61 protein-coding genes (1 of these 61 cut by a window edge) are annotated in these 55,195 nt (G+C 70.8%); 23 read left to right on the top strand and 38 right to left on the bottom strand.

Annotation, left to right across the window (positions count from 1 at the left end; translation table 11 throughout):
* From carB to pyrR, 5 genes are all read right to left on the bottom strand, one after another.
* The coding region (carB, locus tag IT293_01740; GenBank protein MCC6763359.1) for a carbamoyl-phosphate synthase large subunit at window positions 1-1,064 on the bottom strand (1,064 nt) is incomplete at its 3' end.
* Between the two features lies 1 nt (window position 1,065).
* The gene (carA, locus tag IT293_01745; GenBank protein MCC6763360.1) at window positions 1,066-2,226 is read right to left on the bottom strand and encodes a glutamine-hydrolyzing carbamoyl-phosphate synthase small subunit; all 1,161 of its coding nucleotides are present in this window, start codon (window positions 2,224-2,226) and stop codon (window positions 1,066-1,068) included.
* Window positions 2,223-3,518, bottom strand: a complete 1,296-nt coding sequence (locus IT293_01750; protein ID MCC6763361.1) for a dihydroorotase — start codon at window positions 3,516-3,518, stop codon at window positions 2,223-2,225. The genes carA and IT293_01750 overlap by 4 nt, the downstream gene beginning before the upstream one ends.
* Entirely contained in the window at window positions 3,518-5,449 is a 1,932-nt protein-coding gene (locus tag IT293_01755) for an aspartate carbamoyltransferase catalytic subunit (GenBank protein MCC6763362.1), read from the bottom strand. Before IT293_01755 ends, IT293_01750 begins: the two co-directional genes overlap by 1 nt.
* A gap of 10 nt (window positions 5,450-5,459) precedes the next feature.
* Window positions 5,460-5,993, bottom strand: a complete 534-nt coding sequence (pyrR, locus tag IT293_01760) for a bifunctional pyr operon transcriptional regulator/uracil phosphoribosyltransferase PyrR (GenBank protein ID MCC6763363.1) — start codon at window positions 5,991-5,993, stop codon at window positions 5,460-5,462.
* Window positions 5,994-6,215: 222 nt separating this feature from the next.
* Here pyrR and IT293_01765 point away from each other — a divergent pair, with 222 nt between their 5' ends.
* Complete coding sequence (locus IT293_01765; protein ID MCC6763364.1) at window positions 6,216-6,635, top strand: hypothetical protein; 420 nt, start codon at window positions 6,216-6,218, stop codon at window positions 6,633-6,635.
* Window positions 6,636-6,940: 305 nt separating this feature from the next.
* On the opposite strand, the gene IT293_01770 is transcribed toward IT293_01765, so the two are convergent.
* Window positions 6,941-7,606, bottom strand: a complete 666-nt coding sequence (locus IT293_01770; GenBank protein ID MCC6763365.1) for a hypothetical protein — start codon at window positions 7,604-7,606, stop codon at window positions 6,941-6,943.
* Between the two features lie 123 nt (window positions 7,607-7,729).
* On the opposite strand from IT293_01770, the gene IT293_01775 reads away from it, so the two are divergent.
* Entirely contained in the window at window positions 7,730-8,887 is a 1,158-nt protein-coding gene (locus tag IT293_01775) for a DTW domain-containing protein (protein ID MCC6763366.1), read from the top strand.
* Between the two features lie 59 nt (window positions 8,888-8,946).
* Here IT293_01775 and IT293_01780 read toward each other — a convergent pair whose 3' ends face one another.
* Window positions 8,947-10,476 carry a winged helix-turn-helix domain-containing protein gene (locus IT293_01780; GenBank protein MCC6763367.1) on the bottom strand — a complete coding sequence of 510 codons (1,530 nt, stop codon included), beginning with the start codon at window positions 10,474-10,476 and terminating at the stop codon, window positions 8,947-8,949.
* Window positions 10,477-10,623: 147 nt separating this feature from the next.
* Here IT293_01780 and IT293_01785 point away from each other — a divergent pair, with 147 nt between their 5' ends.
* Entirely contained in the window at window positions 10,624-10,848 is a 225-nt protein-coding gene (locus tag IT293_01785) for a tautomerase family protein (GenBank protein ID MCC6763368.1), read from the top strand.
* A 112-nt stretch (window positions 10,849-10,960) separates the two neighbouring features.
* On the opposite strand, the gene IT293_01790 is transcribed toward IT293_01785, so the two are convergent.
* On the bottom strand, window positions 10,961-11,824 hold the full coding sequence (locus IT293_01790; GenBank protein MCC6763369.1) for a c-type cytochrome: 864 nt from the start codon (window positions 11,822-11,824) through the stop codon (window positions 10,961-10,963).
* Window positions 11,825-11,990: 166 nt separating this feature from the next.
* Here IT293_01790 and IT293_01795 point away from each other — a divergent pair, with 166 nt between their 5' ends.
* A complete protein-coding gene (locus IT293_01795) occupies window positions 11,991-14,006 on the top strand; it encodes a cytochrome b/b6 domain-containing protein (GenBank protein MCC6763370.1) in 2,016 nt (671 codons plus the stop codon).
* Window positions 14,007-14,024: 18 nt separating this feature from the next.
* Here the strand turns inward: IT293_01795 and lpxC are convergent, their stop codons facing one another.
* From lpxC to IT293_01835, 8 genes are all read right to left on the bottom strand, one after another.
* Window positions 14,025-15,317: a UDP-3-O-[3-hydroxymyristoyl] N-acetylglucosamine deacetylase gene (lpxC, locus tag IT293_01800; protein MCC6763371.1), complete on the bottom strand. Its 1,293-nt coding sequence runs from the start codon at window positions 15,315-15,317 to the stop codon at window positions 14,025-14,027.
* The gene (locus tag IT293_01805; GenBank protein ID MCC6763372.1) at window positions 15,296-17,635 is read right to left on the bottom strand and encodes a PAS domain-containing protein; all 2,340 of its coding nucleotides are present in this window, start codon (window positions 17,633-17,635) and stop codon (window positions 15,296-15,298) included. Before IT293_01805 ends, lpxC begins: the two co-directional genes overlap by 22 nt.
* 19 nt (window positions 17,636-17,654) lie before the next feature.
* A complete protein-coding gene (locus IT293_01810) occupies window positions 17,655-17,867 on the bottom strand; it encodes a DUF2905 domain-containing protein (GenBank protein ID MCC6763373.1) in 213 nt (70 codons plus the stop codon).
* Between the two features lie 100 nt (window positions 17,868-17,967).
* Window positions 17,968-18,990, bottom strand: coding sequence for a Holliday junction branch migration DNA helicase RuvB (gene ruvB / locus IT293_01815; GenBank protein MCC6763374.1), 1,023 nt, complete (start codon window positions 18,988-18,990; stop codon window positions 17,968-17,970).
* Complete coding sequence (gene ruvA, locus IT293_01820) at window positions 18,987-19,586, bottom strand: Holliday junction branch migration protein RuvA (protein ID MCC6763375.1); 600 nt, start codon at window positions 19,584-19,586, stop codon at window positions 18,987-18,989. Before ruvA ends, ruvB begins: the two co-directional genes overlap by 4 nt.
* Window positions 19,583-20,077, bottom strand: coding sequence for a crossover junction endodeoxyribonuclease RuvC (gene ruvC / locus IT293_01825; GenBank protein MCC6763376.1), 495 nt, complete (start codon window positions 20,075-20,077; stop codon window positions 19,583-19,585). Before ruvC ends, ruvA begins: the two co-directional genes overlap by 4 nt.
* A 91-nt stretch (window positions 20,078-20,168) precedes the next feature.
* Entirely contained in the window at window positions 20,169-20,918 is a 750-nt protein-coding gene (locus tag IT293_01830; protein ID MCC6763377.1) for a YebC/PmpR family DNA-binding transcriptional regulator, read from the bottom strand.
* A gap of 224 nt (window positions 20,919-21,142) precedes the next feature.
* Window positions 21,143-21,529: a PH domain-containing protein gene (locus IT293_01835; GenBank protein MCC6763378.1), complete on the bottom strand. Its 387-nt coding sequence runs from the start codon at window positions 21,527-21,529 to the stop codon at window positions 21,143-21,145.
* Between the two features lie 48 nt (window positions 21,530-21,577).
* Here IT293_01835 and IT293_01840 point away from each other — a divergent pair, with 48 nt between their 5' ends.
* Both IT293_01840 and IT293_01845 read left to right on the top strand, forming a co-directional pair.
* Window positions 21,578-21,802: a hypothetical protein gene (locus tag IT293_01840; protein MCC6763379.1), complete on the top strand. Its 225-nt coding sequence runs from the start codon at window positions 21,578-21,580 to the stop codon at window positions 21,800-21,802.
* Window positions 21,803-21,846: 44 nt separating this feature from the next.
* Window positions 21,847-22,296, top strand: coding sequence for a hypothetical protein (locus IT293_01845; protein ID MCC6763380.1), 450 nt, complete (start codon window positions 21,847-21,849; stop codon window positions 22,294-22,296).
* Between the two features lie 77 nt (window positions 22,297-22,373).
* Here the strand turns inward: IT293_01845 and IT293_01850 are convergent, their stop codons facing one another.
* Together IT293_01850 and IT293_01855 are read right to left on the bottom strand one after the other, a co-directional pair.
* Complete coding sequence (locus IT293_01850) at window positions 22,374-23,240, bottom strand: alpha/beta hydrolase (protein ID MCC6763381.1); 867 nt, start codon at window positions 23,238-23,240, stop codon at window positions 22,374-22,376.
* A gap of 45 nt (window positions 23,241-23,285) precedes the next feature.
* Window positions 23,286-24,146, bottom strand: a complete 861-nt coding sequence (locus tag IT293_01855; protein MCC6763382.1) for a helix-turn-helix transcriptional regulator — start codon at window positions 24,144-24,146, stop codon at window positions 23,286-23,288.
* Between the two features lie 313 nt (window positions 24,147-24,459).
* On the opposite strand from IT293_01855, the gene IT293_01860 reads away from it, so the two are divergent.
* Together IT293_01860 and IT293_01865 are read left to right on the top strand one after the other, a co-directional pair.
* The gene (locus IT293_01860; protein MCC6763383.1) at window positions 24,460-24,978 is read left to right on the top strand and encodes a hypothetical protein; all 519 of its coding nucleotides are present in this window, start codon (window positions 24,460-24,462) and stop codon (window positions 24,976-24,978) included.
* 11 nt (window positions 24,979-24,989) lie between these two features.
* Complete coding sequence (locus IT293_01865) at window positions 24,990-25,691, top strand: response regulator transcription factor (GenBank protein ID MCC6763384.1); 702 nt, start codon at window positions 24,990-24,992, stop codon at window positions 25,689-25,691.
* A 56-nt stretch (window positions 25,692-25,747) separates the two neighbouring features.
* Here IT293_01865 and IT293_01870 read toward each other — a convergent pair whose 3' ends face one another.
* The 3 genes from IT293_01870 to IT293_01880 form a co-directional block, all read right to left on the bottom strand.
* Window positions 25,748-26,179 (bottom strand): hypothetical protein, encoded by a 432-nt coding sequence (locus IT293_01870; protein MCC6763385.1) that lies wholly within the window; start codon window positions 26,177-26,179, stop codon window positions 25,748-25,750.
* 86 nt (window positions 26,180-26,265) lie between these two features.
* Window positions 26,266-27,441 carry a methylamine utilization protein MauG gene (locus IT293_01875; protein MCC6763386.1) on the bottom strand — a complete coding sequence of 392 codons (1,176 nt, stop codon included), beginning with the start codon at window positions 27,439-27,441 and terminating at the stop codon, window positions 26,266-26,268.
* Between the two features lie 467 nt (window positions 27,442-27,908).
* Window positions 27,909-29,138, bottom strand: coding sequence for a CoA transferase (locus IT293_01880; GenBank protein ID MCC6763387.1), 1,230 nt, complete (start codon window positions 29,136-29,138; stop codon window positions 27,909-27,911).
* A gap of 220 nt (window positions 29,139-29,358) precedes the next feature.
* Here IT293_01880 and IT293_01885 point away from each other — a divergent pair, with 220 nt between their 5' ends.
* Window positions 29,359-30,045, top strand: a complete 687-nt coding sequence (locus tag IT293_01885) for a septal ring lytic transglycosylase RlpA family protein (protein MCC6763388.1) — start codon at window positions 29,359-29,361, stop codon at window positions 30,043-30,045.
* A 115-nt stretch (window positions 30,046-30,160) separates the two neighbouring features.
* On the opposite strand, the gene IT293_01890 is transcribed toward IT293_01885, so the two are convergent.
* The 4 genes from IT293_01890 to IT293_01905 form a co-directional block, all read right to left on the bottom strand.
* Entirely contained in the window at window positions 30,161-30,553 is a 393-nt protein-coding gene (locus IT293_01890; GenBank protein MCC6763389.1) for a divalent-cation tolerance protein CutA, read from the bottom strand.
* A complete protein-coding gene (locus IT293_01895) occupies window positions 30,550-31,656 on the bottom strand; it encodes a hypothetical protein (protein ID MCC6763390.1) in 1,107 nt (368 codons plus the stop codon). Before IT293_01895 ends, IT293_01890 begins: the two co-directional genes overlap by 4 nt.
* A complete protein-coding gene (plsX, locus tag IT293_01900) occupies window positions 31,653-32,672 on the bottom strand; it encodes a phosphate acyltransferase PlsX (protein MCC6763391.1) in 1,020 nt (339 codons plus the stop codon). The genes IT293_01895 and plsX overlap by 4 nt, the downstream gene beginning before the upstream one ends.
* A gap of 73 nt (window positions 32,673-32,745) precedes the next feature.
* On the bottom strand, window positions 32,746-33,630 hold the full coding sequence (locus IT293_01905) for an alpha/beta hydrolase (protein MCC6763392.1): 885 nt from the start codon (window positions 33,628-33,630) through the stop codon (window positions 32,746-32,748).
* Window positions 33,631-33,720: 90 nt separating this feature from the next.
* Between IT293_01905 and rplU the strand changes: the two genes are divergently transcribed.
* A complete protein-coding gene (rplU, locus tag IT293_01910) occupies window positions 33,721-34,047 on the top strand; it encodes a 50S ribosomal protein L21 (protein MCC6763393.1) in 327 nt (108 codons plus the stop codon).
* A 4-nt stretch (window positions 34,048-34,051) separates the two neighbouring features.
* Window positions 34,052-34,309: a 50S ribosomal protein L27 gene (rpmA, locus tag IT293_01915; protein MCC6763394.1), complete on the top strand. Its 258-nt coding sequence runs from the start codon at window positions 34,052-34,054 to the stop codon at window positions 34,307-34,309.
* 122 nt (window positions 34,310-34,431) lie between these two features.
* On the opposite strand, the gene IT293_01920 is transcribed toward rpmA, so the two are convergent.
* Both IT293_01920 and IT293_01925 read right to left on the bottom strand, forming a co-directional pair.
* The gene (locus IT293_01920) at window positions 34,432-34,665 is read right to left on the bottom strand and encodes a BrnA antitoxin family protein (GenBank protein ID MCC6763395.1); all 234 of its coding nucleotides are present in this window, start codon (window positions 34,663-34,665) and stop codon (window positions 34,432-34,434) included.
* On the bottom strand, window positions 34,652-34,921 hold the full coding sequence (locus IT293_01925; GenBank protein ID MCC6763396.1) for a BrnT family toxin: 270 nt from the start codon (window positions 34,919-34,921) through the stop codon (window positions 34,652-34,654). The genes IT293_01920 and IT293_01925 overlap by 14 nt, the downstream gene beginning before the upstream one ends.
* A gap of 120 nt (window positions 34,922-35,041) precedes the next feature.
* Between IT293_01925 and obgE the strand changes: the two genes are divergently transcribed.
* Genes obgE through IT293_01955 form a run of 6 tightly spaced genes read left to right on the top strand, consistent with a single transcriptional unit; the run spans window position 35,042 to window position 40,916 of the window.
* On the top strand, window positions 35,042-36,106 hold the full coding sequence (obgE, locus tag IT293_01930; GenBank protein ID MCC6763397.1) for a GTPase ObgE: 1,065 nt from the start codon (window positions 35,042-35,044) through the stop codon (window positions 36,104-36,106).
* Between the two features lie 2 nt (window positions 36,107-36,108).
* Complete coding sequence (gene proB / locus IT293_01935; GenBank protein MCC6763398.1) at window positions 36,109-37,248, top strand: glutamate 5-kinase; 1,140 nt, start codon at window positions 36,109-36,111, stop codon at window positions 37,246-37,248.
* A complete protein-coding gene (locus tag IT293_01940) occupies window positions 37,245-38,495 on the top strand; it encodes a glutamate-5-semialdehyde dehydrogenase (protein MCC6763399.1) in 1,251 nt (416 codons plus the stop codon). The genes proB and IT293_01940 overlap by 4 nt, the downstream gene beginning before the upstream one ends.
* 9 nt (window positions 38,496-38,504) lie before the next feature.
* A complete protein-coding gene (nadD, locus tag IT293_01945; GenBank protein ID MCC6763400.1) occupies window positions 38,505-39,158 on the top strand; it encodes a nicotinate (nicotinamide) nucleotide adenylyltransferase in 654 nt (217 codons plus the stop codon).
* Window positions 39,155-39,556, top strand: coding sequence for a ribosome silencing factor (gene rsfS, locus IT293_01950; GenBank protein MCC6763401.1), 402 nt, complete (start codon window positions 39,155-39,157; stop codon window positions 39,554-39,556). Before nadD ends, rsfS begins: the two co-directional genes overlap by 4 nt.
* Window positions 39,557-39,572: 16 nt before the next feature.
* On the top strand, window positions 39,573-40,916 hold the full coding sequence (locus IT293_01955; GenBank protein ID MCC6763402.1) for a DUF1049 domain-containing protein: 1,344 nt from the start codon (window positions 39,573-39,575) through the stop codon (window positions 40,914-40,916).
* Window positions 40,917-40,968: 52 nt separating this feature from the next.
* On the opposite strand, the gene IT293_01960 is transcribed toward IT293_01955, so the two are convergent.
* Both IT293_01960 and IT293_01965 read right to left on the bottom strand, forming a co-directional pair.
* Complete coding sequence (locus IT293_01960) at window positions 40,969-42,174, bottom strand: ArsA family ATPase (protein MCC6763403.1); 1,206 nt, start codon at window positions 42,172-42,174, stop codon at window positions 40,969-40,971.
* Window positions 42,174-43,118 carry an ArsA family ATPase gene (locus IT293_01965; protein MCC6763404.1) on the bottom strand — a complete coding sequence of 315 codons (945 nt, stop codon included), beginning with the start codon at window positions 43,116-43,118 and terminating at the stop codon, window positions 42,174-42,176. The genes IT293_01960 and IT293_01965 overlap by 1 nt, the downstream gene beginning before the upstream one ends.
* 662 nt (window positions 43,119-43,780) lie before the next feature.
* Between IT293_01965 and IT293_01970 the strand changes: the two genes are divergently transcribed.
* Entirely contained in the window at window positions 43,781-44,680 is a 900-nt protein-coding gene (locus IT293_01970; GenBank protein MCC6763405.1) for an alpha/beta hydrolase, read from the top strand.
* A 47-nt stretch (window positions 44,681-44,727) separates the two neighbouring features.
* Here the strand turns inward: IT293_01970 and IT293_01975 are convergent, their stop codons facing one another.
* Window positions 44,728-45,342, bottom strand: a complete 615-nt coding sequence (locus tag IT293_01975) for a LuxR family transcriptional regulator (protein ID MCC6763406.1) — start codon at window positions 45,340-45,342, stop codon at window positions 44,728-44,730.
* A 66-nt stretch (window positions 45,343-45,408) separates the two neighbouring features.
* On the opposite strand from IT293_01975, the gene IT293_01980 reads away from it, so the two are divergent.
* The gene (locus IT293_01980; protein ID MCC6763407.1) at window positions 45,409-45,921 is read left to right on the top strand and encodes a hypothetical protein; all 513 of its coding nucleotides are present in this window, start codon (window positions 45,409-45,411) and stop codon (window positions 45,919-45,921) included.
* 26 nt (window positions 45,922-45,947) lie between these two features.
* Here IT293_01980 and IT293_01985 read toward each other — a convergent pair whose 3' ends face one another.
* Window positions 45,948-46,712, bottom strand: coding sequence for a histidinol phosphate phosphatase (locus IT293_01985; protein MCC6763408.1), 765 nt, complete (start codon window positions 46,710-46,712; stop codon window positions 45,948-45,950).
* Window positions 46,713-46,769: 57 nt separating this feature from the next.
* Between IT293_01985 and IT293_01990 the strand changes: the two genes are divergently transcribed.
* Complete coding sequence (locus tag IT293_01990; GenBank protein ID MCC6763409.1) at window positions 46,770-47,273, top strand: PaaI family thioesterase; 504 nt, start codon at window positions 46,770-46,772, stop codon at window positions 47,271-47,273.
* A complete protein-coding gene (locus IT293_01995) occupies window positions 47,270-48,118 on the top strand; it encodes a fused MFS/spermidine synthase (protein MCC6763410.1) in 849 nt (282 codons plus the stop codon). The genes IT293_01990 and IT293_01995 overlap by 4 nt, the downstream gene beginning before the upstream one ends.
* 40 nt (window positions 48,119-48,158) lie before the next feature.
* On the opposite strand, the gene IT293_02000 is transcribed toward IT293_01995, so the two are convergent.
* The 4 genes from IT293_02000 to fabF form a co-directional block, all read right to left on the bottom strand.
* Window positions 48,159-49,067, bottom strand: a complete 909-nt coding sequence (locus tag IT293_02000; GenBank protein MCC6763411.1) for an alpha/beta fold hydrolase — start codon at window positions 49,065-49,067, stop codon at window positions 48,159-48,161.
* Window positions 49,068-49,070: 3 nt separating this feature from the next.
* Window positions 49,071-49,514 (bottom strand): hypothetical protein, encoded by a 444-nt coding sequence (locus IT293_02005; GenBank protein MCC6763412.1) that lies wholly within the window; start codon window positions 49,512-49,514, stop codon window positions 49,071-49,073.
* A 91-nt stretch (window positions 49,515-49,605) separates the two neighbouring features.
* Window positions 49,606-50,187, bottom strand: a complete 582-nt coding sequence (locus tag IT293_02010) for a Uma2 family endonuclease (GenBank protein MCC6763413.1) — start codon at window positions 50,185-50,187, stop codon at window positions 49,606-49,608.
* Window positions 50,188-50,256: 69 nt separating this feature from the next.
* A complete protein-coding gene (gene fabF / locus IT293_02015; GenBank protein ID MCC6763414.1) occupies window positions 50,257-51,531 on the bottom strand; it encodes a beta-ketoacyl-ACP synthase II in 1,275 nt (424 codons plus the stop codon).
* Between the two features lie 68 nt (window positions 51,532-51,599).
* Between fabF and IT293_02020 the strand changes: the two genes are divergently transcribed.
* Window positions 51,600-52,139, top strand: coding sequence for an O-acetyl-ADP-ribose deacetylase (locus IT293_02020; protein MCC6763415.1), 540 nt, complete (start codon window positions 51,600-51,602; stop codon window positions 52,137-52,139).
* Here the strand turns inward: IT293_02020 and IT293_02025 are convergent.
* On the bottom strand, window positions 52,129-52,695 hold the full coding sequence (locus IT293_02025; GenBank protein MCC6763416.1) for an acyloxyacyl hydrolase: 567 nt from the start codon (window positions 52,693-52,695) through the stop codon (window positions 52,129-52,131). The genes IT293_02020 and IT293_02025 overlap by 11 nt on opposite strands.
* 20 nt (window positions 52,696-52,715) lie before the next feature.
* Window positions 52,716-53,111: a hypothetical protein gene (locus IT293_02030; protein ID MCC6763417.1), complete on the bottom strand. Its 396-nt coding sequence runs from the start codon at window positions 53,109-53,111 to the stop codon at window positions 52,716-52,718.
* A gap of 237 nt (window positions 53,112-53,348) precedes the next feature.
* Between IT293_02030 and IT293_02035 the strand changes: the two genes are divergently transcribed.
* Window positions 53,349-54,116, top strand: coding sequence for an acyltransferase family protein (locus IT293_02035; protein MCC6763418.1), 768 nt, complete (start codon window positions 53,349-53,351; stop codon window positions 54,114-54,116).
* A 15-nt stretch (window positions 54,117-54,131) separates the two neighbouring features.
* Here IT293_02035 and IT293_02040 read toward each other — a convergent pair whose 3' ends face one another.
* A protein-coding gene (locus IT293_02040) for a VCBS repeat-containing protein (GenBank protein ID MCC6763419.1) crosses the window boundary here: on the bottom strand, window positions 54,132-55,195 show its final stretch. It continues 2,929 nt past the right edge of the window; the window shows 1,064 of its 3,993 coding nt (coding positions 2,930-3,993); its start codon lies beyond the right edge, outside the window — the gene reads right to left on this strand; the stop codon is at window positions 54,132-54,134.

Here is a 55,195-nt window from a genome sequence, read left to right on the forward strand (position 1 = left end):
ACGACGTAGTCGATCGTCGGCTCGAAGCAGGCCGGCGTCTCGCGCGTGATGTCGTTCTTGATCTCGTCGAGCGTGTAGCCGACCGCGAGCTTGGCGGCGATCTTCGCGATCGGGAAGCCGGTGGCCTTGGAAGCGAGTGCCGAGCTCCGCGAGACGCGGGGGTTCATCTCGATGACGACGAGGCGCCCGGTCCCGGGGTGAACGCCGAACTGGATGTTGGAGCCGCCGGTATCGACGCCGATCTCGCGGATGATGCGGATCGCCGCGTTCCGCATCAGCTGGTACTCCTTGTCGGTGAGCGTCTGCGCCGGCGCCACCGTGATCGAGTCGCCGGTGTGCACGCCCATCGGGTCGAAGTTCTCGATCGAGCAGACGATGACGACATTGTCCTTGCCATCGCGCATCACCTCGAGCTCGAACTCCTTCCAGCCCGCGATCGATTCCTCGATCAGCAGCTCGTGGGTCGGCGAGGCGGCGAGGCCGCTCTCGACGATGGCGCGGAACTCCTCCGGCGTCGCCGCGACGCCGCCGCCCGTGCCGCCGAGGGTCCGCGACGGCCGGATGATCAAGGGCAGCGGGATCTCGGCGCGAATCGCCTCCGCCTCGGCGACGCTGCAGGCGTAGCCGCTCCGCGGCAGGTCGAGGCCGATCTTCTGCATCGCCGCCTTGAAGAGGTTGCGGTCCTCCGCCTTCTTGATCGCCGGCAGCTTCGCGCCGATCAGCTCGACACCGTACCTGTCGAGGACGCCGGCCTCCGCGACCTCGATCGCGAGGTTCAACCCGGTCTGCCCTCCGATCGTCGGCAGGATCGCCTGCGGCCGCTCGATCGCGATGATCTGCTCCAACACCTCCGCGGTCATCGGCTCGATGTAGGTGCGATCGGCGAACTCCGGATCGGTCATGATCGTCGCCGGGTTCGAGTTCACGAGCACGACGCGGTAGCCCTCCTCGCGAAGCGCCTTGCACGCCTGGACGCCGGAGTAGTCGAACTCGCACGCCTGGCCGATGACGATCGGGCCCGAGCCGATCAGGAGAATGGTCTGGAGGTCGCTTCGTTTCGGCACGTCAGCCTTTCTTCGTCCGCTCGATGAGATCCACGAAGCGCCGGAAGAGATAGCCCGAATCGTGCGGACCGGGCGAGGCTTCCGGATGGTATTGCACGGAGAAGAGCGGCTCTCTGGTGTGCGTGAGGCCCTCGACGGTGCGATCGTTCAAGTTGAGGTGGGTGAGCGTCGCCTTCCCCGCGAGCGCGTCGACGTCGACCGCGAATCCGTGGTTCTGCGACGTGATCTCGACCTTGCCGGTGGTCGTGTCCATCACCGGGTGGTTGGCGCCGTGGTGTCCGAACTTGAGCTTGTAGGTGCGGCCACCGAGCGCGAGCGCGAGGATCTGGTGGCCGAGACAGATGCCGAAGATCGGCACCTTGCCGACGAGCGCGGCGACGTTCTCGCGCGCGTACGGCACCGCGTCGGGGTCGCCGGGACCGTTCGAGAGGAAGACGCCGTCCGGCTTCTGCGCCAGCACGTCGGCGGCCGACGTCGCCGCCGGCACGACGCGCACGCGACAGCCGGCGCTCACGAGGTTGCGCAGGATGTTGTACTTGATGCCGTAGTCGTAGGCGACGACGAGCGGCCCGTCGGATCGCGGCGCGCCGCCCGTTCCTTCGAGCTGCCAGAGCGGCTCGCGCCAGTCGTAGGCAGCCTCGCAGGTGACCTCGCGCACGAGGTCGCGGCCGACCATCCCGGGCCGCTCCTTCGCGCGCGCGACGAGACGATCCGCGTCGAGGTCGACGGTGGAGATGATGGCTTCCTGCGCGCCGTGCGTCCGCAGATGGCGGACGAGCGCGCGCGTGTCGATGCAGGCGATGCCGACGATGCCGTGCGCCCTCATGTAGTCGCCGAGGCTCTGCTCGGCGCGCCAGTTGCTCGCGGGCTCCCAGTACTCCTTCACGATGAAGCCCTTCAGGAAGGGCTTCATCGCCTCGACGTCCTCGCCGTTCACGCCGACGTTGCCGATCTCCGGATACGTCATCGCGACCAGCTGCTCGTGGTACGACGGATCGGTCAGGATCTCCTGGTAGCCGGTCATGGCGGTGTTGAAGACGACCTCACCGCCGACCTCACCGCCGGCGCCGAACGCGCGCCCGCGAAACACCGTCCCGTCCGCGAGCGCGAGCAGCGCGGGCCGATCGCCCCGGTCCCCGCTGCACGGTAGTGAGCTGCTCATCGCGCGAACCTCCCCCCGAGATGATGGTCGATGACGCGCCCCGCGAGACAGACCGCGACCGCGCGTCCGCGTACGGCGCGGCCCGCGAACGGCGTGTTGCGGCTCCGGGAGCGGAAGGCCGTCGGGTCAATCGTCCAGCGCGCCTCCGGGTCGATCACCGTCACGTCGGCGACCGCGCCGGGCGCGAGCGTCCCGGCGTCGATGCCGAGCGCGCGCGCGGGACCGATCGTGAGGGCGCGGATCGCGATCGCCACGGTGAGCACGCCCGCGTACACCAGCTCGAGCACGAGCGGGAGCGTCGTCTCGAGGCCGACGATGCCGAACGGAGCCTCGGCCATCCCGCGCGCCTTCTCGTCGGCGTGATGGGGCGCGTGATCGGACGCGATCACGTCGAGGGTGCCGTCGGCGAGGGCCGCGCGCACGGCGGCCACGTCCTCGTGGGCGCGGAGCGGCGGATTCATCTTCGCGAGCGCGCCGTGCACCGCGACGGCCTCCGCGTCGAGCGTGAAGTGGTGCGGCGTCGCCTCCGCCGTGACGCGCGTCCCGGCCGCCCGCGCCGCGCGGACGATCGCGACCGCGGCCGCGGTGCTGAGGTGCGCGACGTGCAGATGGCCGCCGGTTTCCGCGGCGAGCGCGCAGTCGCGCTTCACCATCTCGCTCTCGGCGGCGGACGTCATGCCCGGGAGGCCGAGGCGCTCCGCGACGGGTCCGGCATGCATCACGCCGCCGCACGCGAGGGTGCGGTCCTCCGCGTGCGCGATCACCGCGGCATCCACGCGGCGTCCCGCCGCGAGCGCGGCGCGCATGATCTCCGGCCGCGCGATCGGCACGCCGTCGTCGGAGAACGCGACCGCGCCGGCGGCACGGAGGGCCGCGAAGTCGGTCAAGGTCTCGCCCGCGAGCCCCTTCGTCACCGCGGCGATCGGCAGCACGCGCGCGAGCCCGGCTTCGGCGGCGCGCGCGATCATCCAGCGCGTGATCTCGGGATCGTCGTTCACGGGGCTCGTGTTGGCCATCGCCGCGACGGTCGTGAAGCCTCCCGCGACCGCCGCGGTCACCCCCGTCGCGATCGTCTCCTTGTGCTCGCCGCCCGGCTCACGGAGATGGACGTGCATGTCGACGAGGCCGGGAGTCACCCAGAGCCCGGCCGCATCGATCGACGCGCGCGCCCGCGGAACGTCGCCGGGGGCGACGACGTCCGCCACGCGGCCCGCGTCGACGAGCACGTGCGCGATACGATCGACGTCGCGCGCCGGGTCCAGCACGCGACCGTTGCGGATCACCAGATCGATCACGCCGCGGCCTTCGGGTCGACGTACGAGTAGATGACGACGCGATCGCGGTGCTCGCGATCGAGCTCGCGCAGCCGCACCCGCACCCGCTCGTGGGGCGCGGTCGGGAGGTGCTTGCCGACGTACGTCGGCTTGATCGGCAGCTGGCGGTGCCCGCGGTCGATCAGCACCGCGAGGCGCGCCGAGAGCGGCCGCCCGGCCCGCCAGACGCACGAGAGCGCGTCCTTCGCCGTCCAGCCGCTGTTGATCACGTCGTCGACGATCACGACGTGGCGATTCGCGATCGTGACGTTCGACCCCTCCGTCGCCGGCGTACCGGGCCAGCGCGGGATCACGTCGCCGCCGCCCTGCACATCGAGAACGCCGAGGTCGACGGCGGCGCCGCGGAGCGCGTGGATGCGCTCGACGATGCGATGCGCGAGGAAGGCGCCCGCCATGCGAACTCCGACGATCACCAGATCTTTGAGCTCGCGGGTGTCACGCAGGATCGCATCGGTGAGCTCGGCGATCGCGCGCTCGATCTCCTGCGCCGTCATGATCGATTTCTGCGGACCGAGCTTGTACGACTTGTACGCGGCTTCCTCGGCCTGCTTCACCGTGTCGAAGATCACGAGCGCGTCGTCACGGAGCCACGCGTCGAGGTAGCCGTACATGGGCTCTTCGTAGACGTGGAAGTGCTTCGATTTACGGTTGCCGATCACCTGGATGCGCGTCTCGTGGTCGCAATAGAGGCACACGAGGTGGGCGCGTCCGACGCGCTCGCGGTGGAAGCGAAAACGGCGCTCGGACTGCACCGGCTCGCGCCGCGTAATGCAATTGGGGTTGGCGCAGCGGGGCCCGATGCGCATCGCGCCACGCTCGGCGCGCGCCGCCGGCACCGCGACCTCGCGGCCGACCCGCTCCGCGAGAACCATCTCGACGAGCGCCATCCGCACGGGCACGCCCGAAGCGGCCTGTCGGAAGTAGAGCGCGCGCGGGTCGCGATCGAGCGCCGAGGAGATCTCGCCCGTCCGCGGCAGCGGGTGCATCAGCACCGTATGCCGCATCGCCGGATCCTGGAACGTGTCGGTGTCGATGCGCAGGTACTCGACGCCGTCGTCGGTCGTGTCGTCGCGGCGCTCGCGCTGCGGACGCGTCATGTAGAGCGCGTCGAGCGTGATCGGCTCGGCTTCCGCGAGGCGCTCCTCGAGATCGAATTCCGTGTCGGTGAACAAGGTCAGTTGGTGCGGGCGGGCCGGCGCCAGATAGAGCGCGTTTACGTCGCGCGCGAGCGCCTTCAAGTCGCCCGGTCGGGCGACCGTCGGCCGGTAGCCGTACTCCTCCGCGACCTTTTGCAGCAACCAGTCGGGAAACTCCATCCCGCGGGCCGGAATGATGACGATGTTCGCCTTGAAGCGCGCGAGGGCGCGGACGAGCGAATGGGCCGTCCGGCCGCGCTTCAGGTCGCCGCCGATCGCGACCGTGATGCCGCGAAGCGTACCCTTGGCGCGCTTCAACGTGTAGAGATCGCAGAGCGTTTGCGTCGGGTGCTCGTGGCTGCCGTCCCCCGCGTTGATGAGCGGCACGTCGGCGTGCTCGGCCGCGACGCGCGCCGCCCCATCCCAGAAGTGCCGCAGCACCAGAACGTCGGCGTAGCTGGAGACGACCTTGGCGGTGTCAGCCAGGGTCTCGCCCTTCGACGCCGAAGAGCTCTTCATGTCGGAGGCGCCGATGACCGCGCCGCCGAGCCGCCACATCGCCGCCTCGAACGAGAGGCGCGTCCGCGTGCTCGGTTCGTAGAAGAGCGTCGCCATGATGCGACCGGCGGCGCTCTTCGGGATCTGGCCGGCGTCGCGCGTCTCCAGCGCCGCCTCCATCTCCTCCGTGCGGCGCAGGATGCTGTCGATTTCCTCGTCGGAGAGATCGGCGATCGCCAGAACGTGTCGACTCATGGGAGCGCCCTCATACGAGCGCGACCTCGTCGCGGCCGTCGAGCTCGCGGACCCGTACGTGCACGCGGCGGGCCTCGGTGTCGGGAACGTTCTGGCCTACGAAGTCGGCCCGGATGGGGACCTCGCGGTTGCCGCGGTCGACGAGGACGGCGACCTGGATCGCGTGCGGACGTCCGAGGCCGCCGAGCACGTCGAGGGCGACCCGTACCGTGCGGCCCGTCGAGAGCACGTCGTCCACCAGGACGACGACGGCGTCGTCGATCGAGAACGCGACGTCGGTCTCCGGTCCCTCGATGCGATCGCGCGGCTCCTCGACGTCGTCGCGGTAGGGCGTGATGTCGATCGCGCCGACCGGCACGATGCGCCCCGCGAGCTCCTCGATCTTCCGCGCGATCCGATGCGCGAGCTGGACGCCGCGCGACCGCACCCCGACCAGGACGAGCTGCTCGACGGCGCGGTCGCGTTCGAGGATCTGGTGCGCGAGGCGCGAGACAGCGCGGCCGATGGCGGTGCCATCGAGGAGGATCGCGGGCACGTCGGTCACTCGGCCGCCGTCCGAAGCGCCGTTGCCGACACGAAAAAGCCCTCCCGACCGGAGCCGGGAGGGCTTTCGAACGAGTAAAAACGGAACGTGGAGAGGATCACCGGACCGACCTTTCCTGACCTCGGAGGGTCAGATTAAAAGGTACGTGGATTTCGTACGCCCGACCGTGAACCAAGTCAAGCTTCGACCACGTGCCTGCGCGTTCTACGGCGTCCGCATGCCATGACACCTGAGAACACGACGCGCAAAGCCGCGCCGACTCTCGCCGAGACGCGCCTGGACCACTGGCTCTGGGCCGCACGCTTCTTCAAGACTCGCGGTCTCGCCTCCGAGGCGGTCGCGGGCGGACTCGTCCACCTGAACGGCGTGCGCACCAAGCCCGCGAAACCCGTGCGCGTCGGCGACACCATCGAGGTCCAGCGCGGGGAGCTCGTGACGGCGGCCGTCGTCCGCGGCCTGTCCGAGCAGCGCCGGCCGGCCCCCGAAGCCGCCCTCCTCTACGAGGAGACGCCGGCGAGCGTGAGCGCTCGGACCGAGCACCTGGCGCGCCGGCGGGAGGCGGCTGCCGGACGCTTCGAGCGGCTCGGGCGCCCGACCAAGCAGGACCGCCGCGAGAGCATTCGCCTCCGGCGGGGCCGCTGACCCGGGGAATCCCTAGGGAACCTAGCAGGGGGCTGCCCTCGCGCCAGGTGTGAGCGTCGCTGCGCTCCGCTCATTGCTCTTCTCCTCGAGACTCTATTTGAATCAAACCATACGGATACGTGTCAGCGGGATTGATGGACGCGAGCGAAGCGAGCGTCCGACAACGCGCACCTGGCAGCCCCCGCAGGTTGCTCAAAAAGGGTCAGCTGCAAGGCGCGAGGGAGCGAACGCGGAGGCGTAGCGGAGCTACGCCACACAAGTGAGCGACCGAGCAACGCGGCAGATGGCCCTTTTTCAGCAACCTGCTAGGGGCCGAACCAGGCCCCGTGGAACCAGCGCAGGAGGAAGGTCGTCCCGAGCGCACCGAGTACGACGGCGGGTCCGAGCTCGCGAATGCCCTGCCAGGTCGCCGAGCCGGTGAACGGTAGAAACGGCGTTTCGCGGTAGAACGCCGCGAATTCCACGGGACCGGTCGCGAGCTTCCGCTCGTCCTGATGACGGCAGCCGATCAAGACAAAGAGGGGGAACCCGCCGAAGAAGGCGACGTCGGCCGCGTTCCCGTTCGGGACCATGTGCAGGAGCCCGAAGAGGCCGAACCCCATCAGGAGCGGGTGGCGCGTGAGCCGTTGGGCGCCGCGCGGGCGCGGATCGCCGGGCACGATCGCCGCCGGGCTCGGCCGGAAAAGGCCAGCCACGATCAGGATATAGGCGACCAGCATGGCGGCGTAGAGCAGCCATCGCAGCACCGGTCCGAGCGGGATCGACCACAGCAGCGGCCCGGCGTGCTTGTTGGTGAAGTAGATCCACACGAGCGGCACGAAGAAGAGGAAGGCCACGATCGAGTAGAGCCCGAGGAACGGACCCGTGCCGATGCGGGAAACCAGGCGCGCCCGGACGCGCACGCTCGAAAGGCCCAAGTGGGAGGCTGCAAACCCGATCCAGAGCAACACGATCGCGAGAGTCGCCGACACGGGGTCCTCCTTTCGTCGTGCGGCGGGCCCGCCGCACGGTTGGCGGCGCGATACTGACCAAGACGCGGGGCTACGGCAACGGACGCCGCGGGCGAAACTCAGGGCCAGCTGCTATGAGGCCCCGTGCTCGCGTACCGCCCGACCTGCCACCGCTGCCTCCGGCCGGCCTCGCATTGCTATTGCGCCCACCTGACCCCGATCACGAGCCGGACCCGCGTCGTGTTCCTCCAGCACCCCCGCGAGTACCGCATGCCGATCGGCACCGCGCGCATGACGAACCTCGGCCTCATGAACTCCGAGCTGCACGTCGGCGCCGACCTCGACCGCCACCCCCGGGTGCGGGCGCTCACCGACGACCCCCGCGGCGCCGCGCTGCTCTTCCCCGGAGAGGATGCCGTCGAGCCCTGGACGCTCCCCGACGGACCACCGACGACCCTGGTCGTCCTCGACGGTACGTGGATCCAGGCGCGGAAGATGCTCGCGCGGAGTCGACGCCTGCAGCGCCTGCCCCGCGTCGCATTCACCCCGCCGCGCCCCGGACTGTACCGCATCCGCCGCGAGCCCGCCGCGCACTGTCTCGCCACCGTCGAAGCGGTCGTCCAGGTGCTCGGCCGGCTGGAGAATGATCCGGACCGCTTCGTGCCGCTGTTGCGGGCCTTCGACCAGATGGTCGAGCAGCAGCTGCGCTACAAGACTACGCGGCCGAACCCCTACTTCCACGCCCCCCGGCCGCGCCTGCCGGATCGGGAGCGTGTTCGCGCGATGCTCGCCAGGGACCGAGGGCGCGTGGTCCTCGTGCACGGCGAGGCGAACGCCCACGCCATGGCGGCGCGCGTCCCGGGCGATCCCGAGCTGCTGCAACTCGTCGCCGAGCGGTACGCCACCGGCGAGCGCTACGAAGCCCTGCTGGCGCCGCGCCGGCCGCTCGCACCCTCGGTACCGGGCCATCTCGAGCTACCGGCCCACCGCTTCGTCGACGCCGAGCACGTGCGCGCCGCGCTCGACCGCTTCGCGAGCTTCCTTCGCCCGGGCGACCGGCTCGCGTCCTGGGGCCGCTTCACGCTCGACCTCCTCGCGGCCGAGGGTATTCCCGCCCCGGAGGCGATCAATCTCCGGGACGTGGCCGCACGCGCGCTCGAGCGAAGCCCGCGGGGTCCGGAGCAGGCGGCCGCCGACCTCGCCGGGAAAGACCCGCCGCGACGGACGTGGACCGACGGACGCGCCGGCCGTCGCGTCGCGGCGCTCGCGACGATCGTCGCGCGAGTGCTCCGCGAGCCCTGACGGGTCGCGACGGGCGCCCGCGCCAGTCGCGCGGGCCGGCCGCGCGCCGCGCGATCGCGTCACAGCCCGCAGGCCGCGAGGGCCTTCGCGATCCGGGTGCGGGCGCGGTCGTCGGCGAACGGGAAAGAGCGGAAGAAATCGCCGGCGGTGAACGCGTCCCTCCGCGCGCGCACGTTCGCCGCCCACGCAGCCGCGCGCGCGCGGTCCCCGGCGAGCGCGTGCGCGGCGACGGCGACCACGGCGATCAGCACGTGCGCGCCCGGCGAGCGCGCCGCGCGCTCGGCCCAGTCGGCCGCGGCGGCGTGCTCGTCCGCAACGACGTGCGCGAGCGCCCGCGTCGCGGCCATCGCGTAGTACAGCGGGTCGAGCGGGCTCAGCGCCATCGCGGCGTCCGCATCGGCCCGCCCCGCCGCACCCCGACCCGAGAGGGCATGCGTCCAGGCTCGCGCGTAGATCCCCTGGGCGTAGCTCGGGCTGAGGGCCGTCGCGCGCTCGAGCCACGCGAGGCTCGTGTCGAGGTCGCCGACCAGCCAGAAGCTTCTCCCCATGGTGAGGTTCGCGAACGGGTCGAGCGGGTCGAGCGCGACGCTCCGCTCGGCCGCGTCGCGCGCCGCCTGCGCCTCTGCGGCGGCGTCCCCCGTGTACCCGAGGAAGGCGTTCTGGAAGTGCACGAACGAGCGGCCGGCGTGCGCCCGCGCGAACCGCGGGTCGGCGGCGGCGGCACGCGCGAAGAGCTCGCCCGCGGTCGCGTTGTCGGCGCGATGGAAGCGGAACATGTGCTGCAGGCCGAGGTGATAGGCCGCCCAGGCATCGAGCGACTCTGGCGCGGCGATGCGCGCCGCCTGCGCCTCGTGCATGGGGATCTGCAGGTCGAGCGCCGTCACGACGCGGACGGCGATCGACGCCCGCGTCTCGTGGACGTCCTCCAGCCTCGTCGCGCTGCGATCCGCCCAGACGACGCCGCCGTCACGCGCGTCGAGCAGCTCCACCGTGACGACGACCGAGCGTCCCGCCACCTCCACCGCACCCGACAGGCAATAGCGCGCGCCGAGCGCCTGGCCGACCTCGCGCGGATCGACCACCGCACCCCGGAAGCGGAAGGTCGACCCGCGCGCGATCACGAAGAGCCAGCGCAGGCGGGAAAGCTCGGCGATCAGCTCGTCGGGAAGCGCATCCGCCACGGTCGCCGACCGCTCGTCGCCGCCGATCACGCGGAAGGGCAGCACCGCGATCGACGGCCGCGCCGCGTCGGCCGCGACGACGTCGCGCAGCTCGGCGGCGACGACCCGCACCTCGGCGACGAGGCGAAAACCGCGGCCGTGCACGGTGCGAATGAGCCGCTGCGCCTTGCCGTCGTCGCCGAGCGCCCGCCGCGCCGACTTCACCCGGCTGTCGAGCGCCGAATCGGAGACGACACGTCCGTCCCAGACCTTCTCGATGATCTCGTCGCGCGAGACCATCCGGTCGCGATTGTCGGCGAGGAGGTGCAGAAGGCCGAAGACCTGGGGCTCGACGGCGACCACCTCGCCGTCGCGGCGGAGCTCGCCGGCCGCGGCATCGAGCTCGAAGCCCGCGAACACGTACTTCATCGCCGGCCACGATAGCGAATCACCGCCACGGCTCCTAGAAATCTCCCGGAATTCTCCAGGCGGTCTCCCAGCATCGCGAACGCGGAATCCGTACGAGGACGAGCACGGAGCCGGATCGACCGGCCCCGACACGAAAGGAGAGTCACCATGCCGCTCGTCACCATCGATCTGATCGAAGACGTGTTTACCCCGACCCAGAAGCAGGAGCTCATCGAGAAGGTCACGGAGGCCATGATCGCCGTCGAGGGCGAAGCGCTCCGGCCGGTCACCTGGGTCCGCATCAACGAGGTCGCCCAGGGCGACTGGGCGATCGGCGGCAAATGCCTGCGCGCCGCCGACGTACGGGCCCTCAAGGCGGGAAAGGCAGCGTAACCCCCGCGCTTTCGGTCGTCACGACGCCCCCTGATCAGCAGGGGGCCACGAAACGACCGCGTGGCGGGAGGGAAGACGCGCGACGGGCAGCACAGCGCCGCCCGTCGCGGTCTCAATGCTGCCGCTGCTTCAGGAAGTCGACGATCGCGTTCGCCGCCGTCTCGGAGACCTCGTGTCGCAGGTGCGGCATGCGAGGCTTCTTTTCCTTCAGCATGTGCCAGACGCGATCGGTGACGTAGGCCTGGTCGTGCGCCTCGAAGTACGCGGCGTCGAACCTGGCGGTCGGCTGCGGCTGGCCCGGAACCGCGACGACGTCGCCGCGACCGGCATCACCGTGGCAGTTGACGCAGTAGCGCGCGTAGACCTCGTATCCGCGCGACAGGATCTTCACGTACGCGCCGACGGCCGCGGCGTCCTTCGTCGTGAGCTTCAGTGGCGGCGCATGCCGCTCGCCGACGAGCGCTCGGAGCCGGTCGTCGCTCAGATCGCGCTGGAACTCCGGATCCGAGAGGTCGTGTGAGGCCACCTTGTCGTTTCCGCCCGCCTGCAGCGGCGGCTTGCCGTAGATCCCATGGCACGAGGCGCACCGGTCGGCGTACACGTCGTGTCCGGGCTCGACCAGCGCCCAGTCGATCGTCGGCAGACGCCTGAGATGCGCTGCGACGACCTCGACGTCTCCCTCCCGCGCCTTCAGGGCCGCGGGGTCGAGGGCGAGGTCGAGCGAGCTCCCGCGCCGCACACGACGCGCGAGCTCGGCATTGGAGTACTTCGCGAGAAACCCGCTGCGCAAATCACGTGGCGGCTCCGGGAAGATGACGGCATCGGGACCGTCGCCCCGGCCGTGCAGGCCGTGGCATCGGGCGCAGTCGCGGTGGAAGAACCGCGCTCCGTTGCTCGTGTCGGCGTGCGCCGCCACGGCGAAGGCCCACACCACGACCATCACGAGCGCCCTCACGACTCGGGCGGCCCATGCCATCGATCGCCGAGAGGACGACATAGCCGTCGTTCTATACCTCCAGGCTGGAGAAACACCATCGCGATCGGCCCTCGCGATGGAGCAGATTTCCGGGCCGGACCTTTGCCGACGCGAAGCGGACGTGCAACGGTTGACGCCTCGCGGGCGGATGCAAGATTGTGTCACCATGCCCGCCGCGGTTCGCCGCACTCCCGGGTCGCTCGCCCCCGTGGTCATCGCCTGGCTCTTCGCGGCCGTCCTCGCGTTCCCCGGCAGCGTCGACAGCGCACCGGATCCCGGGCGCGGTCGAGCCGCCGACGAGAACGCGGCCGCGCCGGAGCCCGAAGAACAGGATTGCCTCTCGTGCCACAAGACCGTTGAAGAAGTCGACGACGTCGATCTCGTCGTCGACGAGTCGACGTGGCTCCGGACCGTCCACGGCGCCGCCCACGTAGCGTGCCTCGATTGCCACGCCGACGCCGACGGCGATCCGCATACCGGGGTGAAGGCGGTCACACGCTGCCGCGATTGCCACGCGAAGTCCGTCGATCGCGTGCGCGCGAGCGTCCACACCGAGACCAACGGACCCATTCCGGCGAAGAAACACCCGCGGTGCAGCTCGTGCCACGGAAAGATCCACGCGATGGCGGCCGCGACCGATCCGGCGTCGCCGGTACACCCCAAGCACCTGCCCGAGACGTGCGGCAAGTGTCACGCGGATCCGGGGCTCGCGGCCGAAGCCGGCGTGAAGCTCGTGCAGCCGATCGCGGCCTACAACGCGAGCGTCCACGCGAACGCCGTCGCCGCCGGAAAAGACGCCGCCACGTGCAGCTCCTGCCATGGCACCCACGCGATCCGTCGGAGCAGCGACGCTGACTCGCCGACGAATCGGAAGAACGTGCCGACCACGTGCGGCGCGTGCCATGCCGAGATCGCCGCCGCCTTCGCGACCAGCGTACACGGTCAAGCGGCCGCCGTCGGCATCCGCGAAGCGCCGGTGTGCACGGACTGCCACGGCGAGCACCGGATCCTCGGTCCCAGCGACCGGGGCTCGCCGGTATTCGCCAGCAGCGTGCCCAAGATGACGTGCGGGCGGTGCCACGGCGACGTGCGGTTGACCGAGAAGTTCAACCTCAAAGCAACGGCCGTAACGGCCTTCGAGGACAGCTTCCACGGACTCGCGGGCCGCGCCGGCAACCGCTCGGTCGCCAACTGCGCCTCGTGTCACGGCGTCCACGACATCCTGCAGTCGACGAATCCCCGTTCGCACGTCCACCCGGACAACCTGCCAGCGACGTGCGGCTCCTGTCACCAGGGGGCCGGAACGAGATTCGCGCTCGGCCCCGTGCACGTCACGAGCAGCGATCCCGGCACGACCCATCCCGTCGTCCACTGGGTTCGCCTCGCATACCTCTGGATCATTGGGCTCTCGATCGGCGGCATGGTGCTCCACAACGTACTCGACTTGCGCCGCAAGGCGCTGCTCCCGACGCCGCGGCCGGTGATTCCGGTCGCCGCGCGACGGCGGCGGATGTCGCGCGGCTTCCGGATCGCGCATGCGCTGCTGTTCGGCAGCTTCTTCATCCTCGTGGCAACGGGCTTCGCGCTCACGTATCCGGAGGCATGGTGGGCGACGCCGCTGCTCGCGCTGGAGCACCGATTCGCGTTCCGGGGGTGGCTACACCGCGGCGCGGCGATCGTGCTGCTCGTCAGCGCTGCATTCCACGTGGCGCACCTCGTCGCCGACCCGCGGGCTCGCACCACCATCCGCCGCATGCGGCCGACGCTGCACGATCTCCGAGAGCTGCGTGAACGGATCGCCTGGTTCTTCGGCAGGAGGCCGATGCCGCGATCACCGGAGATCGGCTACGTCGAGAAGGTGGAGTATCTCGCCGTCGTTTGGGGCACGATCATCATGGCAGCAACCGGATTCGTGCTCTGGTTCTCGACGTGGTCCCTCGCGCATCTCCCCAAGTGGGTGACGGACGTCGCGACCACCATCCACTTCTACGAGGCCGTTCTCGCAACGCTGGCGATCCTCGTCTGGCACTTCTACTTCGTGTTCTTCGACCCGGTCGTCTATCCGATGGACAGTGCCTGGCTCACCGGCCGCGAAGCGCCCGGACGGACGCTCGAGCGGACGGCGACTCCCGCCGACGAGCCGGCGGCCGCCGCGCCGGTCGCGGACGAGCCGGGCGCCTGATCCGTCATCCGACGCGCCCTACTGCAGCTCGAAGCGCTCGCGCAGGAGCTTCAGCAGCGCGACGTTGTCGCTGTGGCCCGTCCTGTGGGCCGTGACGAAGCCGCGCAGCGGCCGGCCGAGCAGATAGAAATCCCCCATGATGTCGAGGATCTTGTGGCGCGCGAACTCGTCGGGGAAGCGCAGCGGCGTGTTCACGATGCCGTTCTCGCCGATCAGGATACAGTTGTTGAGGCGTCCCCCGCTCGCGAGCCCCATCTTCTCGAGCGTCTCGATCTCGCGGAGGAATCCGAAGGTGCGCGCGGGCGCGATCTCGGCCTTGAAGCGTTCGCTGTCGGTGAACTGGAAGACGTGCTCCTGGCGCCCGACCGGCTGCGGATAGTCGAGAACGTAGCGCACCCCGAAGACGTCGGCGGGCTCGATACAGAGGTATTCGCCGCCGCCGTCGCGGTCGCCGATCTCGTAGCGGCGGTCGATGACGATCTCGTCGACGTAGCCGCCCTGCTCCTCGACCCCCGCGCTCTCGATGAGCCCGCAGAACTCCGCGGCCGAGCCGTCGAGGATCGGGATCTCGGCCTGCATCTTCACGAGCAGGTTCGTGATGCGGTAGCCGTGGAGCGCCGCCAGCAGGTGCTCGACGGTCTTCGCGACGATGCCGTTGTGGTAGAGCGTCGTCGCGTAGCCCGTCGAGTCGACGTACTCGATGCGGGCCGGGATCGTCGCCGCGTTCGAGATGTTGCCGAAGACGATGCCGCTGCCCGGCGGCAACGGCTGCAGGATGAGGCCGGTGCGGACACCGGAGTGCAGCCCCTGTCCGTTCACGACCACGCTGCGCTGGATCGTGCGCTGGGTCCACGGCCACGGACGTGCGAGCAGGCGCCGCTCGAGCGCGACCGCGCCCGCCTCGTCGGCGGCGACCGCCTCTCCGTCGACGCTGCCGGCGATCGGCCGCGCCTCGAGCGCGCGGCCGACGACGTGCAGGAGCCCGTCGAGCGAGAACGGCTTCTCGATGAAATCGAAGGCGCCGAGCTTCGTCGCCGTGACGGCGGTCTCGATGTTGCCGTGGCCGGAGATCACGATGACGGGCGTCGACGGATGGGACTCGCGAATGTGTCGGAGGAGCTCGATGCCGTCCATGCCGGGCATCCAGATGTCGAGGATCACGAGACGCGGATGCTCACGCGCGATGAGCTCGAGCGCGCCGCCGCCGTCCTCCGCCTCCAGCACACGGTAGCCCTCGTCGGCGAGCACGCCGCGGACGCTGCTCCGGATCCCCGTCTCGTCGTCCACGATCAGTATGGTCTTGTCCACGATTCCTCCTCGTGCAGGACGATCGGCTCGAGCGGCCCTTTCACGGGCAGCTCGACCACGAACCGACTCCCGCGCGGCTCGTTGTCCTTCACCCGCACGAAGCCCTGATGGTCCGCGACGATCGTCGATACGATGGCGAGACCGAGCCCGGTCCCGCCTTGCTTGGTGGAAAAGTACGGCTCGAAGAGCCGGCCGCGCTCCTCGGGCTTGATGCCGATGCCGGTATCCGCGACCTCGAGCGCGACGATGCCGTGCGCGCGGTGGAGGCGCGTGCGCACCTCGATGCGAGGCGGGGTGCCATTGGCGCGCGGGGCGCCGTCGCAAGCCGCGACGGCGTTGTCGAGCATGTTGATGAGCGCACGCTTGATGCCCTCGCGGTCGAGCGGCAGCCGCGGCAGGCTCGGGTCCGGGTCGAAGACGAACTCGATGTGGCGATGGCCCTCGCGGAAGAGCACCATTGCCTCCTCGACGAGCGCGTTCAGATCCTCGGGCGTGTGCTCGCCGGCGGGCAGGCGCGCGAAGGTCGCGAACTCGTTCACCAGCGTCTTCAGCTCCTCGACCTGCCTGACGATGGTCCGGGTGCACTCCTCGAAGAGCGTGCCGTCCTCCTTCAAGCGCTCGGCGTAGCGCTTGTGGAGCCGCTGCGCCGAGAGCTGAATCGGCGTGAGCGGGTTCTTGATCTCGTGCGCGATGCGGCGCGCGACCTCACGCCACGCCTCCATGCGCTGCACCTTCACGATCTCGGTGACATCCTCGCAGAAGAGGAGCGCGCCGAGCGCCTGGCCAGCGGAGTCGCGGAGCATGGTGGCGGTGAGGACGAGCGTGAGCATGCGACCCCCCGCGAGGACCTTCATCTGTCGCTCGACGCGCCCGCCGACCGCCGCGAGCGACACGCCCGCGCGCAGCTCGGCGAGCGTTTCGCGCGCCGGCGCCAGGTCGGAGCGCGCGAACACGGCCATGTAGTCGCGGCCGATCATGGTCGCGCGGTCGATCACGAACAGACGCGCCGCGGCTTCGTTGAGGGTCGTGACGCGGCCGTCCGGATCGACGGCGACGACGCCGGCCGTGAGCTCGGCGAGGATGGTCTCCATGCTGCGGCGGCGCTGCTCGAGCTCCAGGTTGCTGCGCTCGAGATCGGCGGTCATCCGGTTGAACGACGCGACCAGCGTGCCGAACTCGTCGTCGGGCGCCACCTGCGTCGCGTCCCCGAGCCCGATGCGGTACTGCCAGTTGCCCTGCGCGACTTCGCGCGTGCCCTCGGCGAGCTTCTGGATCGGCACCGTGATGCCTTTGGCGAGATAGAAGCCCATCCAGGTCGCGCAGAAGATCACGAGCAACGTCACCAGCACGAGCGTCACCACGTAGTTGCTGGTGATCGGCTGCTTCAGGATCTTGAGCTGCCGGTACTCCTGGAACGAGCGCGCGATGTCGGCGCTCTGCGTGGCGACGCTCTTCGGTACGAAGTGCTCGACGACGACCGCGCCCTCGACGCCGCCCGGTCCCGGGATCGGCACGGCGGCGCGGATCACGTCGCCCCGCCCGATCGACTGGATGCGGGTCTCGGCCCGACCTTCGAGCGCGGCCGTGAGAAGCGGCGCCGAAGGCGGCAACGCCGACTCGCCCGGCACCTCGTCGGCGCGCGCCATCGCGCGGACGTCGCGGTCGATCCCGAAGACCTGGACCGTCCCGACGTGATACTCGCGCTGCTTGTCGGCGACGAACTCCTGCAGCCGCTCGGCGCCGCCCGGCTTGAGGAGCCCGTCCTCCCGCACCCGGCCCGCGAGCTGCCGCGCGTGCACGAGCGCGTTCTCGGAAGCGTTCCGATAGTACGCCTGCGCCACCTCGAGCGAGCCCGAAAGCGAATTCTCGACCTGGACGTTGAACCAGTTCTCGATCGAGCTCGTCATGAAACCGAGCGCGACCAGGAAGATCAGGATCGCGGGGAAGATCGAGACCGCGACGAACGCCAGCACGAGCCGCGTGCGAAGATGCGAGCCGAGCATCCGGCGCCGGCGCTCGAACACGAGCTTCAGGAGATTCCGCGCCACCAGAAAGACCAGCAGCACGAGCAGGATGATGTTGAGGTTGATGAGGAGGAAGAAGATGACGTTGTTGCTCAACGAGCTGCCGTTCGAGAACTGCGGAAGCCGCGTCTCGAAGAACGCGAACAGCAGGACGGCCAGCGCGGCCGACAGGATGATGAGCCCCTCGCGCCGCCGCTGGCGCTCGGCCGGCGCCTCGACGGAAGTCGGCGGCTCGCCCGTGGCGTGCTGGCCGCTCGAGACCCGCGAGGCATGTCGGTCGGTGGTCGGGTGGCTCATGGCATCGGCGTCCGGACGGTCAGCGCCGGAAAAGGTACGAAAGCAGCGACAGCAGGAGGCTCAGGAGGAGACACGTCGCGAGCGGCACGTAGACCGTGAGCCCACCCGAACGGAGGGTGAAGTCGCCGGGGAGCTTCCCGAGCCAGGGAATCCGGGGCGAGAACGACACGACGAGCCCCGCGACGACGAGCACGAGCCCGAACAGGATGAGTGTGCGTCCCAAACCTCCCATGGCTTGGACCGGCAAGGGGCGGATTCTAGAGCCGCTCCGGGGCCTTGTCTACCCAGACACGCTGCGTCATTTTCGTTGCCTGTTCGCCTCCGGGGGCGGCTCAGAAGAGCCGCGCCTGCGCCGCCCTCTCCGGCTCCGTCCGACCAAAATGACCGAAAGCTCGCGCGGTTACGACCCGACCCTTGGGCGTCCTGGCGAGGAACCCCTCTTTGATGAGGTAGGGCTCGTAGACGTCCTCGATCGTGTCGCGTTCCTCGCCGACCGCCGCCGCGAGCGTATCGAGGCCAACGGGTCCGCCGCTGAACTTGTCGATGATCGCGAGCAGGATCGCGCGGTCCATCTTGTCGAAGCCCCGCCCATCCACCTCGAGGAGCGTGAGCGCGTCGGCCGCGACCTCCCCGGTGATCTCCCCACCCGCGCGCACCTCCGCGTAGTCGCGAACCCGCTTCAGGAGCCGATTCGCGATGCGCGGCGTGCCGCGCGACCGGCGAGCGATCTCGCCCGCGCCGCCGCCGTCGAGGGGCACCTTCAGGATCGCGGCCGAGCGCCGCAGGATCCGGCCGAGGTCGTCCTCGTCGTAGAACTCGAGCCGGAAGTGCGCCCCGAAGCGGTCGCGCAAGGGCGACGTCAGGAGGCCCGTCCGCGTCGTCGCCCCGACCAGCGTGAAGGGCTTGAGCTCGAGCTTCAGCGTCCGCGCCGACGGTCCCTGGCCGACGATGATGTCGAGCTGGAAGTCCTCCATCGCCGGGTACAGCACCTCCTCGACGACGCGGTTCAAGCGGTGGATCTCGTCGATGAAGAGGACGTCGCCGCGCTCGAGGTTCGTGAGGATCGCCGCCACATCGCCGGGGCGTTCGAGCACCGGTCCGGACGTGCAGCGGACCTGCACCCCCATCTCCTTCGCGATGATGTATGCGAGCGATGTCTTGCCAAGCCCGGGCGGGCCGGCGAGGAGGACGTGGTCGAGCACGTCGCCGCGCGCCCGCGCCGCCTCGATCGCGACGCCGAGGTTGTTCTTCACCGCCGCTTGCCCGACGTACTCCGCGAACCCCGTCGGACGGAGCGACACGTCGAGCCCGGCCTCTTCGTCCAACGTCACGGGATCGACGACGCGTTCGTTCATGTGGCCAACCTCCGCAGGGCTTCCCGGATGAGGTCGGCAAGCGCGCGGGTACCGGCCTCCTCGGCCCGGGCGACCGCACGCTCCGCCTCGTGCTGCTTGTACCCCAGGTTCACGAGCGCGGACACCGCCTCGGCGGCGTCGCCGCCGACCCGCGTCGCCGGCGCGCCGGCCGACGCCGCGCGGCTCCGCTGCAGGACCTTCACCTTCTCGCGGAGCTGGAGGACCATGAGGTCCGCCTTCTTCCTGCCGATGCCGGGCACCGCGACGAGCCGGCGCACGTTGCCCTCGGCGATGGCGTTCTCGAGGTCCGGCGTGTCCATGCCCGACAGCACCGCGAGCGCGGCCTTCGGCCCGATCGTCGCGACCTGCAAGAGCAGGAGGAAGAGCGCGCGCTCGGCCGCCTCGAGGAACCCGTAGAGCTGGAGCGCGTCCTCGCGCACGTGCGTATGGACGTAGACGTCGACCTCGGCGCCCGGATTCGGCAGCCGGTAGAACGCGTTCAACGACACGAACAGCTGGTAGCCGACGCCGCCGGCATCGACGACGATCTGCTCGGGCGCCTTCTCGAGCAGCCGGCCGCGGAGGCGGGCGATCACCGTACGCCCACCCTGGCGAGCGCCGTCGCGAGATGCGCCGAGTGCACATGGCAGAGCGCGATCGCGAGCGCGTCCGCCGCATCGGGTCCGAGCCGGTCGGCGACGCCGAGCTCGCGCGCGATCGCGCGCTGCACCTGGTCCTTCTCGGCGCGACCGCTTCCGGTGACGGCGAGCTTCACCGTCGCGGGCGGATACTGCGCAACGTCGATCCCGGCCGCCGCCGCTACCAGCATCGCGACCCCGCGCACCTCGCCGAGGCGAAAGGCGCTTTGCACGTTCCGCCCGACGAAGTTGCGCTCGAGGACGACGACGTCGGGCCGCCACGCCCGGCAGAGGTCGGTGAGCGCGCCATGGATCGCGGCGAGCTTCGCTGCCGGCGTCACGCGCGGCGACGGCGCGACGGAGCCGTGCGCGAGGTGCGCGACGCGCCCCGCACGCCGCTCGATCACGCCCCATCCGGTGACGGCCGTGCCGGGATCGACGCCGAGCACCCGCATCGACGTCTCCGCTCGACTCTCCCCTCCCCTCGCCATGCCCCCTCCACCTCGCCGATCGGCCCGCGCCGACCCGGCGGAGTTCGCGCTACGCGCTCAGGCGCTCGACCTCGTCCTGCGGGATGTCCGCGTTCGCCGACACCTTCTGCACGTCGTCGTGGTCTTCCAACGCCTCGAGCAGCTTGATCGTCTGCTCGGCATCCGAGCCGCGGACGGTGATCGTGTTCTGGGCGACCATCGTCACCTCCGCGGACGTGGTCGCGATGCCGGCCTGGTCCAGGGCGTTCTTCACGTCCTCGAGGGCCTCCGGCGGCGTCGTGACCTCGAACGCCTCGCCGACGTCCTCGATGTCGTCCGCCCCGGCCTCGAGCGCCACCTCGAAGAGCTTGTCCTCGGCGCTCGCGCTCTTGTCGACGGTAATGACGCCCTTCTTGGAAAACATCCAGCCGACGCAACCGTTCTCACCGAGATTGCCGCCGTTCTTGCCGAAGAGGTTGCGGATCTCCGCGACGGTACGGTTCCGGTTGTCGGTGAGGATCTGCAGCATGATGGCGACGCCCGCCGGGCCGTAGCCCTCGTACTGCACCTCTTCGTACGTCACGCCCTCGAGCTCGCCCGTGCCCTTCTTGATGGCGCGCTCGATGTTGTCGGTCGGCATGCTCTGCGCTCGCGCGGTCGTGACCGCCGTTCGCAGCCGCGGATTCGCGTTGACGTCGCCGCCACCCATGCGCGCCGCGACCGTGATCTCCTTGATCAGCTTGGTGAAGATCTTGCCGCGCTTGGCATCCTTGGCCGCCTTCTTGTGCTTGATCGTGCTCCATTTGGAGTGGCCGGACATGACGTTTCCCCTTCCCCGTCGGCACCGCGGCGGACGCGCGCGTCCTCCTGTCGGCGGTTCGAATCTGGTGTGAGATCTCGGCGTTGCGCCAGTCGGACGGGTAGTGCGTGGTTACCATAGGGCGCGCGAACAAGTAAACGCCGTGCCCCGCGCGGTGACGCGGCCGACCATCGCTTCGCCGGCTTCGCTCGGGACGGTCCTGTCGGTCCGCCACCAGCGATCTGTCAGGATGACCCGGGCACCCCGAGGCGCTGAAGATCGCGAAGAAGGTCGTCTTTTCTCAGGGGGGATATGACCACGGACTGCGCAGCTCCATACTCGATGCGGATACGATCGAGCGACAAGGCCGGGCTGGATACCGGATCGTTGGTTCGCTCGACCTTCGAGATCGTGTGAATGGGAATATCCCAGGTGAAGAAGCCGCTTCGAATCCTCAGTGCTGCGTCATTGATCCTGTAGGTCGTGAAAAAGAGGAGGGAGAGCGGAAGACATACGCCGAGCAGCAGGATTGGAACCGCGAGAAGCCCACGACCCGGGATAGGCGCATGGATCATCTGCCAGGCGGCGAATAGTGACGCGAGGGGAACGCCCCCAAGATGATGCCGATCCATGTGTCGACCTTGGATCTATAGAATGCGTTCATTGGAGCCCTCCGAGACATGGCGTTGGATCTGCATGGGCCGCCCGCGTTCGATACCGCCGCGACCAGCTCGGCCGACGTGGACCTCGCCATGCCAGCCCGGAGGATCGGCGTCGATGCCGAGCACGTCACAGACGCGCGTCCGGAGTCGTGCCGCGCCATCCGTCATCGGTCAGCCGTGGCCGATAAGACGGCCGCACCCTCGAAGAAAGCCGCCGTCCGGCGCGCTCCCGACGATCGCTGAACGCCCGGATTGCGGTCGATCGGCCCGACGCATAGACCGTCGGCATGGGACGTCTTGTCGCTCTCGGCGGGATCGCCGATTGGGCATGGCAGATCGTCGGCGAGATCGGCGGTCTCCCCGAGGCGCTCGCGAGCGCACGCGCGACGCTCGAGCGGTTGCCGGATCAGATCGAATCGCTCGTCGTCGCCCTCGAGCAGACGACCGCCGCGCTCGACCGTACCCTGCCGGAATTGACGCGCGCGATCGCCGCGATGGAAGAACGCCTCGAGCACGTCGATCACCTCGCCTCGGAGCTCGTCCTCGATCTCGGACGTGCGGTAGCGGGCGTCGAGCGCGTCTTGCCGGAGGTGACGGGCGCGATCGGGGGCATGGATAGCCGCGTGAGGAACCTCGACACGACCATCTCGGGCCTCGGCCAGATCGTGTTCGGGCTGATCGACGTGATCCCGGGAGCGCGCCGCGTGCTGAAGCGTCCGGGTCCGACCGGCGAATGAACGCGCGCGCGCCGAGCACGACGCGGCATGGCGCACGTCGGCGCGGACGCCACGCCGGTCTCGCCCTCCGTTCGGTTTCAGCCTGCGGCGTTCCAGTGCGCGCGGAGCTCCTCGTTGCAACGAGCGGCGCGCTCTTCCGGGAAGAAGAGGCGTGCCCCCGGAAGCTCGACGCGCCGCCGCGTGCCCGGGATCGTGCGCGCCAGCCACTCCGACCAGCGCACCGGGAAGTACACGTCATCCGTTCCCCACACGACGAGCGTCGGCACGTGCAGTGTCTTCAGCCGCGACTCGATCGCGACCGTCTGCGCGCAATCGAACGCGGCCAGAAACCGCTCGAGATCGCGCACGCGCTCACCTGAGGTCAGGAACGGCCGGAGATAGATCTCGATCGTCTCGTCGCTGACGGCCTCGGGGCGCTCGTACGCGGGTCCGAGGGCCTCGGCCGACCGGTAGAACGGCTTGTTCCCGAGCATGCTCTCGAGGGCGCTCCGCAGTCCGCCCGCAGCGGACATCGCGAGGAAGCCCTTGAAGGCTTCCGGCGGCCAGTTGTCGTGCACGTCGCAGTCCGTGAGCGTCAGGCTGCGGAGGCGCTGCCCGTGGTTGGCGGCCATGATGAGCGCCATGCCGCCTCCGCTGTCGTTGCCGACGACGTCGGCCTGGTCGATCCCGAGCGCATCGAGGAACTCGACGAGCATCGCCGCGTTGGCGGTCGACGACACGTCCCGCGACGGATCGATCGCGGTCGCTCCGTGCGCCAGCAGATCGACGGCGATGCAGCGTCGCAGGTCGGAAAGCCCCGCGAGTTGATGGCGCCAGAGCCATCCGTTCATCAGCACGCCGTGCACGAAGAGGGCGACCGGCCCCGTGCCGTGCTCGACGTAGCTGATGCGTCCCGACGGTGTGTCGACGGTGCGGCGTGTGCTCTCGAAAGTCGTCCGATCCATCTCGCGATTCCTCCTCGACGAAGTGTGGGCCGGCGGCCCCGCTCGTCAGTCTGTAGCGGAGAAGGCGAATCGACACTTTGCGTTTCTTGCGCTCGGATACGGCGAGCCGCCCGCGCGTCGAAAGGCCCGCGGCGCGCGCCCGAACGCGCGCCCGAACGAGCGAATGAAGTGCGCGAGATCGCCGAACCCGACGTCGTACGCGATCGCGGTGATCGGTGCGTCGGTGTCGAGCAGCATCGCCGCCGCGTGCACGAGGCGGCGGCGGACCAGGTACTGGTGCGGCGTGACGCCGACCGTCGTGCGGAAGGTCCGCAGGAAGTGGAACGGGCTCGTGCCGGCGATGCGCGCCACGGCGGCGAGCGTCAAGGCATCGGCGGAATGCTCGTCGAGATAGAGCATGGCGGCGACGACGCGTCCCGTGTCGCGCGCGGTCGGGCGAATCGCGCGCGGCGCTCGGCGGGCGTCCGTTTGCTCCCGGAGCACCCAGACCGCGAGTCCCAGGGCGAGCTCGTCCGCCGACCACGCAACGCCCCCGCGAAGCGCGGCCGCCATCGCATGTGCGAAGACGCCCCCGTAGGGCAGCGGGGGCAGGGCCGGGATGCCGAACGGCGCGGAGAGCTTGCGAACGCCGAAGACCTCGCCGACCTCCGCGATCACCTCGGCGTCGTACGAAACCGCGAGGCAGTAATCGCCCCCGACGTGCTCGTGCGAGCAGACGTACGACGCGCCCGCATTCCCGAGCATGATCGATCCGGGTCCGAGGGTCGTCGCGGTCGAGCCGAGACGATAGGTGAAGCTGCCGCTCCGGACGACATTGATGCAGGTGCGCTCGTGACGTTCTTCGTACGGGCGATCGCCGCGGCGGGCGCCGCAATGACGATCGGCCACCTGAATCGGCGAGGTCATCCGCTTTCGATCGCACGGCCGGGGCGCCGCGCGCTCGCCGTTTTCGGACGCGATGGCCGGTGCGACGATTCGAACCGCCGCACCGACGCCGCCGGCGCCGGCGGGCGCGCCGCAAACCGGGACCGCGCACGATCGTTTGCGGTCCGCCAAGCAGGGTTGGCGGGCGACCGCGGCCGCGCGCGCCTCGCCCGCGCCGCAACACGACTTTTCGCGACCCGCCGCCCCTCGCGCGCACGGCTCACGGCTTGCTCTTTCGTCGAACGACGCCGCGGGACGTCCGCGGGGCCCAAACCAGACGACGGAGGGTGCGACCATGCGATCGATCATCAGCGTTACCGCGGCGGCAGCCGTGCTCGGGCTCACAGTCCCCGCCATCGCCCTCGAAGGAGCCGCGGCGCTCCGCTGCGACGCCGCCATCGCCAAGGGGGAATCGCGGTTGTTCGGCTGCCTCGCCGGGTGCCGAGACAAGGCGGAGAAGCGAGGGCCGGCATTCTCCGCGGCCGACGAAGCGCGCTGTACCGACCGCTGCGAGCGGCCTCTCGCCCGCATCGCCGACGGACCGCGCTGCGCCGGGGCGGCGATGGAGCGCGTGTCGATCGAAAGCGTCGCCGGCCTGGACGCAACGACGCTCCGCTGCCGATCGACGGCGAGCGGCCTCGCGAGCCGGCTCTCGAGCTGCCTTGCCGACTGCTCGGAGCTCGCCGAGCACGCGGCGCTTCGCGGCATCGCGTACGACGGCGCGCTGTGCGTCGCGGCCTGCGAGGCCAACGACGCGACGGCCCTCGCGCTCGCCGAAGCCCGGACGGGCTGCCAACTCGGCGCGGTCGAGTGAGGGGCATGGCCATGACCGCTCGATCGGACGCCGTCGCCACCTTCGGCCACGACATCCTCGGAGGAGCGCCCGTGAGGATCCGCGTGCTGCTGGTCCACCGCAACGACCGCGTGCGCCGCGAGCTGCGCCGCATCCTGGAGGACGAGCCTGCGATCCACGTCATCGGCGAGGCGCGGGACGTGGACGCGGCACGCGCCCCAGCGTCCGATCCACCACACGTAGTCGTCACCGACGCCGCCGCCCCCGCCGCACGGGGCTCCGCCATCGGACGAGCCGCCACGGCGCCGGGCGACCCCGGCGTCGTCCTGGTGGCCCGCCGCGTCCACCCGGAATCGTTGCGCGACGCCCTGCGATCGGGAGCGCTGGGCTACGTCATCGAGGACTCGATCGCCTCCGACCTCGTCTCCGGCGTCCGAGCGGCCGCCGCGAGGCGCCGCTATCTGAGCGCTCGCGCCGAGCAGCTGCTGGTGGACGGCTGCCTCGCCCAGGCCGCCCGCCCGTCCGCCGCCGACCCCGTCGCGCGGCTCACCGGCCGCGAGCGCGAGATCCTCCAGCTCATCGGCGAAGGCCGCCGGCCGCAGGAGATCGCACGGCTCCTCGGGATCGCGCGCACGACGGTCGGCACGCATCGCCGGTCGCTGATGACCAAGCTCGGCTTGCACAACGTCGCGCAGATCGTGCGCTTCGCGATGCGCTCGCGGATGGTGTCCTGACGGACCGGAGCCCGGCGAGGCCCTCGCGCGCCGGCGCGGGTCTCAGTCGCTCCCCGTCAGGCCAGCGGTGTCCGGGAGGCTTCGTCGAGCGCATGGTGCTTGCCCGTCAGCCAGTACGCGACGCCGGCCACGAGAAATCCCACCGACGTCGCCGTCGTCTCGTTCCAGAACATGCAGACGGGGCCGCAGGTCGGGACCGCGAGCGACATGATCCCGCACGGCAGCATGACGAAGAAGCCGCAGAGCGGCCCGCGGAGATACCAGCGAGGCGGCCACCACGTGATGCCCACCAGCGTGCCGACGAGCAGCCGCGCCGTGTACCAGCTCCACACCGCGACCGCCCCCTTCAGATAGTAGAGGTTGAACTTCTCCGGGATCGGCCCGTGCAAGAACATCGGAACCCACCCGAGCGCGAAGCCGACGAGGGCGCAGAGGAGCGGATACGGCAACCGACGCACCACCCGCGTGTAGCCCGGAGCGCGCGACACCCGCAAGATCCCGGACGCCGCGCGCCCGTCTCCTTCGTGTCGAGCGCCGGCTCCTCGTCGCCATCGTGCAGTCGCGAACGGCCGGCCTACTCGGGAATCAAGTGCTCGTACCGGCGATCGGTGAGAAGCCGCATGAACGCAACCAGGGCGTCGACCTCGTCGTCGGTCAATCCCGGACCATGCTCGAGATCTTCCAAGGCGACCGTCTCGGCGACCTCCGGATCGCCCCACGGCTCGCCGGTCTCCGGATTCGTAACGCGCTCGGGGTTGTTGAACTTGTCGTAGAACAGGACGACCGTTCGCAGATCGGCGAACACCCCGTTGTGCATGTAGGGGCCGGTCACGGCGACGTTGCGGAGGGTCGGCACCTTGAATTTGCCGTTCTGGGCGGGGTCGGTGATCGCCGGATTTCCGAAGAGGCCCTTGTCGACGAAGCCGTCGGGGGTTCCGTTGACCGCTCGGACCGACGCATTCACGGGCACGCCGATGTTCTCGTACTCGTAGTTGCTGAAGGTCTCCTTCGGCCGGAAGGGCAACGTCTGCAACTGGTGGCAGATGTTGCAGTTGGTGAACTGCTCGGAGAAGAACAGGACCTTGCCGAGGGATTCCTGGCTCGTCAGCTCGTACTCGCCCCGCAGGTGGCGGTCGTACTTCGAGTCGAACGGGGCGAACAGATCGTCGCGCTCCTCCTCGAACGCCGCGATGCTCTCGGCCATGGCGGCGTAGGCGGCATCGGCGTCGTCGAAGATGCGATCGCCGTAGAGGGACTCGAAGGCCTCCACGTATTCGCTGCTCTCCTGGATGCGCGCCACCACGGAGGCCTTGTCGGGCATGCCCATCTCGATGGGGTTCAACGGCGGGCCGGCCGCCTGGTCCGCCAGCGTCGCGGCCCGGCCGTCGAGGAACTGGCCGCCCCGCGGGAGGCCGTCGGCCGCGATCGCGAAGGCCGGGCTGTGCCGAGCATAGGCCGCCGTCGGCGTGTTGCGATCGCCGAGCGAGACGCCGTCGTCTCCGAGGGAAACCGCGCCCCCCACGCCGTTGTCCCTGGGGTCGACGAAGGCGTGCTCCGGATCGTGACACGTCGCGCAGGATTGCGTTCGGTTCCTGGAAAGGTTGGTGTCCGCGAACAGCCGCTCGCCGAGCAGGGCGCGCGTACTCAATGCCGGCGAGTCGTCCCCGGAGCTTCCACCGGAGCCTCCGCCCGAACACCCAGCCAAGCCAACGACGACGAACCCGAACGCCACGATACGGTGTAATCGCATGCGGCGACTATGTTGAGAATGATTATCAGTTGCAAGTCTCGTTGCGCGCTCCGGGTCATGAATCCGCGTGACATCCGTCATCGAGCGACGCCCGTTGCGAGAGGCCGGGCGCTCGACGCGATCCATTCCTTGGACGAGGTGCTCGGTCGCGCCGCGAGATACTGCAGCGGGACGCGGGAGGATTGGCAGGGCTGGGCCAAGCGGCCGTAGGAACACTCGCCGCCGGGCACCCAGCGGGACCACTCGGTGCTCCAGCGACAGCGCTACGGCCCCATCCGTGGGCGCGACCCCTACCACGGTCGCGCGCGGAGGACGCGGCTCCGCTCCGCGTAACGCGCGTCGGGTGCGCCGAAGGAAAGCCGAAGTCGTAACCGTCGCTCAGGGCCGCGCGGCGCCGTACGCGGCCGAAAGCGGAGGAGCGCCGACGACCAGTGTACGGCCCCGGCCTCGCCGCTTCGAAGCGACGCTCAGCCGAGCAGTTTGCTCGCCTTGATGGCGGCGATCTTCGCCGCGTCGTAGCCGAGCACGTCGCGCAGCACTTCGTCGCCGTGCTCGCCGACGGTCGGCGCCCTGGCCGGCTCCAGGGTCGGTTCACCGACGAACCGCACCGGGAAGCCGAGCATGTCGGCGCCGTGCCGCTCGTGCGGCCAGATCTCGAAACGGCTCTGGAACTGCGGATCGTCGACGATGTTCTTCGGTGTGTTCACCGGCGCGATCGGCGTGTTGACCCGGATACTGAAGTCCAACCACTCCCGACTGCGCTTGGTCTTGAAGATGTCGCGCAGCACGGTCTGCAGCTCGCGGTTGCCGCGCGCGTGGTCGGCGAACTTCGAGCCAGGCCACTTCTCGAACAGGTCCATGCGGCCGACGCCCTCGCAGAAGTTCCGCCAGAGGGATTGCTCCGACGCCATGAACAGCACGTGGCCGTCCTGCGATTCGTACAACTGATACCGCACGCCTTCCCGCATGCCGGCCGTCGCGACCGGGCGGCGCTCGTAACCGTCGGCCTTGTTGCCGGTGACGATCGCTGCGGGGCGCGCATAGGCGAGGTAGCTCTCGCTGCGGTACCAGTCGAAGGCGGCGGCAGCGTCGCTCTGAGCGAGATCCATGAAGCACCCCTCACCGGTGGCACGCGCCCGGATGACGCCGGCCAGCACGCCCAACCCGCCGAACAAGGGGGCGGCATTGATACCGATGCTGACGTGCTCGGGGATGTAGCAGAACCCCTCGTCGTCATAGGCCGGCGAGACGACTCCCGCCCAGGTGTCGTAGGCGATGCCGTGCGAAGGCATGTCGCGGTAGGGGCCGGTCATGCCGTAACCCGACACCGTGCAGAAGACGATCTTCGGGTTGACCTTCTTCAGGTCGTCGAACCCGAGACCGTACTTGTCCAACGTACCGGGCTTCGACGCCTCGATGACGACGTCGGCATCTCTCACCAGATCGCGGTAGATCTCGCGCGCCTCCTCCCGCTTGAGATCGAGCGTGATGCTCTTCTTGCCGCGGTTGAGGTGGTAGTGCATCAGCGAAACTCCCTCGATGATCGGCCACGTCATTTCGCGAATGTAGTCCCCGGACGGGGACTCGACCTTGATGACCTCCGCACCAAGGTCGACGAGAGCGGTGGTGATGGCGGCGGGTCCGAGAATGGAGCTTTCGATGATGCGCAAGCCGGCGAGCGGAGCCTGTGTGTTCATGGGGGCAAGGTCTGTAGCAAAGGGCAGCGCAGCAATACAAAGCCGTGCCGCTCCACGAGCGGACGCTGGCACCGTCCGGGCATCCGGCATCGCCCAGCACGCGCCCGAATGAATGGCAGCTCGGCGTCCCGCCGGGCGACATGAGCCTTGCCGCCGCCTCGCCGCTCGCGCGGCGAGCAACGTGGACCTGGCGCGAGATGCGGGCTAGAGTCGCGGCGGAATGGTGGGGCGGGGCGGGGAGAGCATGCAGTGCCGCGCGGGCGGCCGGCACGTGGCCGTGGCGCTCGCGCTCGCGGTCCTCGCGGGGTGCAGCACGCGCGCGGTCGCACCGACGCCGGGCCATCCGCAGAGTGGCATTGCGTCCTGGTACGGGCCGGGGTTCCACGGGCAGCCGACGAGCAGCGGCGCGATCTACGACCAGCACGCGCTCACGGCCGCCCACCAGAAGCTGCCGCTCGGCACGCGCGCGCGCGTCACCAACCTCGAAAACGGCAAGTCGGTCGAGGTGCTCATCAACGACCGGGGCCCGTTCGCGAAGGGCCGCATCATCGACCTCTCGTACGGCGCCGCCCGCGAGATAGGCATGATCGGTCCGGGCACGGCGCGCGTCCGCGTCGACGTGGTGGCGCGGCCCGCGAATGGCGCGTCGCACGTCGCGTACTGCGTGCAGGTCGGCGCCTTCGGCGACGAGGACAAGGCGCGCGCGCTGCGCGCGCGCCTCGCGCCGAGCTACGACGACGTCTACATCAGTCCCGTGCAGGCGCAGCCCGAACGCATGCCTGCACCCCAGAGGGTGTACCGCGTGCGCGTCGGCCCGTACGCGGAGCGCACCCGCGCCGAATACCGCGCCGCCGCGCTCGCCGACCTCGGCCTGCCGGCCGTCGTGACCGAAGAGCCGCAGCAATGATCCGGCGCGCGAGAATCCGAAACGGCGGCTCGTCGCCATCCGCGTGAGCAGGAGCAAGAGCGCAGCAACGGCCGCGGAGACGCGCCTCGAGGCACCCCGCGAAGATTCTCTCGGGCTAGCGCGGCCGCGGCCGGACCGATCGTGGCGCCGGTGGCGCGGGCGCCGACCGGCGCCGTCGCTTCGCTCGCGGCGCGCTCGTTTCGGCGGCGAGCCAGCGGAGATACGGCGCCGACCCGGAAGCGATCGGCAGCACGATCGCCTCGGGCACGTCGTACCCGTGGAGCGCGCGCAAGCGCGCCGTCAGCCTGGCCGCGCGGGCGCGTCGCGTCTTGATGACCATCAGCACCTCGGCGGCGCGCGCGACCTTCCCCTGCCAGCGATAGATCGACGTGATCGGGTCGACGAGGTTCACGCAGGCCGCCAAGCGCTCCTCGACGAGCGCCGCCGCGATCCGCTCCGCCTCGTCCCGCGAGCCGGCGGTCGACAGGATCACGACCGCCGCGGTCACGACGCGGCCTCGCCGGGACGTCCGCCGCTCGCGAGCCACGCGTCGACGAGCCGAGGATAGTCGATCACCACGGGCCGCTTCGCCGGCAACGGCTTCGGCGTCGGCCGGCGCCGCCGCAACCGCCGCCAGAGCCGTTGCGTCCACGAGCCCTGCGCCGCCGTCGAGGGCAGCACCCCCGACTCTTCGAGATCGCGGCGCAGCGCCGGCTCGTCGTCGCGGAGGTGTCCGCGCCGGACGAGGTCATCGAGCGAGTTCCGGAGCTGCGCGCGCGTATAGGCCGCGCGGTCGATCAGCGAGTGGCCAACGGCCACCACGGCGGCGAGCGGCACCATTCCCTCCTCGTGCAGCACGAGCGCGGTCTGGAAGTAGTTGAACGTCGGGACCAGGCGAGCGCCGAAGGTGCGGAAGCGCCCCGGCGGCGTGCGCCGCTCGAGGTTGATGAAAATGCGTCGCACGGCGTCCGCGGTCGGAATCTTGCGGGCCAGGCCGCGGATCTCGACGAGACGCGCCGGGTCGATCCGCAGCCTGACCAGGATGTCGCCGAGGGCCTGGTGGTCGAGCCGTCCCGCCACCACGTCGGCGTAGAGCGAGTAGCAGAGCGAATCGGACTCCCAGTCGTCGCCGAAGAGGTATTCCACGGCGCCGGCGGGCGCGGCGAGCCGCGCTTGCAGGAGCTCGGCGAGCTTGAAGCCGATCTGCTCGCGGAGGAAGCGGAACCGTCCGCGCACCAGGTGCTGCAGCTGGTCCTTGAAGACGATGCCGTCGATCTCGACGCCGTCGAGCGCGAGCTTCTCGCGGATGGCGCGGCCAATCTGCGGCGGGCTCGCGGAGACGAAATACACGAGAACCCTGCGGCCCTCGGCGCGAGCTCCCGCGCGCAGCGCGCGCATCAGCGCCACCACGCCCGGCTCGTCGACCTTGTCCTCGGCGCGCTCGAACGGCACGCGCATCATCTTGGTGAGGCTGTCGAAGTCGGACTTGAGGTAGGTCTTGTCGAGATCCCAGCGGTAGACGACGGGCGGCAGCGCCGCGGAGGCGCGCCGGCGTGGACGCCGCGTCCGCAACGCGTCGGCCCAGCCGAGGCGCTTCTCCCGCGCGCTCACGCCCGCACCGCCTGGATGCCCGCCGCGATCTCGGCGACGACGCCGTCGCGCACCGTCTTCGCCGCGAGCTTCACCGCGTTGGCGATCGCCGGCGCGCGCGAGCGCTCGTGCGCCTTCACCAGGAGCTGCTCGAAGCCGAGGAGCGGCGCGCCCGCGTAGGTCGCGTGATCGGTGAGATGCGCCACCTCGCGGAGTCCGCGCGACAGGAGACGCATGCCGAGCCGCCACACGAAACGCTGCTTCACGGCGTGGCTCGCCACGTCGTTCACGACGTCGGTGATGCCCTCGATGAACTTCAGCACGACGCTGCCGAGCAGCCCCTCGCACACGATCACGTCGGCGCGGCCCTTCGCGACGTCGCTGCCCTCCACGTTGCCGACGAAGTCGATCGCCGGCAGCGCCGCCAGGCGCTCGTGCGCCTCGGCGAGCACGTCGCCGCCGCGGAACGGCTCCGCTCCCATGTTGAGGAGACCGACCCGCGGCCGCGCGACCTTCGACACGCAGTGCGCCCACGCGCTGCCCATCACGGCGAACTGCACGAGGTCGGCAGCATCGCAGCGCACGGTCGCGCCGACGTCGAGCAGCATCGCCAGCGGGTCCTGCCCCGGATGATCGGTGTGCCGTGAGTAGACGCTCGCGAGCGCGGGTTTCCGTACGCCCTTGATGGTGCGGAACTCGCGGGCGCACGCGAGGAGGCACGCCCCCGTGTTGCCGGCGCTCACGAGCGCGTCCGCCTGTCCTTCGGCGACGAGCGACGCGCCGACCCGGATCGACGCGTCGCGCTTCGCCCGCAAGGCCTCGCGCGGCGGCTCCTGCATGCCGACCGCGTCGGCGGCGTGATGGATGCGGATGTGCGCCGGGTCGTACGACAGAGTGTCCAACACCGCCTGGATGCGCGGCTCGTCGCCGACGAGCACGCACTCGATCGCAGTCGCGAGCGACGCGGCGGCGACGCCCTTCACGATCTCCTCGGGAGCCAAGTCTCCTCCCATCGCATCCACCGCTATGACTGGCATCGGAGGGCGAGATCATAGCGGGACGCGCGCGGCGCCCCAAGCCGTGACGCGCGACCGCGCCGCGGCGCCGCTCCTACGCGCGCCCCCCGAGGAAACCCGTCACGACGTCGAGGAACACCTCGAGTTGGTCGTGGTGGACCCAGTGGCCGGCTTTCTCGACGTTCACGACGCGTGCGTTGGCGAAGAAATCGGCGCGGCCGTCCGCGAGCGGATCGCCGACCCAGCTCTCCATGCCGCGGACAAGGAGGGTCGGGCAGGTGATGCGGCGCCAGAGCGCGCGCGCGTCGCCGACGTTGAAGGAGTACGGCGAAAACGCGCGCACGTAGTTGTCGAACTTCCAGCTGTACGTACCGTCCTCGTTCTGATTGACGCCGTGGACCGTCAGGTGGCGGGCCTGCTCCGGCGTGAGCCGCGTGTTCTCGCTCTGCATGCGCGCGAGCGCCTCGTCGATCGATGCGTACTTCCGCGGCACCCGTCCCGCGAGCGCGCGCATCGAGTCGATCCACGCGGTCATGCGCTCGTGAACCTGCATCTTCGCCCGCTCGGCGATGACGGTCGGCGGCGGCCCGAGCCCCTCGACGGCGATCAGCTTGGCGACGTTCTCGGGACGGAGGCCGGTGTACGAGAGGCTGAGCGCCCCGCCGAGCGAATGCCCGACGATCGTGACGGGTGCGAGCTTCTTCTGGTGCACGAGCTGGGCGAGATCGTAGACGTAGTCGGCCATCGCGTAGTTCGCTCCCGTGACCCACTGGGAGTCGCCGTGCCCCCGGAGATCCGGCGCAAGGACGTGCCAGTCCCGCCGCAGCCGCTCCGCGACCCAATCCCAGTTCCGGCAGTGGTCGCGCCCGCCGTGCACGAGCACGAGCGGCGGGGCGTCCTCGTTCCCCCAGTCGACGTAGTGCAAACGGAGGCGTTGCGACACGAAGAACTGCGAGGTCGGCCCGGTCACGGCCCGCATGATGGCGCGTCCGTCCGAGCCTCGCCATGCCCGCGCGCCCGCCCCGCGAGTTGACAGCCGCCCCCTCGTCGCGTATCGACCTCGGTTCCCATGGACTACGCGGTCATCCGTTCCGGCGGCAAGCAGTATCGGGTCAGCCCCGGCGACACCCTCCGGCTCGAGAAGCTCGCGGGAGAACCCGGCTCCAGCTTCGCGTTCGAGGAGGTGCTGCTCGCCTCCGGTGACGGCGGGATCCAGGTGGGCAAGCCGCTGGTCCCGGGCCTCCGGGTCCTCGGCGAGATCGTGCGCCACGAGAAGGCCAAGAAGATCCTGGTCTTCAAGAAGAAGCGCCGGAAGAACTACCGCCGGAAGCAGGGTCATCGGCAGAACCTCACGATCGTGCGAGTGACCGGCATCGAGCGCGGAGCAGGAGCGTAAGGCCATGGCGCACAAGAAGGGGCAGGGCAGCAGCCGGAACGGGCGAGACAGCGCCGGGCAGCGACGGGGCGTCAAGGTCTTCGGCGGCGAGGTCGCGAAGGCCGGCCACATCCTCGTGCGCCAGGTCGGGACCAAGATCCACCCCGGGAAGAACGTCGGATTGGGCCGCGACTACACCCTCTTTGCCACCACCGACGGCATCGTGAAGTACGAGCGGCTCGGCAAGGATCGCCGGCGCGTCTCGGTATATCCCCCCGCCTGACGCGCGCGCGAAGCGCCCCCCGTCCGTTCGGAAAGTCGCCGCCGCCCTCGGAGAGGGTGCGACGCAGCGTCGATCGAGGGCGCGCGGCGTCGCCAGGCATGGGCGATCACGCGCGGACGGCACTAATCGACGCGCCGGACCGCGCGCGCCAGGATGTCGTTGATGAGCGACTGGTACGGCTCGCCCCGCTTCGTCGCCATCTTCTTCAACTTCGTGAGCACGTCCGGATCGAGTCGCAATGAAACCGCCCGGCGCGGTGCGCGCCCGAGCGGCGGTCGTCCGCCGCGGCGCATGCTGCGTAGTTGCGCGTCCGAGAGCTCGGGAATGTCGCTGAAGTCGATCTTAGGCCTGCGCATACCTCACGCGCTCCTTCCGGCCGGCCAGCCTCGCGCTGATGATCCGAACGCCCACGCCCCGCATCGTGTAGGCCACGACCAGGATCCGACCCCGCGCGCTCCGTCCGAGGCGCAGGCGTCGAGATTCGAGGAAGGAATGGGACACATCGGGACCATCGAGTGCTCGTTCATCGTCGAACGTCGTCGCGGCCTCGGCAAACGAGACGCCATGCTTGTCCGCGTTCCGGAGCGCCCTGCGCGTATCCCACTGAAACACAGGTTACGTATATACTCAACCTGCCGAATCGGTCGGGAGAGCTACTCGTAGCGCCTTCTTCCGCCGTTTTCCGTCGCTTGTCGTGATTCCGGAGGTTCGGGTACAGTCTGAAACTTCCTCATGAAATTCGTCGACGAAGTGACGGTCTCCGTGAAGGCCGGCGACGGAGGGCGCGGGTGCATGGCGTTCCTGCGCGAGAAGTATCGACCCTACGGAGGGCCGATCGGGGGAGACGGAGGCCGCGGAGGAGACGTGGTGTTCGTCGCCGACGAGGGGTTGAACACCTTGCTGGATTTCCGCTTCCAGCGGCGCCTCGAGGCGGGGCGCGGAGAGCACGGCCGCGGGAAAGGGCAGCACGGCGCCACGGGGGAGACCAGACGGGTGCGGGTGCCGGTCGGAACGCGGATCCTCGACGCGGCGACCGGCGAGCTGCTCTTCGACCTCGATACGCCGGGCCGCGAAGTGGTCGTGGCGGCCGGCGGGCTCGGCGGGCGCGGCAACATGCGCTTCGTGAGCGCGACCAATCGCGCGCCCCGGCGCACCGAGCCCGGCCTTCCCGGCGAGGCGCTCGAGGTACGGCTCGAGCTCCGGCTCCTCGCCGACGTCGGTCTCGTCGGCTTCCCGAACGCCGGGAAGTCGACGTTCATCGCGGCGGTGTCGGCGGCGCGCCCGCGCATCGCCGACTATCCCTTCACGACGCTCGTGCCGAACCTCGGCGTGGCGCAGGTCGGTGAGAGCGCGGTCGTCCTCGCGGACGTGCCGGGGCTCATCGAGGGCGCCCACCTCGGCCAGGGGCTCGGCATCCGCTTCCTCCGTCACCTCGCGCGCACCGCGGTCCTGGTGCATCTCGTCGATCTCTCCGACGAGCGCGACCCGCTCGCGGCCTACGACACGATCAACCGCGAGCTCGCCGCCTACGACGAGGCCCTGAGCGCGAAACCTCAGCTCGTCGTCGCGACGAAGCTCGACGTGACCGAGGCGCGCGTGCGCCTCGCCGCCGCGACGGCGGCATTCGCCGCGCGCGGCGTCACGCTGCACGCGGTCTCGGCGGCAACCGGCGAGGGCATGTCGGCCTTGATGCGCATCGTCGCGGGCCTCGTCGAGAAGATCCGCGCCGAGGCGAAGGCCGCCACGCACGTCGATCCGACCTCTGCCGACGCGCCCGTCGAGCTGCCGGCGCCGTGAGGATCGGCCAACACCGCGGCGCCGCCGCCCGCCGCGTCATCGTGAAGATCGGCAGCGCCGTGCTCGCGGGCAGCGACGGCGGCCTCGACCGCGCGCGTATCGACGCGCTCGTGGACGAGATCGCGGCGCAGCACGCGGCCGGACGCGAGATGGTGGTGGTGACCTCCGGGGCCGTCGCCGCCGGTCTCATCCGCCTCGGCCTCGCGCAGCGGCCGAAGCTCATCCCGCAGAAGCAGGCGGCGGCCGCGGTCGGTCAGATCGGCGTGATGGGCGCCTACGAGGCGTCCTTCGCGCGCCACGGCCTCAAGGTCGCCCAGGTGCTGCTGACGAGCGACGACATGTCGAGCCGGCGCCGGCACCTGAACGCCGAGCACGCCTTCAAGGCGCTCCTCGAATGGCGCGTGATCCCGATCGTGAACGAGAACGACACCGTGGTCGTCGACGAGATCAAGCTCGGCGACAACGACAACCTGTCGGCGCTGACGGCGCTCCTCCTCGAAGCCGACCTGCTCGTCATCCTGAGCGACGTCGGCGGCCTCTACGACGCCGATCCCCGCGTCAATCCGCAGGCCAGGCTCGTCGCCATCGTCGACGCGGTCACGCCGGCTGTCGAGGCGATGGCGGGCGGCGGCGGACCGCTCGGCACGGGCGGCATGGCGACCAAGCTCGCCGCGGCGCGGAAGGCAACCGCCTCCGGCATCGCGACGATCATCGCCGACGGCCGGCGCCCAGGCGTGCTCGGTGCGGTGCTCGCCGGCGCCCCGGACGTCGGCACGTTCTTCCGCCCCGTCGGCGACCGCCTCGCGAGCCGCAAGCGCTGGATCGCCTACACGCTGAAGCCGGGCGGCAGCATCGTCGTCGACGATGGCGCGCGGCGCGCGATCGTCGAGCAGGGCCGAAGCCTCCTCGCCTCGGGCCTGCGGGCGGTCGACGGAGACTTCGGCGTCGGCGCGTGCGTGCTGTGCAAGGACCTCGCGGGTCGCGAGTTCGCCCGCGGGCTCGTGAGCTACAGCGCCGCCGAGCTCGAGAAGATCAAAGGACGCCACTCGCGCGAGATCGAAGGCATCCTCGGCTACAAGATGGGCGACGAGGTGATCCACCGGGACGACCTCGTACGCCTCACCAAAGGAGATCCCTCGTGAGCCTCGAACAAGACGTCGTCGCCCTCTGTCGGGCCGCGCGCGCCGCGGCGCCCGCGATCGCGCGCGCTACGACCGCGGAGAAGGACGCCGCGCTCCACGCCGGCGCCGCGGCGCTGCGGGCGCGCACCGGCGAGCTCATCGCCGCCAACGCGATCGACGTCGAGGCGGCGCGCGCCGCCGGCGTCGCCGCCGCCTTCCTCGACCGCCTGACGCTCACACCGGCGCGGGTCGACGCGATGGCGGTCGGGCTCGAGCAGATCGCCGCCCTGCCCGACCCGGTCGGCGAGGAGATCGCGCGCTGGAGCCGGCCGAACGGGCTCGACATCCAGCAGGTCCGTGTGCCCCTCGGCGTGATCGGCATCATCTACGAGTCGCGGCCGAACGTGACCGCCGACGCCGCCGGCCTCTGCGTGAAGTCCGGCAACGCGGTCGTGCTGCGCGGCGGCAGCGAGGCGTTCCGCACGAACTGCCTCATCGCCGACGTGCTGCGCGACGCCGCCACCACCATCCCGCGCGACGCGATCGCGCTCGTGCGCAGCACCGACCGCGCCGCCGTTCAGATCCTCCTCAAGCAGGACGATCTCATCGACGTCATCATCCCGCGCGGCGGCGAGGAGCTGATCCGCGCCATCACCGAGGGCTCGCGCATCCCGGTGATCCAGCATCTGAAGGGCGTCTGCCAGCTCTACGTCGACGCCAAGGCCGATCTGGCGCTCGCCGAGAAGCTCGTCATGAATGCCAAGACGCAGCGACCCGGCGTCTGCAACGCGATCGAGAACCTGCTGGTGCACCGCGACGTCGCCGCGCGGTTCCTGCCTGCGATCGCGCAGCGACTCGTCGCCGCGGGCGTCGAGCTGCGCGGTTGCGCGGAAACGGTCCGGCTCGTACCCGGCACGAAGGCCGCGACCGACGCCGACTGGAGCACCGAATACCTCGACCTCGTGCTGTCGGTGAAGGTCGTCGATGGGATCGACGAGGCGATGGCATTCATCCGCCGCCACGGATCGGGGCTCGCGGAGGCGGTCGTCACGACCGACCGGACCGCCGCCGATCGCTTCACCGCCGAGGTCGACTCCGCAGCCGTGTTCGTGAACGCGTCGACCCGCTTCACCGACGGCTTCGAGTTCGGGTTCGGCGCGGAGATCGGCATCAGCACGAACCGCCTGCACGCGCGCGGACCGATGGGGCTCCGCGAGCTCACCACGTACAAGTACGTCGTGCGCGGCAACGGTCAGATCCGCACCTGACGGAACGCGATGCGGCGCATCGGCCTCTTCGGCGGCACCTTCGATCCCGTGCACCTGGCGCACCTCCGGACCGCCGAGGAGGCGCGCGAAGCGCTCGCGCTCGACCGCGTCGACCTGGTGCTCGCCGCGACGCCGCCGCACAAGCCGCCCGGCGCGCAGGCCCCGGCGGCCGACCGGCGGCGGATGCTGGAGCTCGCGGTCGCGGGCGATCCGCATCTCGGGCTCGACTTCTCGGAGCTCGACCGCGAGGGACCGTCGTACTCGATCGACACGGTCCGCCACGTCCAGGCGCGCGAGCCCGACGCGGCGCTCACTTTCATCTTGGGCGCCGACGCGTTCGCGGAGATCGGCACCTGGAAGGACGTTGCGACCATCCTCACCCTCTGTGACTTCTGCGTCATATCGCGTCCGGGAACGCGCGACGGTGAACTTCCGATTGCCGTCGAAAATGCGTTCTGTTATGACTCGAAGCGTGGAGTGTACGTGCATCGCTCCGGTCGAGCGCTTCGTTTCCTCCCGGTGACGGCACTGATGATCTCCGCTTCCGACATTCGTCGACGCCGTGCCGAAGAGCGATCCATTCGGTATCTCGTCCCCGACGCCGTCGCCGAATACATCGCGGCCCACGGGCTCTACTCCACGGGGAGGACCGCCGCCCGTTGACGGCTTCCGACGGTCTCACGAAGGCGCTCCAGTGCGCGGCGGCCGCGCTGGACAAGAAAGCGATCGATCTCGTCGTCCTCGACGTCCGCGGCCTCACCTCGATCGCGGATTACCTCCTGATCTGCACCGGACGCTCCGACCGGCAGGTGCAGGCGATCGGGCAGGCGGTCGACGAGGAGCTCCGCACGCGCGGCCATCGACCGATCGCCGTCGAGGGCATGACGCGCGGACAATGGGTGCTGATGGACTTCAACGACGTCATCGTCCACGTGTTCCAGAAGCCGATCCGCGAGTTCTACGACCTCGAGCGCCTCTGGGAGCACGCGGCCGAGGTGCCGCTGCCCGAGCCGCTCCGCAGTCAGGCGCTGGGATTCGACAGCGAGACCGCCGCGGTCTGAGCGGAACGACTCGTCCGTGCTCCGACTCACCATCCTCCTCGCGACGATCGCCGCCGCCCTGATCGGGGTCGGTTGGCTGCTGCACCTGAATCCGGAGTCCGTAACCGTCCGCTTCAGCGCGACCCGGGAATGGACGGGACCTTTGCCGCTCGTGCTGCTCTCGGCGTTCCTCGCGGGCGCAGCGGTGACGTTCGTCGGGTCGCTCGTGCGCGCGAGCCGGACGGCCGTGAGCGGCTGGCGCGCCGAGCGCCTCGCGCGCCGGCAGCGCCGCCAGCAGGTGCGCAAGGAGCAGGGCCTCTCCTTCGCGTGGCTTGGCGAGACCGAGAAGGCGCGGACGTCGCTCGCGAAAGCGCTCCGCGACGGCCCCGACGACCTCGCGGCGTTCCTGATGTTCGCGCGCACGTACCTCGACGAAGGCGACTTCCGCGGCGCGCGCACGGTGCTCGAGGAAGGGCTCGATCGGCGCGGCCCCGATCCGAAGCTCCTTCTCTTCCTCGCCGAGGCGCAGCGCGGCGGCGGCGACGACGCGGCGGCGATCGAGGCCCTCGAGCGCGCGCGCCGCGCCGATCCCGCGAGCCCGCGCGTCCTGACCGCACTGCGCGACGCCTACACCGCGCTCGGCCGCTGGCGCGACGCCGGTCGGGTCCAGGAAGCGCTGCTGCTCGTCGCGCGCGACGCGGCGACGCGCGTCGAGAGCGAGCGCGCGCTCGTCGGCATGCGGTACCAGAGCGCGCTCGAAATCTCCGAGCCCGCGGCGCGCATCGCGGAGCTGCGCGCCGTCCTGCGCGCGCACCCCGACTTCGAGCCCGCTGCCGTGAGCCTCGGCGACGCCCTCCTCGCGGCCGACCAGCCGCGCCAGGCCGAGCGCGTCTGGCGGCGCGCGGTGCTCCGCGGCGGGCGCGGCGGCGCCCTCGAGCGGCTCGAGCGCCTGCTCGCCGGTGGACCGCGCGCGCACCGCCTCGACGTCTTCACACGCCGGCTCCTCCGCCGCCGCCCCGACGACGGCACCGCGCGCCTCTTTCGGGCGCGTCAGCTCATCCGCACCGGGCAGCTCGACGAGGCGGGTGCGGAGCTCACGCGCATCGGTCCGCCCTGGAACGGGCTCGCCGGGTATCACGGGCTCCTCGCCGAGCTGCACGTACGGCGCGGCGCGCAGGAAGACGCCGTGCGCGCGTTCCGCCACGCGCTCGCGGCCTCGGCGAGCGGCGTGTTCCGCTGCCAGGTCTGCGGCGCCGAGGCCGAGGAGTGGCGCGGCTACTGCGAGGGGTGTCGCAGCTGGGACAGCTACCGCTCGAGCTACGAGGCCGCGGGCGCCACGCTACGGACGCCGAGCGGCGCGACGCTCCCGGCCGGACGCTGACTCGTCCGGCGCGCCGGCGCGTCGACCGCGAATCGCCGCCGCGCGCCGCGACTCAGTCGCGGGTGCGGCGGCGCCGCCGCGTGGCACGGGGCGGGACGCCATCCGCGGATCCGAACAGGTACGCGTGCATGCGCGTCAGACTCGCGAGGTCGTGGACGTCGGTGTCGAAGTTCGGCACCGTCACGAACGGCACGCGCCGCGAGAGTCCCGCCCGGAACTGCTCCATGCGGATCGCCTCGCCGCGCGCGAGCAGCTGGTAGTCGACGAAGTTCGACGCGAGCCACCCGACGTGCGCGCCGGCGACACCGGCGTCGACGAGCGCCGTGCGCACGAGATCCTCGTCGAGCCGCGTCACCGTGCCGCCGGGAAACGTATCCGGATCGGCGGAGAGCTCCTCGTGCACGCGGTTGAAGACCACCCCACCGAGCGGCATCCGCATCGACCGCATCCGCTCCGAGAAGAACTCCGCCTCCGTCAGCACCTGCTCCTCGGGGCCAGTGACCAGCACGAACGCGGTCGTCGGCGCGCGCAGGATGTCGTGGATGACGTCGGTGCGGGCAGTGAACGCGTCGAACATACCGCTCATGGCGGAGAAGAAGTCGCTCACCTCCGCGAGCGCGCTCACGCCGGTCGCCTCCTCGAGCTTCCGGAAGAGGAATCCGACGGTCCGGTTCATCGCCTTCGCCGCAGCCCAGCCCTGGGAGAGGTACGGCATCAGGAACCAGCGCACGACCTTGCGATCGAGGAAGTCGCGGATGCGCTCGGGGGCTTCGAAGAAGTCGAGCGCGCGCTTGGTCGGCGGCGTGTCGAGGACGACGAGGTCGTAGGCGTCGCTTTCGCAGAGCAGGCAGAGCTGCTCGATCGCCATGTACTCGTGCGAGCCGGCGAAGTTCTGCGACAGGTTGAGATAGAAGCGGTTCTGGAGAATCCGCTCGCGCACCTCGTCCGACGGCGCGTGACGCGCGACGAGCCGGTCCCACGCGTTCTTCTGGTCGAGCATCATCGCGGCGAGCGAGCCGCGCACCGGCCGTCCCCTCGTCGCGAGCAGCGCGGGATCCACCTGCCGCGGCTCGTCGCCGAGATCCGCGATGCCGAGCGAGCTCGCGAGGCGGCGCGCCGGGTCGATCGTGAGCACGACGGCCCGCCGCCCGGTGAGCGCACCCCAGAGCGCGATCGTCGCCGCGGTCGTCGTCTTGCCGACGCCGCCGCTGCCGACGCAGACGACGACGCGGTGGTCGCGCACGAGGCCGGCGAGCATCAGGCGAACTCCCGGCCCGGCTCGGGAGCGAGCTGCCGGCGCGCGTTCGCCATGAGGGCGCGCACCTCGGCGAGGCCGAACTCCTCCGCGAAGAGGAACGGCAGGAGCACCGTCGGCATGGGCACCGCCTCGTGCAGGCGGTCGAGGTAGCGGCGGTTGATCGCCGCCCAGCCGGCCTCCTCGCGCGCGCAGCGCAGCACGTCGGCGACGAGCGGCGACGCTCCGTCCGGCGCGGCCGGCACGGCGTCGGGGGCCAGCGGCGCCGTGTGCACGCGGTTCACGAAGAGCACGCCGAGGGGCATGCGCAGGCGGTCGCGCAGCTGGTGGTACATCTCGGTCGTCTCGGTGACGGGCATCTCCTCGGCGGTGGTGACCGGACAGACCGCGGTGCGCTCGGGGTCAGCGAGGAGCTCCATCACCTTCTGCGCCTCGCGGCGAACGAGCCCGGGCCCGAAGGCCTCGGCCGCCGCGCTCGGCATGCGGAGGCACTGCAGCACGTGGCCCGTCGCCGGCGCGTCGACGACGATCACGTCCCACTTCCGGCGGCCCTGTACGACGAGCTGCTCCTCGTACCAGATCTTGCCGACCGTCATGAGCTCCTTGAGCCCCGGCGCCGCGGCGACGAAGTGGTGGTAGAGCTTGCTCTCGACGACCATCTTCTGCACGCGGCGGACGGGGAGCACGAGCCCGAGATACTCGCTGAGCGCGGACTCGCCGTCGACGGTGAGCACGCAGAGGTTCGGCAGCGCCTCCACCATGCCGGCGTCGTTGGTCGGGAGGTCGAGGAACTCGGCGAGGCGCCGGCTCGACTCCAGTTGCGTGAGGAGTACGCGCTTCCCCTCCTCCGCGAACGCGACCGCGAGCGCCGTCGCGACCGTGCTCTTCCCGACGCCGCCCTTCCCGACCACGAAGATCACGCGACGACCCGCGAGCGCTCCGAGCATGACGCGGCGACGGTAGGGCACCGGTCCCCGCGTGGCAAGTCGCGCGCCATCGCGACGCATGCCGGCGCGTCGGCACCGCGCGAGCAGTCCGTCCGACGGCGACGCGCGGGTCGTGACTCGCTCGTAGCGACGCACCGGAGCCTCGGTCTGCCGCGAGCGGCCTTTCGATCGGTGTCGCCGGCGGGTGGGTCCGGGATCGCTTCTACGGTCGCCGGGTCGCTGCCACCCGGCGCGTAGAGCCCGCCGGAGTTTCTCCGCCTTGCGCACTACGCGAGCTGCGGCTCCCCGAAGCGATCCCGGACCCACCCGCCGGCGATCCAAGCTCACACGGAGCTCGGCGGACGCGCTCGCGAACGCGCCGCTCACGTCGCTGCGCGGGTAGCTGCGCTCCGAACGCGGTCGGCATCGAACCCGATGGCTGCAGCAGGCGGGCGGGTCGGGGGTGGCTCCGGGGAGCGGCAGCTCGCTTGACCGAAACACGGCGTGGCTGCGGCGGGCTTTATGCGCTGGGTGTCAGGAACCCCGCGACCGTAGGAGGCACCCCCGACCCGCCCGCCTGCGGCCACCGCTTTCGGTTGCCTGACACGTGGAAGCATCCGGAGGCGCGACCGACGCGCGCGGGATCCTGGACACGTGCGACCGCGGCGTGGCAAGGCCGACGCATGGCGAGCCCCGAGTTGCGGACGGTCCTGGATCTCTTGTCGGCGAACCCCCTGCTCGGCGAGCGTCCGGCCGAGGAAATGCGCGCCGGACTCGAAGCGATGGCGGGCGGCTTTCCGCTCGAGCCCGACGTGCGGGTCGAGCCGATGCGGGTCGGCGCCATGGCGGCGGAGTGGATCACGGCGCCTGGCGCGTCCGGCGATCACACGATCCTCTACCTCCACGGCGGCGGCTACGTCGTCGGCTCGCTGAACACGCACCGCGAGCTCGCCTCGCGCCTCGGCCGCGCCGCGAACGCGCGCGTGCTCACGATCGACTACCGCCTCGCCCCCGAGCACCCGCACCCCGCCGCCGTCGACGATGCGGTGGCAGCCTACCGCTGGCTTCTCGCGCAGGGCCTCGCGCCGGAACGCGTCGCGATCGCGGGCGACTCGGCCGGCGGCGGCCTCACGATCGCGACGTTGCTCGCGCTCCGCGATCGCGGCGGCGCGCTTCCGAGCGGCGGCGTCTGCTTCTCGCCGTGGGTCGACCTCGAGGGAACCGGCGAGTCGATGGACACGATCCGGAACGACCCGATGTTGAACCGCGCGCTCATCCTGCACTTCGCGCGCTTCTACCTCGGGGGCGGCGCGATCGACGCGCAAACGCCGCTCGCGGCGCCGCTGCACGCCGACCTTCGCGGCCTGCCGCCGCTCCTCATCCAGGCGAGCCGGCACGAGGTGCTGCGCGACGACGCCGTCCGCATCGCCGACAAGGCGCGCGCCGCCGGGGTCGCCTGCGAGCTCGAGCTCACCGACGAGGTGCCGCACGTATGGCAGATCTTCGCGAGCATCCTGCCCGAGGGACGCGAGGCGATCGCGCGCGCCGGCGCCTTTCTGCGCCGCCGCCTCGGCGCGGCATAGGGCGAGCGCGGGGCGCCGACACGAGCCCTCGAGGCCACCCCCGGCGGCTACTTCGCGCCCGAGCTGCGGTTCGAGCCCAACCGCGGCACCAGCAAGTCTTCGAGGAAGAAGGCGGCGAGGTCGGCGCGGCCCTCCAATCCCGCTTTGGCGTAGAGAGCGCGCGCTTGCTGGCGAACGGTGGCTTCGCTGACGTTGCGGATGGTGCCGATCTCCTTGTGGCTGAGGCCTTTGAGAAGGAGGAGCGCCACCTCTTTCTCCGCGGGTGAGAGGCCCCAGCGGTCGAGCTGGCGGTCGATGGCATCGGCGAGGCCGGCGATCAGATCACCGGCCTCCTGGCGCCAGCGCGCCGCTTCCTGCTCGGAATCGACGAGGCGGCGGGCCAGGCGATCGGCGTGGGCGGTGAGCGCACGGTGCTCCGAGGCGAGCGCCCGGACGCGCGCCACCATCCAGACGCTGCCGACGAGGCCGACGACGACGACACCCCCCTCGACCACGAGGTGGGCGAGGCTCACCGCCGAACCGGCGTCGCCGGCGAGATCGACCGCGGCGAGCAGCGCGACGGCCCCGAACAGCACCGCGAGCGCCGCCGTGGAGCGCCGCTCGCGTACGCCGGACGGCGGAGTCACGGCCGCCAACGCCTCGGATTCGCTTGCATACGACATTCGTTCAATGGACGGCCTCGCACGACGGATGCATGGTCGGTGCATCTCTCGAAGGAGGTCAGTGTCATGGATCAGCTCTTTTTTCACCCCAAGGTCGTGCACCTGCCGATGGCGCTCGCGGTGCTGATGCCGCTCGTGTCGGCGGGGCTCCTCGCGACGTGGTGGGCCGGCCTGCTCCCCCGCCGCGCCTGGCTCGTGGCCGTGGCGCTGCAGCTGGTGCTGGTAGGGAGCGGCGTCGTCGCGCTCCGGAGCGGCGAGCACGAGGAGGAGCGCGTCGAGCGGGTCGTCGCCGAGAAGCTCATCAAGGCGCACGAGGAGGCGGCCGAGGCGTTCGTGTGGAGCGCGGGGGCGATCCTCCTCCTGCAGCTCGCCGCGGCGGCGCTGCGGCGCGAGGAGAGCGCGCGTGCGGCGGCCGCGGCCGCGGTGGCGGGCACCCTGCTCATACTCTTCCTCGGCTACCGCACCGGAGAGGCCGGCGGCCGGCTCGTGTACCAGCACGGCGCGGCCGCGGCCTACACGTCGGGATCATCCGGCGGCGCGGACGGCTCGGCCGCGAGCGCCGCCCACGACGACGACTGAACGCAGCCGCTCTTGTCGCCTGCCGGCTACCGGAGCGTCGCCAGCACCTGATCGCGGAGCGCCGCCGGCATCGCGAGCGCCGAGCCGCCGTAGATCGTCGGCGTCCCGTCCCAGGCGCAGAAGCAGCCGCCGGCCTCCTCGACGATCGGCTTCACCGCCGCCGCGTCCCACGCGTTCATCAGCGGATCGAGCATCACCTCGGCGCGGCCGGTCGCGACGAGCGCGTAGCCGTAGCAGTCGCCCCAGCCGCGGTGGCGGGCCGTCGCGCGCAGCAGAAGCTCGAAGCCTGCGTACTTGTCGCCGAAGTGGCGCGGGCTCGCGTCGCTCGTGCAGATCGTCGCGCCGGCAAGCGCGGTCGCGGCAACGCGCGCCGGCGCGCCGTTCGCGAAGGCGCCCTGCCCGCGCACCGCCCAGAGCGTCTCGCCGAGCGCCGGCAGCGCGACGACGCCGAGCACGCACTCGCCGCGGTCCTCGAGGGCAACCAGCACACCCCAGAGCGGCACGCCGCGGATGAACGACTGCGTGCCGTCGATCGGGTCGATGATCCAGCGCCTGCCGCTCGTGCCGCTCGCTTCGCCGAGCTCCTCGCCGAGGAAGCCGTCCGCGGGAAACGCGCCGCCGAGGACGGCCCGGAGGCGCTCCTCGGCGCCGCGGTCGGCGAGCGTCACCGGGCTGCCGTCGGCCTTCGCCTCGACGGCGAGCCGCGTCTTGAAGTGACCGAGCGCGAAGCGCCCGGCCTCGTCGGCGGCGCGCCGCGCGGCCGCGAGCTCGTCGGCGTACGGTAGGGACATGGGCGCCAGGCCATAGCACGCGGTTGCATCTGCCGGCCATGCCGCCCAGAGTGCGGCATGGCCGACACCGCCTCGCCGCCGCTCGGAAGCGGCGACCACGGACGCGAGTTCCCGCCGCTCCCCGCGGAGAGGCGGGCGGCCATCATCGCGAGCTTCAGCGCCAGCAACCAGCGCTACTTCTCGGGCACGATGGGCTTCGTCGTCGTCGACCTGCGCGCGGGCTACGCGCGGCTCACCGCCGACAACACGACGGCACACCAGCAGCCGGCCGGCGTCATGCACGGCGGCGCGAGCTTCGGCCTCGCCGACACCGCCGTCGCGGCCGCGCTCTTCACCATCTACGGCTTCGAGCAGTTGCTCCTGACGATCGAGATGAAGATCAACTATCTCGAGCCGATCCCGCCGGGCGAGGTGATCGCGGAGGCGTACGTCCTGCGCTCGAGCCGCCGGAGCGCCTACGCCGAGGTCGACATCTGGGCCGCGGGCAAGCTCGCCGCCCGCGCCACGACGACCTACATGGTCAAACCCCTGCCCGCGGCGGCACCGTCGGGCGCGGCGTGACCGTCGCCCTCCTCGACGTCGCCAATCCGTTCGGTCCGACGGAAGCGCGCCTGCGCCTGCTCGAGCCCGCCGACGCGGATCGCGACGCCCTCGCGGCCCGCCTCCGCGACGGCAGCTATGACAAGCCGTTCCTCGCCGAGGACGGCCGGACCCGCGCGCTCCACTTCTGCTGGAGGTACGTGCAGAGCCGCATGCGCCTCGACGACCCCGTCGCGCTCCAGATGTCGTACACGCGCGCGATGACGAGCTTCTTGTTGCTGCACCCGAACCCGCGCAAGCTGCTCTTGCTCGGCCTCGGCGGCGGCTCGCTCGCGAAATTCTGCCATCGCCATCTGCCCGAAGCCCGCATCGTCGTCGTCGAAAGCCATCCCGACGTCCTGACCCTGCGCGAGGAGTTCGCCGTGCCGCGCGACGACGGCCGCTTCCGGGTCGTCGCGGGCGACGCCGGCGCGTACGTCCGCACGTGCCGCGATCGCTACGACGTCGTCTTGCTGGACGCGTTCGACCGCCGCGGGCTCGCGCCCGGGCTCGATCGGCTCGAGTTCCACGACGCGCTGCGGTCGCGCCTCCATCCGAACGGCATGATGGTCGCCAACGTCGCCGGCCCGCGCGCCGAGCGGAGCCGCCACATCGACCTGATGCGACGGGCATGGGGCGGAGCCATTCTCGTCCTCCCGGTCGAAGAAGACGATGATGACGTCGTCTTCGGCTTCTGTGATCCCGGCTTCGAGCCGCGCTGGCGTTGGATCGAGCGTCAGGGAGAAGCCCTGGGGCGCCGCTACGGAATCGAGTTTCCCGCGCTCGCGCGCCGGCTGAAACGAAGTCGCCGCGCGCTGGTGGTCTAGCGCGGACGCGCCGGCAGACGAGCGGACCACGCGCGGCTCGTCACGCCGGCATGCTCGCGGCGTGGCCCCGAAGAAGCGCGCGCCGCTCCCGCTCGGAGAGGTGGGCCGGCAGGGTCGTGTCGACGAAATCCTCGAGGCAGGTGAGGAAGCGCTCCGGCGCTTCGACGTGCGGGAAGTGCCCGACTCCCGGGAAGATCTCGAGGCGACTGCCGGGAATCGCGGCGTGCGCGGCGTGGGCATGCGCCACGGGGATGAGCGCATCCTCGGCCCCCCACACGATCAAGAGCGGCGCATGCGACGCGAGATACAGCCGATCGACCGCGCTCACGGCTTGCCCGCCCGGATCGACGACCGCACGCAGCGTACGGAAGAAGGGGGCTTGCGCGTCGTGATCGGCGAGACCGGCGTAGCCGCGCCAGATCTCCTCGAGCACCGGACCGGCTCGCAGCCCGAGCCCGGCCAGCCACGCGCCCGTGCGCACGCCCGCGGCCCGCAGCCGGGGCGAGCACAGGAGCGGCAGCACGTGGTCGGCTCCCGGGAGGCTCAGCAGGCGGAGGAGCGTGCCGACCTCGCGGCCGAGGCCGCCGCTCGAAACCAGCACCAACCGCTCGCAGTACGCCGGAAACTGATAGGCGAGTTGCATCACGACACCCCCGCCGAGCGACTGGCCGACGAACGTCGCCCGCTCGTGGCCGAGCGCGGACAGCAGATCGTGCAGCAGGTTCGCGTGCCCGCTGATCGAGTATTCGCCGAGCGGCTGTTTCGACGAGCCGCCGTGCCCCGGGAGATCGGGTGCGACGACCGTGAAGCGACGCGCGAGCGCCGGCATCAAACGCGACCACGTTCCCGAGTTGCCGGCCATGCCGTGGACCAGGAGCACGACCGGTCCTTCGCCGGCGGATCGGTACGCGATCGTGTGTCCGTGCAGCCTGACGGTACGAAGCTCCATCGATCACCCCTCCTTCGAAAGAGCGGCGAGGCACTCGCGACACAAGAACGCGCGGGACCCGGGCCGCTCCCCGACGCCGATCGCCGCATGACTGCCCTTGCGCAGCACGGCGTTGCAGCGGCCGCAGACGGCGTTCAGGTTGAGGACCGCCTCCTGCCAGCCGAGCACGACGTCGTCGCCGCCGGCATCGCGAGCGGCCGTCCCTCCGCGGCGCGCCGGGCCCGCGCGCGGCGCCGGAGGGTCCTGCCCGCCGAGCGCCAGCGCCACGTTCGTACTGTCGGCGACGATGTCCTCGACGAGGCCGAAGGTATTGAGCAGGACGTGGCGGACGATCGTCGAGACCGACATGCCGAGCGCGCGCGCGCGCTGCTTCAATTGGTCATCGAGCGAGGGCGGAACGCGCGTATGGAGGACCCGCTCTTTGCGCTCGTCTTTCTCGTCACCCATCTGAACGATGCCCGTACTCGAATGTGACACATAATGCAATCGTCGTGACACACGCCGACACGACAGCTCTCGGCGCCCGGAGACGGGGCGATCATCGCAACGGGTCGCGGTAGAGCGCGTCGACGTCGAGCGTGACGCCGAGCGCCCGCAGCTCGAGCCGCATGCCGCGGCGCGCCTCGACGAGCTCCCACGCGCCGGCGTCCGTCCGCCGGAACACCTCGATCAGCGGCGCGCGTTGGCTCACGAGCACGTACTCGCGGAGCGACGGGATGCAGCGATAGGTCGCCGCCTTGGCGCCGCGATCGTAGGCTTCGGTCGAATCGGAGAGCACCTCGACGATCACGGTCGGGTTGACGACGGCGTGCGGATCGTCGGGCAGCGTGTCCGGTCGATCGCAGACCACGGTCACGTCGGGATAGGTGGCGAGCTCGGTCGTGAGGTCGGTCGCCTGGATGCGCACCCGGAGATCCGAGCTGAAGACGCGGCAGCGCTTGCCGCGCAACTGCAGCGTCAGCTCCGCAGTGATCGCGGCGGCGAGGCCCGCATGCTCGATCGTGCCGCCGCTCATCGCGAAGACCTCGCCGCGGATGAACTCGTGCTTCACGTCGGCGACGGCTTCGCGGGCAACGTACTCGGCGTAGGACATGCGCTCGCCGGGCGCGCGGTGGCTCATGGGACGAACGTAGCCGTAGACCGGCCCGGGGTCGAGGCTATTCGTATCCCCTCGAGAGCCGCGTCGCTCCTACTCACCCCAGCGCCGGAACACCAGACACGCGTTGGCGCCGCCGAAACCGAACGAGTTCGAGAGCGCGACGGTCGCGTCGGTGGCGCGCGCCTGGTTCGGAACGTAGTCGAGGTCGCAGGCGGGGTCCGGCTCCTCGTAGTTGATCGTGGGCGGGAGCCGGCCGCGCTCGAGCGCGAGCATGGTGTAGATCGCCTCGATGCCGCCGGCGGCGCCGAGCGTGTGCCCGGTCATCGACTTGGTCGAGCTCACGGCGAGGCGATCGGCGTGCGCCCCGAAGACCTTGCGGATCGCCTCGGTCTCGCTCGCGTCGTTGTACTCGGTGGAGGTGCCGTGGGCGTTGACGTAGCCGATCGCCTCGGGCGCGACCCCGGCGTCGGCGAGCGCCTGCTGCATGCAGCGCGCCGCGCCCTCGCCGCCCGGCGCCGGCGCGGTGATGTGGAACGCGTCGGCGTTGGCGCCGTAGCCGACGATCTCCCCGAGGATGCGGGCCGCGCGCGCGCGCGCGTGCGCCAGCGACTCGAGCACGAGGATGCCGGCTCCCTCCGCGATGACGAAACCGTCGCGACTGCGGTCGAACGGACGGCTCGCGCGTTCGGGCTCTTCGTTGCGGGTCGAGAGGGCGCGCATGGCGATGAAGCCGCCGAGGCCGAGGCCGCAGAGCGCGGCCTCCGCGCCGCCAGCGATCACCGCGTCCTGGTAGCCGTCGCGGATGTTGCGGAACGCCTCGCCGACGGCGTTCGCCCCCGACGCGCAGGCGCTCGTCGGCGTGTAGTTGATGCCGCGCGAGCCGAAGCGGATCGAGATCTGCCCGGGCGCCAAGTTCGCGATGACCTTCGCGACGAAGAACGGCGACACGCGCCGGAGGCGGCTCTCGAGGTACAGCGTATGGAACTGCTCGATCGACTGCAGCCCGCCCATGCCGACGCCGACGATCGTGCCGACGCGGTCGGCTTCCTCAGGCGCGATCTTCCAGTCCGCCTGGTCCATCGCCATCTGCGCGGCGGCGACGGCGAACTGGATGAACGGATCCATCTTCTTGATCTCGCGCCGCTCGATCCAGTCCTCGGCGACGAAGTCGCGGACCTCGCCGGCGATGCGGGTCGGGAAGTCGGCACACTCGAAGCGGGTGATCGGGCCGATGCCGGAGCGCCCGGCCATGAGCGCCGTCCAGTTCTTCTCGACGCCGGTGCCGAGAGACGTGACGAGGCCCACGCCCGTCACAACGACCCGCCGCTCGTCGCCCTGTGCGCGATTCCCCACGAGCCGCGGCATGCTAGGAAGCACCTCCTGGGGAGTCAAGGTCGTGGAGATGCGCGGTGCGTGACGGACGCGAGACGACGATCGGCGGGTGTCGGCTCACCCTCGGGCGGGGTGACCTCACGCTCGCCGCCGTCGACGCGATCGTGAACGCGGCCAATCATTCCCTGCTCGGTGGGGACGGCGTCGACGGCGCGATCCATCGTAGCGGCGGTCCCGAGCTCCTCGACGCGTGCAAGCACATCCGCGCGACCCGATGGCCCGACGGCCTCCCGACCGGCGAGGCCGTGCTCACGACCGCCGGACGCCTCGTCGCGCGCCACGTCATCCACACCGTCGGCCCGGTCTACAGCCGCAAGCCCGAGGTTCCGGGGCTGCTCGCGGCCTGCCACGCGAACAGCCTGGCGCTCGCGGCGTCGGCGGGAATCCGTACGATCGCCTTCCCCGCGATCTCGACCGGCGTCTACGGCTACCCGGTCGAGCTCGCGGCGCCGATCGCGCTCGGCGCGACCGCCGCGCACCTCGAAGCGCATCCGGGAGCGCACGACGAGGTGCGCTTCGTCCTCTTCGACGCGGCGACACTCGCGGCCTTCGTCGCCGCGCTCGCGGCCCTCAGTAGGTAACGGTCACCCCGGCGCAGAAGATGTTGGTGTTGAGCCCGGGGTTCACCTCGTCCTGACCCGCGTTCGAGATGTGGCGGAAGCGGTAGCCGGCCGTGACGCCGACCCGCTCGGTCACCGGGATCTGGGCGCCGATCGCGCCGTTCACCGAGAAGAGGACGCGCGAGCTCAGCGAGAAGTTCTTGAGGTCGTTGTACAGCATCCCGACCCCGACCTCGGCGTACGGCTGCACCCAGGGTCGCACCCAGCGCCAGCGGAGATACGGCCCGCCACCGAGCTCCATGGCGCTGTTGGTCTCGTAGAAATGGGTGAAGATGCCTTCGATGCCGAGGCTCACGGCCCCCGGCGTCTCGCTCTCGCTCACCCAGACCATCCGGCCGAGGCGCGGCATGAACGTCACCGCCTGGGAGTTGTTGGTGACGCCGAAGAGGTAGCCCGCCTGAAGCCCGACGTCCCAGTCGCCGAAGACGGGCGGGTCGGCGGCGCGCACGGCGGTCGCGCCCGCGGCGAGGAGCAGGATGGCGGCGAAGAAACGGAGGATGATCACGGGCATCGGCATGGCGACGCTCATTGCCGCGTCTACTGCTCCTTGGTCGCGCGCAGCACGGGTTGGCAGTCGTCGGCGCACGACGCGTTCGGGTCTGGCGCCGCGGCGGGACGATGGAGCACCGCCTTGCTGGGCGCGATCCGGATGCGCCGTTTCCCTTCGCCCGGCGCGACGGCCGCCGTGCCGTCGACGATCAAGCTGTACCCGCCCGGTTCGGCGGCCGGATAGAGGAGCGCTACCGCCGGCCGGCTCGCCGCGTTTTGCGCGCTCCGAGCGCCGACCTCGGCGATGAGCAGGTCGCCCTCCCATCCGAGCGCGACGTGCACCGCGTGCGGCCGGGCATCGTCCGTGACGGTCAGGAGGTAGGCGCCGCCCACACGCTCGGCGATCGCCGCGCGCAGGCCCTCGAGAGCAACGGGAATGGTCATGGCTCCGGCGTAGCGCGCCCCCCGGGGTTTTGCGAGGCCGGGAACACGCACCACCGCGGTTCCCCCGCCTGGGAACGAGAGCGCCCGACCGGGCGCCGTTTTCCCGGCCGTCCGGCGGCGGCGCGCCTGGCACGCCCCCTGCTGCCGCTTCGAGGGGTGACGAGCGCCGCCGTCATCGGTCACCGCCCGACCCGCCCCGAGCTCGCCGCCGCGAAGCTCCTCCTCGAGCCGTGGCGCATGCTGACCTCGCCCTGCTTCTACGGGGTGAGCCGGGTGCCGCGCGACCGTCCGGTCCTTCTCGTCGGCAATCACACGCTGATGGGGCTCCTCGACGTCCCGCTCATGGTCCTCGGGCTGCACGAGCGGACGGGGATCGTTCCCCGCTCGCTCGGCGACCACGTACACTTCCAGGTGCCGCTCTGGCGCGACCTCCTGACCCGCTTCGGCGCCGTCGACGGCACGCGCGCGAGCTGCGAGGCGCTCATGCGAGCCGGCGAGTCGATCCTCGTCTTTCCCGGCGGCGCGCGGGAAGTCTTCAAGCACAAGGGCGCGCGCTACCGCCTCCTCTGGAAGGACCGGGTCGGCTTCGCGGTGCTCGCGATCGCGCACGGCTACCCGATCGTGCCGTTCTCGGCCGTCGGCGCCGAGGAGTGCTACGACATCCTCGTCGACAGCGACGACCTCCGACGGACGCCGCTCGGAACCCTCCTCGACTGGCTGACGCCCCGCGCCGACGAGCTACCGCCGCTCGTGAACGGGCTCGGGCTCCTGCCGCGGCCGCAGCGCTTCTACTTCCGCTTCGAGACGCCGATCGAGACGACGCCCTGGGCCGGACGGAGCGCCGACCGCGACGCGTGCCTCGAGCTCCGCGCCGTCGTAGCGGCCGCGGTCGAGCGCGGCATCACGGCGCTCCGCCGGACGCGGCGCCGCGACCCCGAGCGCGCGCTCGGCCTCAGGATCGCGCGCGAGCTCCGCGGCAAGGGACCAGGCCGCCGCCGGCGATGAGGCTGGCGGCGCGGCTCACCGACCTCCCTTGCACACCTCGCTCTGCCCGCCGCTCTTGGCCGCGCACGGCAGCGTGGCGGCGAAGCAGTCGTCGCCGACCCGCACCAGCGTCGTCCCCTCGGGCGCCGCCGAGCCCGTGGCGTCGATGCCCGCGACCGACGCCGTCACCTTGAAGCGGCGGCCGTCCTTGCTCGTCACCCGCACGCTCAATGTTCCGCCCCCGGCCGCCGGGCCGCGGTACTTGAAGCCGTGGCGGATCGGCGGGAGACCGGCCGCGACGGTCGCGTCCGCGACGGTTGCCGACCCCGCGAGCCGGAGCTCGAACGGCTCCGTCTCGAAGTCGAGGGCGTTTCCGGCGAGCACGAACGTGCCCCGCATACGCAGGCTGTCGGTGCCCGCGTTCGCGCGGTTCTTGAGACGCGTCGATTGGAGATCGAGCGTCCAGACGCCGGCGTCGCAACCCGCCGGCGTGAGCCCGGCGGGCACGCCGGAGCCGAGCGCGCCGGTCCGTTGCCGGTCGTGACGGAAGCCCTGCCAGCGCACTGCGCGCGCCGACGCGGCGCCGGGCGCGTCCCACACGTAGAGGAATCCCTCACGGCTCGCGGTCGCGACCTCGAGCAAGCCGTCGCCGTCGAGGTCGCCCGCGACCGGGATCGGGATCATCCAGCCGTTGGTGAACTTCGGCCAGCCGACCGGCTGAGCGCCGAGGTGGTTCACGGCGTGCACGAAGCCGCCGCCGCTTCCCTGCACGACCTCCGGCACGCCGTCGTCGTCGAGGTCGAAAACCGCCGGGTTCCCGAAGAACATCATGTCCTCGATGATGCGCGGGAAGGTCGCGACCATGTGACCCGTCGCCGTCCGCCACGCCGAGAGCTGATGGTCGCCCGGCTCCTGCCGGCCAGGCGCTTGCTGGTCGACGAACTTCGTCGTGCCGATCGTGCCGGCTATCACCTCGAACCGCCCATCGGAGTCGAGGTCGGCCAGGCTCGGGCTCCCGAGGAGCGCGAGGCTGATCGGAAAGTCCGTCGACTCCGCCTGCAGCGGACGTGCCAGGCTCACGTCGTAGTCGAGCGTGACGT

Source organism: Deltaproteobacteria bacterium (genome assembly GCA_020848745.1).
GTDB lineage: Bacteria > Desulfobacterota > Binatia > UTPRO1 > UTPRO1 > UTPRO1.

Coding starts and splice junctions, on each gene's coding strand:
- carA (MCC6763360.1), bottom strand. CDS start 2,226: ATGAGCAGCTCACTACCGTGCAGCGGGGACCGGGGCGATCGGCCCGCG.
- IT293_01755 (MCC6763362.1), bottom strand. CDS start 5,449: ATGAGTCGACACGTTCTGGCGATCGCCGATCTCTCCGACGAGGAAATC.
- IT293_01765 (MCC6763364.1), top strand. CDS start 6,216: ATGACACCTGAGAACACGACGCGCAAAGCCGCGCCGACTCTCGCCGAG.
- IT293_01780 (MCC6763367.1), bottom strand. CDS start 10,476: ATGAAGTACGTGTTCGCGGGCTTCGAGCTCGATGCCGCGGCCGGCGAG.
- IT293_01785 (MCC6763368.1), top strand. CDS start 10,624: ATGCCGCTCGTCACCATCGATCTGATCGAAGACGTGTTTACCCCGACC.
- IT293_01790 (MCC6763369.1), bottom strand. CDS start 11,824: ATGGCATGGGCCGCCCGAGTCGTGAGGGCGCTCGTGATGGTCGTGGTG.
- IT293_01795 (MCC6763370.1), top strand. CDS start 11,991: ATGCCCGCCGCGGTTCGCCGCACTCCCGGGTCGCTCGCCCCCGTGGTC.
- IT293_01805 (MCC6763372.1), bottom strand. CDS start 17,635: ATGAGCCACCCGACCACCGACCGACATGCCTCGCGGGTCTCGAGCGGC.
- IT293_01810 (MCC6763373.1), bottom strand. CDS start 17,867: ATGGGAGGTTTGGGACGCACACTCATCCTGTTCGGGCTCGTGCTCGTC.
- ruvB (MCC6763374.1), bottom strand. CDS start 18,990: ATGAACGAACGCGTCGTCGATCCCGTGACGTTGGACGAAGAGGCCGGG.
- IT293_01830 (MCC6763377.1), bottom strand. CDS start 20,918: ATGTCCGGCCACTCCAAATGGAGCACGATCAAGCACAAGAAGGCGGCC.
- IT293_01835 (MCC6763378.1), bottom strand. CDS start 21,529: ATGGATCGGCATCATCTTGGGGGCGTTCCCCTCGCGTCACTATTCGCC.
- IT293_01840 (MCC6763379.1), top strand. CDS start 21,578: ATGGCGTTGGATCTGCATGGGCCGCCCGCGTTCGATACCGCCGCGACC.
- IT293_01845 (MCC6763380.1), top strand. CDS start 21,847: ATGGGACGTCTTGTCGCTCTCGGCGGGATCGCCGATTGGGCATGGCAG.
- IT293_01850 (MCC6763381.1), bottom strand. CDS start 23,240: ATGGATCGGACGACTTTCGAGAGCACACGCCGCACCGTCGACACACCG.
- IT293_01855 (MCC6763382.1), bottom strand. CDS start 24,146: ATGACCTCGCCGATTCAGGTGGCCGATCGTCATTGCGGCGCCCGCCGC.
- IT293_01860 (MCC6763383.1), top strand. CDS start 24,460: ATGCGATCGATCATCAGCGTTACCGCGGCGGCAGCCGTGCTCGGGCTC.
- IT293_01865 (MCC6763384.1), top strand. CDS start 24,990: ATGACCGCTCGATCGGACGCCGTCGCCACCTTCGGCCACGACATCCTC.
- IT293_01875 (MCC6763386.1), bottom strand. CDS start 27,441: ATGCGATTACACCGTATCGTGGCGTTCGGGTTCGTCGTCGTTGGCTTG.
- IT293_01880 (MCC6763387.1), bottom strand. CDS start 29,138: ATGAACACACAGGCTCCGCTCGCCGGCTTGCGCATCATCGAAAGCTCC.
- IT293_01885 (MCC6763388.1), top strand. CDS start 29,359: ATGGTGGGGCGGGGCGGGGAGAGCATGCAGTGCCGCGCGGGCGGCCGG.
- plsX (MCC6763391.1), bottom strand. CDS start 32,672: ATGCCAGTCATAGCGGTGGATGCGATGGGAGGAGACTTGGCTCCCGAG.
- IT293_01905 (MCC6763392.1), bottom strand. CDS start 33,630: ATGCGGGCCGTGACCGGGCCGACCTCGCAGTTCTTCGTGTCGCAACGC.
- rplU (MCC6763393.1), top strand. CDS start 33,721: ATGGACTACGCGGTCATCCGTTCCGGCGGCAAGCAGTATCGGGTCAGC.
- rpmA (MCC6763394.1), top strand. CDS start 34,052: ATGGCGCACAAGAAGGGGCAGGGCAGCAGCCGGAACGGGCGAGACAGC.
- IT293_01920 (MCC6763395.1), bottom strand. CDS start 34,665: ATGCGCAGGCCTAAGATCGACTTCAGCGACATTCCCGAGCTCTCGGAC.
- obgE (MCC6763397.1), top strand. CDS start 35,042: ATGAAATTCGTCGACGAAGTGACGGTCTCCGTGAAGGCCGGCGACGGA.
- nadD (MCC6763400.1), top strand. CDS start 38,505: ATGCGGCGCATCGGCCTCTTCGGCGGCACCTTCGATCCCGTGCACCTG.
- IT293_01960 (MCC6763403.1), bottom strand. CDS start 42,174: ATGCTCGCCGGCCTCGTGCGCGACCACCGCGTCGTCGTCTGCGTCGGC.
- IT293_01965 (MCC6763404.1), bottom strand. CDS start 43,118: ATGCTCGGAGCGCTCGCGGGTCGTCGCGTGATCTTCGTGGTCGGGAAG.
- IT293_01970 (MCC6763405.1), top strand. CDS start 43,781: ATGGCGAGCCCCGAGTTGCGGACGGTCCTGGATCTCTTGTCGGCGAAC.
- IT293_01975 (MCC6763406.1), bottom strand. CDS start 45,342: ATGTCGTATGCAAGCGAATCCGAGGCGTTGGCGGCCGTGACTCCGCCG.
- IT293_01980 (MCC6763407.1), top strand. CDS start 45,409: ATGGATCAGCTCTTTTTTCACCCCAAGGTCGTGCACCTGCCGATGGCG.
- IT293_01985 (MCC6763408.1), bottom strand. CDS start 46,712: ATGTCCCTACCGTACGCCGACGAGCTCGCGGCCGCGCGGCGCGCCGCC.
- IT293_01990 (MCC6763409.1), top strand. CDS start 46,770: ATGGCCGACACCGCCTCGCCGCCGCTCGGAAGCGGCGACCACGGACGC.
- IT293_02000 (MCC6763411.1), bottom strand. CDS start 49,067: ATGGAGCTTCGTACCGTCAGGCTGCACGGACACACGATCGCGTACCGA.
- IT293_02005 (MCC6763412.1), bottom strand. CDS start 49,514: ATGGGTGACGAGAAAGACGAGCGCAAAGAGCGGGTCCTCCATACGCGC.
- IT293_02010 (MCC6763413.1), bottom strand. CDS start 50,187: ATGAGCCACCGCGCGCCCGGCGAGCGCATGTCCTACGCCGAGTACGTT.
- fabF (MCC6763414.1), bottom strand. CDS start 51,531: ATGCCGCGGCTCGTGGGGAATCGCGCACAGGGCGACGAGCGGCGGGTC.
- IT293_02025 (MCC6763416.1), bottom strand. CDS start 52,695: ATGCCGATGCCCGTGATCATCCTCCGTTTCTTCGCCGCCATCCTGCTC.
- IT293_02030 (MCC6763417.1), bottom strand. CDS start 53,111: ATGACCATTCCCGTTGCTCTCGAGGGCCTGCGCGCGGCGATCGCCGAG.
- IT293_02035 (MCC6763418.1), top strand. CDS start 53,349: ATGCTGACCTCGCCCTGCTTCTACGGGGTGAGCCGGGTGCCGCGCGAC.